Annotated in this window: 55 protein-coding genes and 1 tRNA gene (2 of these 56 running past the window's edge); 8 read left to right on the top strand and 48 right to left on the bottom strand. The window is 40.2% G+C overall.

The window, feature by feature from the left end; translation table 11 throughout:
• From dctP to CSV70_RS05655, 4 genes are all read right to left on the bottom strand, one after another.
• Positions 1-741 carry the 5' portion of a TRAP transporter substrate-binding protein DctP gene (gene dctP / locus CSV70_RS05670; RefSeq protein ID WP_158232383.1) on the bottom strand. It extends 345 nt beyond the left edge of the window, so only the first 741 of its 1,086 coding nucleotides appear in the window; it begins with the start codon at positions 739-741; the stop codon falls past the left edge of the window.
• Between the two features lie 256 nt (positions 742-997).
• The gene (locus CSV70_RS05665; protein ID WP_099626816.1) at positions 998-1,624 is read right to left on the bottom strand and encodes an HD domain-containing protein; all 627 of its coding nucleotides are present in this window, start codon (positions 1,622-1,624) and stop codon (positions 998-1,000) included.
• A 338-nt stretch (positions 1,625-1,962) separates the two neighbouring features.
• Positions 1,963-3,078 (bottom strand): peptide-methionine (R)-S-oxide reductase MsrB, encoded by a 1,116-nt coding sequence (gene msrB / locus CSV70_RS05660; protein ID WP_085131077.1) that lies wholly within the window; start codon positions 3,076-3,078, stop codon positions 1,963-1,965.
• A gap of 17 nt (positions 3,079-3,095) precedes the next feature.
• A complete protein-coding gene (locus CSV70_RS05655; RefSeq protein WP_099626815.1) occupies positions 3,096-3,587 on the bottom strand; it encodes a redoxin domain-containing protein in 492 nt (163 codons plus the stop codon).
• 446 nt (positions 3,588-4,033) lie between these two features.
• On the opposite strand from CSV70_RS05655, the gene CSV70_RS05650 reads away from it, so the two are divergent.
• Complete coding sequence (locus CSV70_RS05650) at positions 4,034-4,669, top strand: DUF1232 domain-containing protein (protein WP_099626814.1); 636 nt, start codon at positions 4,034-4,036, stop codon at positions 4,667-4,669.
• Positions 4,670-4,692: 23 nt separating this feature from the next.
• Positions 4,693-5,769 (top strand): LCP family protein, encoded by a 1,077-nt coding sequence (locus CSV70_RS05645; protein ID WP_085131080.1) that lies wholly within the window; start codon positions 4,693-4,695, stop codon positions 5,767-5,769.
• A 479-nt stretch (positions 5,770-6,248) separates the two neighbouring features.
• Here CSV70_RS05645 and CSV70_RS05640 read toward each other — a convergent pair whose 3' ends face one another.
• Together CSV70_RS05640 and CSV70_RS05635 are read right to left on the bottom strand one after the other, a co-directional pair.
• Complete coding sequence (locus tag CSV70_RS05640) at positions 6,249-7,256, bottom strand: MBL fold metallo-hydrolase (protein ID WP_158232288.1); 1,008 nt, start codon at positions 7,254-7,256, stop codon at positions 6,249-6,251.
• 49 nt (positions 7,257-7,305) lie between these two features.
• Positions 7,306-8,058: an SDR family NAD(P)-dependent oxidoreductase gene (locus tag CSV70_RS05635; RefSeq protein WP_085131082.1), complete on the bottom strand. Its 753-nt coding sequence runs from the start codon at positions 8,056-8,058 to the stop codon at positions 7,306-7,308.
• Positions 8,059-8,162: 104 nt separating this feature from the next.
• On the opposite strand from CSV70_RS05635, the gene CSV70_RS05630 reads away from it, so the two are divergent.
• Together CSV70_RS05630 and CSV70_RS05625 are read left to right on the top strand one after the other, a co-directional pair.
• Entirely contained in the window at positions 8,163-9,725 is a 1,563-nt protein-coding gene (locus CSV70_RS05630; protein WP_085131083.1) for an amidohydrolase, read from the top strand.
• Positions 9,726-9,839: 114 nt separating this feature from the next.
• Entirely contained in the window at positions 9,840-10,613 is a 774-nt protein-coding gene (locus CSV70_RS05625; protein WP_085131084.1) for an IclR family transcriptional regulator, read from the top strand.
• 18 nt (positions 10,614-10,631) lie between these two features.
• Here the strand turns inward: CSV70_RS05625 and CSV70_RS05620 are convergent, their stop codons facing one another.
• The 13 genes from CSV70_RS05620 to CSV70_RS05560 all read right to left on the bottom strand — a co-directional run bounded on the left by CSV70_RS05620 (position 10,632) and on the right by CSV70_RS05560 (position 23,764).
• Positions 10,632-11,369, bottom strand: a complete 738-nt coding sequence (locus CSV70_RS05620; RefSeq protein ID WP_085131085.1) for an enoyl-CoA hydratase/isomerase family protein — start codon at positions 11,367-11,369, stop codon at positions 10,632-10,634.
• A 49-nt stretch (positions 11,370-11,418) separates the two neighbouring features.
• Positions 11,419-12,195 (bottom strand): enoyl-CoA hydratase/isomerase family protein, encoded by a 777-nt coding sequence (locus tag CSV70_RS05615; protein WP_085131086.1) that lies wholly within the window; start codon positions 12,193-12,195, stop codon positions 11,419-11,421.
• The gene (locus CSV70_RS05610) at positions 12,176-14,050 is read right to left on the bottom strand and encodes a CaiB/BaiF CoA-transferase family protein (RefSeq protein WP_158232287.1); all 1,875 of its coding nucleotides are present in this window, start codon (positions 14,048-14,050) and stop codon (positions 12,176-12,178) included. The genes CSV70_RS05615 and CSV70_RS05610 overlap by 20 nt, the downstream gene beginning before the upstream one ends.
• 71 nt (positions 14,051-14,121) lie before the next feature.
• Positions 14,122-14,265, bottom strand: a complete 144-nt coding sequence (locus CSV70_RS05605) for a desulfoferrodoxin (protein WP_099626813.1) — start codon at positions 14,263-14,265, stop codon at positions 14,122-14,124.
• Positions 14,266-14,475: 210 nt separating this feature from the next.
• On the bottom strand, positions 14,476-15,705 hold the full coding sequence (locus CSV70_RS05600; protein WP_085131088.1) for a CaiB/BaiF CoA transferase family protein: 1,230 nt from the start codon (positions 15,703-15,705) through the stop codon (positions 14,476-14,478).
• 54 nt (positions 15,706-15,759) lie between these two features.
• The gene (locus tag CSV70_RS05595; protein ID WP_158232286.1) at positions 15,760-16,962 is read right to left on the bottom strand and encodes a CaiB/BaiF CoA transferase family protein; all 1,203 of its coding nucleotides are present in this window, start codon (positions 16,960-16,962) and stop codon (positions 15,760-15,762) included.
• 186 nt (positions 16,963-17,148) lie between these two features.
• Positions 17,149-18,309, bottom strand: a complete 1,161-nt coding sequence (locus CSV70_RS05590; RefSeq protein ID WP_085131090.1) for an acyl-CoA dehydrogenase family protein — start codon at positions 18,307-18,309, stop codon at positions 17,149-17,151.
• A gap of 19 nt (positions 18,310-18,328) precedes the next feature.
• Positions 18,329-18,754, bottom strand: coding sequence for a Zn-ribbon domain-containing OB-fold protein (locus tag CSV70_RS05585; RefSeq protein WP_158232285.1), 426 nt, complete (start codon positions 18,752-18,754; stop codon positions 18,329-18,331).
• Positions 18,755-18,759: 5 nt separating this feature from the next.
• The gene (locus CSV70_RS05580) at positions 18,760-19,926 is read right to left on the bottom strand and encodes a thiolase C-terminal domain-containing protein (protein ID WP_085131092.1); all 1,167 of its coding nucleotides are present in this window, start codon (positions 19,924-19,926) and stop codon (positions 18,760-18,762) included.
• A gap of 6 nt (positions 19,927-19,932) precedes the next feature.
• Positions 19,933-20,376, bottom strand: coding sequence for a hotdog family protein (locus tag CSV70_RS05575; RefSeq protein WP_085131093.1), 444 nt, complete (start codon positions 20,374-20,376; stop codon positions 19,933-19,935).
• A complete protein-coding gene (locus tag CSV70_RS05570) occupies positions 20,373-20,903 on the bottom strand; it encodes an FAS1-like dehydratase domain-containing protein (protein WP_085131094.1) in 531 nt (176 codons plus the stop codon). The genes CSV70_RS05575 and CSV70_RS05570 overlap by 4 nt, the downstream gene beginning before the upstream one ends.
• Positions 20,904-20,953: 50 nt before the next feature.
• Positions 20,954-22,129 (bottom strand): acyl-CoA dehydrogenase family protein, encoded by a 1,176-nt coding sequence (locus CSV70_RS05565; RefSeq protein ID WP_085131095.1) that lies wholly within the window; start codon positions 22,127-22,129, stop codon positions 20,954-20,956.
• 60 nt (positions 22,130-22,189) lie between these two features.
• Positions 22,190-23,764, bottom strand: a complete 1,575-nt coding sequence (locus CSV70_RS05560) for a class I adenylate-forming enzyme family protein (protein WP_099626812.1) — start codon at positions 23,762-23,764, stop codon at positions 22,190-22,192.
• Positions 23,765-24,067: 303 nt separating this feature from the next.
• Here CSV70_RS05560 and CSV70_RS05555 point away from each other — a divergent pair, with 303 nt between their 5' ends.
• Both CSV70_RS05555 and CSV70_RS05550 read left to right on the top strand, forming a co-directional pair.
• Positions 24,068-24,685, top strand: coding sequence for a TetR/AcrR family transcriptional regulator (locus tag CSV70_RS05555; RefSeq protein ID WP_085131097.1), 618 nt, complete (start codon positions 24,068-24,070; stop codon positions 24,683-24,685).
• Between the two features lie 320 nt (positions 24,686-25,005).
• Positions 25,006-26,607, top strand: coding sequence for an MFS transporter (locus CSV70_RS05550; protein WP_158232284.1), 1,602 nt, complete (start codon positions 25,006-25,008; stop codon positions 26,605-26,607).
• Positions 26,608-26,707: 100 nt separating this feature from the next.
• Here CSV70_RS05550 and CSV70_RS05545 read toward each other — a convergent pair.
• The 5 genes from CSV70_RS05545 to CSV70_RS05525 all read right to left on the bottom strand — a co-directional run bounded on the left by CSV70_RS05545 (position 26,708) and on the right by CSV70_RS05525 (position 30,763).
• A tRNA-Arg gene (locus CSV70_RS05545) sits at positions 26,708-26,781 on the bottom strand.
• Positions 26,782-26,842: 61 nt separating this feature from the next.
• Positions 26,843-27,241: an SET domain-containing protein gene (locus CSV70_RS05540; RefSeq protein WP_085131099.1), complete on the bottom strand. Its 399-nt coding sequence runs from the start codon at positions 27,239-27,241 to the stop codon at positions 26,843-26,845.
• 115 nt (positions 27,242-27,356) lie between these two features.
• Positions 27,357-28,016, bottom strand: coding sequence for a DUF3885 domain-containing protein (locus CSV70_RS05535; RefSeq protein ID WP_085131100.1), 660 nt, complete (start codon positions 28,014-28,016; stop codon positions 27,357-27,359).
• A gap of 25 nt (positions 28,017-28,041) precedes the next feature.
• Positions 28,042-29,799 carry a choline/carnitine O-acyltransferase gene (locus CSV70_RS05530; protein WP_099626811.1) on the bottom strand — a complete coding sequence of 586 codons (1,758 nt, stop codon included), beginning with the start codon at positions 29,797-29,799 and terminating at the stop codon, positions 28,042-28,044.
• 205 nt (positions 29,800-30,004) lie between these two features.
• Positions 30,005-30,763 (bottom strand): TerC family protein, encoded by a 759-nt coding sequence (locus CSV70_RS05525; RefSeq protein WP_085131102.1) that lies wholly within the window; start codon positions 30,761-30,763, stop codon positions 30,005-30,007.
• Positions 30,764-31,106: 343 nt separating this feature from the next.
• Here CSV70_RS05525 and CSV70_RS05520 point away from each other — a divergent pair, with 343 nt between their 5' ends.
• Entirely contained in the window at positions 31,107-31,961 is an 855-nt protein-coding gene (locus CSV70_RS05520; RefSeq protein WP_085131103.1) for a hypothetical protein, read from the top strand.
• A 76-nt stretch (positions 31,962-32,037) separates the two neighbouring features.
• Here the strand turns inward: CSV70_RS05520 and CSV70_RS05515 are convergent, their stop codons facing one another.
• From CSV70_RS05515 to CSV70_RS05450, 14 genes are all read right to left on the bottom strand, one after another.
• Positions 32,038-33,990, bottom strand: a complete 1,953-nt coding sequence (locus tag CSV70_RS05515; protein WP_099660919.1) for a hypothetical protein — start codon at positions 33,988-33,990, stop codon at positions 32,038-32,040.
• A 282-nt stretch (positions 33,991-34,272) separates the two neighbouring features.
• Positions 34,273-34,503: a helix-turn-helix domain-containing protein gene (locus CSV70_RS05510; RefSeq protein ID WP_083032017.1), complete on the bottom strand. Its 231-nt coding sequence runs from the start codon at positions 34,501-34,503 to the stop codon at positions 34,273-34,275.
• Between the two features lie 15 nt (positions 34,504-34,518).
• Complete coding sequence (locus CSV70_RS05505) at positions 34,519-35,010, bottom strand: DUF2975 domain-containing protein (RefSeq protein WP_099660918.1); 492 nt, start codon at positions 35,008-35,010, stop codon at positions 34,519-34,521.
• Between the two features lie 330 nt (positions 35,011-35,340).
• Positions 35,341-35,739, bottom strand: a complete 399-nt coding sequence (locus CSV70_RS05500) for a VOC family protein (RefSeq protein WP_099660917.1) — start codon at positions 35,737-35,739, stop codon at positions 35,341-35,343.
• Positions 35,740-35,799: 60 nt separating this feature from the next.
• Positions 35,800-36,027 carry an SRPBCC family protein gene (locus CSV70_RS05495; RefSeq protein WP_099660916.1) on the bottom strand — a complete coding sequence of 76 codons (228 nt, stop codon included), beginning with the start codon at positions 36,025-36,027 and terminating at the stop codon, positions 35,800-35,802.
• Positions 36,028-36,051: 24 nt separating this feature from the next.
• On the bottom strand, positions 36,052-36,480 hold the full coding sequence (locus tag CSV70_RS05490; RefSeq protein ID WP_099660915.1) for a VOC family protein: 429 nt from the start codon (positions 36,478-36,480) through the stop codon (positions 36,052-36,054).
• 118 nt (positions 36,481-36,598) lie between these two features.
• A complete protein-coding gene (locus tag CSV70_RS05485; RefSeq protein WP_099660914.1) occupies positions 36,599-36,991 on the bottom strand; it encodes a VOC family protein in 393 nt (130 codons plus the stop codon).
• A 612-nt stretch (positions 36,992-37,603) separates the two neighbouring features.
• Positions 37,604-39,148, bottom strand: a complete 1,545-nt coding sequence (locus CSV70_RS05480; RefSeq protein ID WP_099628367.1) for an acyl-CoA carboxylase subunit beta — start codon at positions 39,146-39,148, stop codon at positions 37,604-37,606.
• Positions 39,149-39,174: 26 nt separating this feature from the next.
• Positions 39,175-39,957, bottom strand: coding sequence for an enoyl-CoA hydratase (locus CSV70_RS05475; protein ID WP_099628366.1), 783 nt, complete (start codon positions 39,955-39,957; stop codon positions 39,175-39,177).
• Between the two features lie 13 nt (positions 39,958-39,970).
• Complete coding sequence (locus CSV70_RS05470) at positions 39,971-40,876, bottom strand: hydroxymethylglutaryl-CoA lyase (RefSeq protein WP_085131112.1); 906 nt, start codon at positions 40,874-40,876, stop codon at positions 39,971-39,973.
• Between the two features lie 23 nt (positions 40,877-40,899).
• On the bottom strand, positions 40,900-41,112 hold the full coding sequence (locus tag CSV70_RS05465; protein ID WP_232319192.1) for an acetyl-CoA carboxylase biotin carboxyl carrier protein subunit: 213 nt from the start codon (positions 41,110-41,112) through the stop codon (positions 40,900-40,902).
• Between the two features lie 17 nt (positions 41,113-41,129).
• Positions 41,130-42,494 (bottom strand): acetyl-CoA carboxylase biotin carboxylase subunit, encoded by a 1,365-nt coding sequence (locus CSV70_RS05460; RefSeq protein WP_085131114.1) that lies wholly within the window; start codon positions 42,492-42,494, stop codon positions 41,130-41,132.
• 99 nt (positions 42,495-42,593) lie between these two features.
• Positions 42,594-44,561, bottom strand: coding sequence for an acetate--CoA ligase (locus CSV70_RS05455; protein ID WP_085131115.1), 1,968 nt, complete (start codon positions 44,559-44,561; stop codon positions 42,594-42,596).
• A gap of 41 nt (positions 44,562-44,602) precedes the next feature.
• Positions 44,603-45,742 carry an acyl-CoA dehydrogenase gene (locus CSV70_RS05450; RefSeq protein ID WP_085131116.1) on the bottom strand — a complete coding sequence of 380 codons (1,140 nt, stop codon included), beginning with the start codon at positions 45,740-45,742 and terminating at the stop codon, positions 44,603-44,605.
• 238 nt (positions 45,743-45,980) lie between these two features.
• Here CSV70_RS05450 and CSV70_RS05445 point away from each other — a divergent pair, with 238 nt between their 5' ends.
• The gene (locus CSV70_RS05445; RefSeq protein ID WP_085131117.1) at positions 45,981-47,789 is read left to right on the top strand and encodes a helix-turn-helix domain-containing protein; all 1,809 of its coding nucleotides are present in this window, start codon (positions 45,981-45,983) and stop codon (positions 47,787-47,789) included.
• Between the two features lie 448 nt (positions 47,790-48,237).
• Here the strand turns inward: CSV70_RS05445 and CSV70_RS05440 are convergent, their stop codons facing one another.
• From CSV70_RS05440 to CSV70_RS05395, 10 genes are all read right to left on the bottom strand, one after another.
• Positions 48,238-48,999: an SDR family NAD(P)-dependent oxidoreductase gene (locus CSV70_RS05440; protein WP_085131118.1), complete on the bottom strand. Its 762-nt coding sequence runs from the start codon at positions 48,997-48,999 to the stop codon at positions 48,238-48,240.
• Positions 49,000-49,692: 693 nt separating this feature from the next.
• Positions 49,693-50,868 (bottom strand): acyl-CoA dehydrogenase family protein, encoded by a 1,176-nt coding sequence (locus CSV70_RS05435; RefSeq protein ID WP_085131119.1) that lies wholly within the window; start codon positions 50,866-50,868, stop codon positions 49,693-49,695.
• Positions 50,869-51,188: 320 nt separating this feature from the next.
• A complete protein-coding gene (locus CSV70_RS05430; RefSeq protein ID WP_332308451.1) occupies positions 51,189-52,007 on the bottom strand; it encodes an NAD(P)H-dependent flavin oxidoreductase in 819 nt (272 codons plus the stop codon).
• Positions 52,008-52,021: 14 nt separating this feature from the next.
• Positions 52,022-52,405, bottom strand: a complete 384-nt coding sequence (locus tag CSV70_RS05425; RefSeq protein ID WP_099626810.1) for a MaoC/PaaZ C-terminal domain-containing protein — start codon at positions 52,403-52,405, stop codon at positions 52,022-52,024.
• Between the two features lie 15 nt (positions 52,406-52,420).
• Complete coding sequence (locus CSV70_RS05420) at positions 52,421-52,837, bottom strand: FAS1-like dehydratase domain-containing protein (RefSeq protein WP_085131121.1); 417 nt, start codon at positions 52,835-52,837, stop codon at positions 52,421-52,423.
• Positions 52,838-52,882: 45 nt separating this feature from the next.
• Positions 52,883-53,665, bottom strand: coding sequence for an enoyl-CoA hydratase/isomerase family protein (locus CSV70_RS05415; protein WP_085131122.1), 783 nt, complete (start codon positions 53,663-53,665; stop codon positions 52,883-52,885).
• Positions 53,666-53,701: 36 nt separating this feature from the next.
• Positions 53,702-54,889, bottom strand: a complete 1,188-nt coding sequence (locus tag CSV70_RS05410; RefSeq protein ID WP_085131123.1) for a lipid-transfer protein — start codon at positions 54,887-54,889, stop codon at positions 53,702-53,704.
• A 106-nt stretch (positions 54,890-54,995) separates the two neighbouring features.
• Positions 54,996-56,576, bottom strand: coding sequence for a long-chain-fatty-acid--CoA ligase (locus tag CSV70_RS05405; RefSeq protein ID WP_085131124.1), 1,581 nt, complete (start codon positions 56,574-56,576; stop codon positions 54,996-54,998).
• Positions 56,577-56,595: 19 nt separating this feature from the next.
• Entirely contained in the window at positions 56,596-57,546 is a 951-nt protein-coding gene (locus tag CSV70_RS05400; protein ID WP_085131125.1) for an MBL fold metallo-hydrolase, read from the bottom strand.
• Between the two features lie 33 nt (positions 57,547-57,579).
• Positions 57,580-57,671, bottom strand: the 3' end of a protein-coding gene (locus CSV70_RS05395) for an SDR family NAD(P)-dependent oxidoreductase (protein WP_085131126.1). Its footprint extends 709 nt past the window's final position; 92 of the gene's 801 nt are visible here — the last part of the coding sequence; its start codon lies off the right edge, out of view; it ends in the stop codon at positions 57,580-57,582.

The following is a 57,671-nucleotide window of genomic DNA, read 5'->3' as shown; positions in this document are numbered from 1 at the left end:
TGGTCCAACATGTAAAGCAGGTTCGATAATGTATTTCGATATTTCGTTTAATCCCATTTCCCCATTCACCAGATAATCATTAAATTCTGCTGCGTCCACTGTACCCAGTTGCAAACCTGTATAGATTTCAGGTGCAGATAATGAAATAGCGGAAGCACCGAGTATTCCATAAAATAGACTCGCCACTCCGGCAGCACGAATATTTTTTCCTTTGAAGTCATCAGTAGAACGTATTGGTACTTGCGACATCAAGATTTCTTCAGGTGCATAATCGAATGCACCTAAGCTATTAATTCCATGCTTTTCATAGGCTTTATCCATAATGGGCTGTAGCTTTTCAGAACGATAGAAATGTTCTTCAAAGCCTGAAATCGGATCGCCAGGAATCGTACCTCCACCTAAAGCAAAAACGGGATCTTTACCTGTCCAGAAACCTGTATAGACAGCAGCTAGATCAACAACACCATTTTTCACCATATCAAATGTTTCATTTGTCGGGAATAAAATATTGGCACCAAATGGCTCAATCACTAAGCGGCCACCTGACATTTCTTCTACTGCTTTGACAAATGGCAATATCGTTCCATCGTACCGTGCAGTTCCTGGTATTTGATGTGTGACCATACGCCACTTATAAACTCTCTGTTCTCCTTTAGGTATTGTTTCATTAAGTTGACAGCCAGTTAAAATCATTAGAAAGATGAGTAGCAAACTAATCAGCGGTAAACCTTTCTTTAACATATTACTCCTCCTTTTGGAATCGCTTACATTCTGATAATTACGTCTAATTATTAGAGTTAATTTATTATAATTACAGTGTGAGTGTAAAGTCAACAATATTTTCTTCTTTACTGTAATCATGATGGATTGGTAGTACTCAATACATTCTTATATTACAAAAGTAATTCCAAACAAAAAACAGTCTCTGAAAATCTGATAATCCAGACTTCCAAGACTGTATGTCCTATAATTTGAATTCATTCTAACACGGGTTACATTATTCAATTTCTAACTTCAATTGATGTAGAAACTGGACCATGAATTCATGTCGTTCTTGTGCCAAACGCACGCCTTCCTTCGTGACCATCAATTCGCTAAGCAATAATAACTTCTCGTGAAAATGCGTAACAGTAGAAGTTTCTTTTTTACGGTATTCAGACTCAGACATATCCTTTCGGGCTTCTTCTTGCTGATCGTAAAGTTTCCTACCACGTGCTCCGCCAAATGCAAATGCCCGTGCAATTCCTACCGCGCCAATGGCATCCAAACGGTCAGCATCTCTGACAATTGCGCCTTCAATTGATGTAATATCTTTTGCGTTACCACCACTGAATGATACACTTTCAATCGCGGACATCACATTATTTGCAATCTGTTGTGTTGCACCTATTTTTTCAAGTAACTCTATCGTAGTGACTTCATGCATCTCTTCATATTTCGCATCTTCCACATCATGCAACAGAACTGCTAAACGCACGACTAGTTCATCAGCACTGGGTTCTGCAGTTAATATTTTCTCTGCATTTTTCATTACACGATCAATATGATCGAGATCATGACTCGCGTCAAATTTCTTATAAATACCTTCAACTTCCGTTCTACATTTCGCTATCATTTCTTGCATTAAATTCCTTCCCCTCTTTTTCATTAGTTATATGAATATACAGCCTAGAAAACCTATCCTTTTATATGTCGAATGAAATTCATTTCATTATTAGCAGAACTTACTGAAGCTCCATATTCTTCACCGTTATAGAGTTTAACATGCATTTCGAAGTTGGGAATACCTATACCGCCTTGTCGTACTATATACTAATTGGACAACGATTCTGATCACAGCTTGTCGAGATAGTCCACGAATTGCATAATACAATGCGTTTACCACCATCTACGTTAACAATCGTGTGAAGAAGGAAAGAAAGCTAGAGTGGCTCCTTTCCTTCTATTGGGATTCAGCATATATTATTTTACATAACTTATCAGATAGCCATAGCCTTTAGCTTCCATTTCTTTTAGCGGTACGAATTCAATCGATGCGCTGTTAATACAGTAACGTAATCCCCCGCGATCTTTTGGTCCATCTTCGAATATATGTCCTAGATGGCTATCCCCTGCACGGCTTCTCACTTCAGTTCGCACCATATTGAAACTTCTATCTATATGTTCCGTCATTACTTCGGGAACGATTGGTTGCGTGAAGCTTGGCCAACCGCACTGTGAGTCATACTTATCAGCACTTGAGAATAGCGGTTCACCTGTTGCGACATCGATATAGATGCCATCTTCAAACGTATTCCAATATTCATTAGAGAATGCCGTTTCTGTATTGTTACCTTGTGTTACTTGATACTGTTCTGTCGTTAACTTCTCTTTTAATTCTTTGTCGCTTGGCTTAGGATAGTTCGCAGCATCAATTACAGATGGAATTTCCTGATCTTCCAATGTATCGAATTCAACATGACAATAGCCATTTGGATTTTTCTCTAGATAATCTTGGTGGTTCTCTTCTGCTAGCGTAAAGCTTGTCAACGGTTCTACTTCCGTGACAATTTCTGCGTCATAGCGTTCCTGTTCGGCAGCAACGACTTCGTCAATAATCGCTTGATCTTCTGGCTTCGCGTAATAAATGCCCGAACGATATTGTGTACCACGGTCATTTCCTTGCTTATTCAAAGAGGTAGGATCAACAATCATGAAAAAGTGCTCCACAATCGTTTTCAAATCTGTATGTTTTGGATCATATTGTACATGAACCGTTTCTGCATGACCGGTTTTGCCCGTAATAACTTGATTGTATGTTGGATTTTCTGTCGTGCCATTTGCAAAGCCCGACGTCACATCATACACGCCATAGACCCGTTCCATATAGGCTTCAACACCCCAGAAACAGCCCCCCGCCAAGTAGATGTCCTGAAGATTATTTTCATCAAATTCTATATCATCATTGGGATTGGCGGGATATACGGTACCTGAAGAAGCAGTCAGTGAACTTGGGCTAGATGAGGAATCTGTTTTACCTATGCCACATCCTGTAAGTAACAAAATACCGAGTAAACCAAGTATCATTTTCAATTTCATAAAATGATCTCCTTTCGTTAATCAATTTGTGACATAGCATCGATAATTTGATCGTTTGATAGGTGGCCTGGCTGTGATCGAACCAAATTCCCTTTCGTATCAATAAAAGCCGATGTTGGATAGCCTTTTACATTGAATTCTTGGGCTAGACTTCCGCCATCATTTAAAAACACCGGCAAAGCATCTACATGTTGAACACCTTTGAACCATCTGATAAATTCATCGTGTTTCTTTTCATTATTAAATCCAGGTGCTACGACAGTCAGCACTTCAAAATCAGTTGAATCTTTAGCCAACGTATTGACTTCATCTAGGCCTGCAAGACAGATCGGACACCAAGAAGCCCAGAACTTTACATACACTTTTCGGCCTTCATAGTCGGCAAGGCTAACGGTTTCCCCTTTAATATCTTGCAAGGTAATGCTATTTGCGCCACTTTCTTTTTCGACAGAAGAACAAGCGCTCATAACAGCAACGATAACTAACAACAAAGCGATTTTTTTCATCATGGTGATTCCTCCTTTTATTGTGGAATATTTACTATGAACCACTTTAAATTATTCGGTATAAGGAATATTCTGTTAATGATTAACAGAACACCAGCAAGACGTATAGTTGCTAAAAGCCGTTTCTATTATTTCGTTCGATCCATTTGAACATGAATGAAGATGGATAACATGAGGATTGCATTTGGCAATAAAAATGAAGCGTTCCGCATCAAAAACCTGATTGGCTATCATTCGATATCCTCTCTTTCTATATATCTATTATAAAATAACCGTTCGATAAAACCTATCGATTAAGATTCGGCCACACTTTAATATGTTCAGCTGCAGACGTTTTTCGACAAAAAAAGATCCTTGTTTATAACTGTTGACAATTTGTCAACAAACATTTATTATTTTGAGAGAAGTAAATATTTTTACCGTCGTTGTAGAAATGGAGGGGTAGTGTCATGTCAGAAGCTAGTCTTGGTCTGTCTGTCGGGCAGTTATTGCGTGAAGTGTTAGAAGAACGTTCATTGTCCATGCGCAAACTAAGCGAACTTACAGATATTGATACTTCAACCATCTCTAGGATCATCAATGACAAGCGCAAAGCAACACTAGACCATCTGGAGAAATTCGCGATAATTTTAGAAATTCCATTAGCCAAGTTACTTCAAGCGGCAGGCTATCCGGTTGATGATAAACAGATGGTACATTCTGCTTATGATGAAACAATTCAACAACTGGTCGAAACATCAGAACTTCTATCTTCGGATATCTCCATTGAAAAAGTTGAACTTCAACTTGCCAGTTATGAAGCATATGTTCAGACCACTGAAGGAAGAGAAAGAATTCTACATGACTTTGATAACAAGTTAAAACTGGCTGGCGGAGTAGGTCCATTCGTCGATCAAATGAAAGATTTATTTGCACGGTTTAAAATGCAAGATGTTGCAAAACGTGATCTAGCCATTATCGGCAGCGCATTATTATACTTTATCATTCCTGTGGATGTCATCCCGGACTACATTTTCGCGGTCGGGTATCTGGATGATGCGATCGCGGTCCAAATTGCTTCAAGCGTACTAACAAAGAATTCATAATCAAATGAATAGGTGTGACATTAATGGAAAACAGAGAAACTGGAAAGCGTCGTAAGAAAAAACTAAAAAGAAAATATAAACGATTAATATTCATGGTATTCACTTTGCTACTATTAGCGGGTGGCGGATACGTCGCAGCACAGTATTCAAACGGCCTTTCGTTTGCGAACGGTGACAAAACAAATGAAATACATACAGAACTAAGCGACAGCAGTAATACTTTTTCTACTAACGATTCTGCTTTTGATGACTTTGAAGGTGGCGAATCTCAATTTGGAGAAATTAACGTATTGTTGATTGGTGATGACGCAAGAGGCGACGAAGATGACACTCGTTCAGACGCTCTGATGATTGGTCACTACGATCAAACAACAAACAAAGTGAAGTTAATTTCTCTGATGCGTGATATATACGTCGACATCCCAGGTCACGGTATGGAAAAGATCAATGCCGCTTATGCACTTGGAGGTCCTGAATTAGTACGACAAACGATCAAGCAGAATTTCGATGTAGATGTCCAATATTATGCGATTGTTAATTTCGAAGGTTTCTCAAAAATCGTCGATGTAATCGCTCCCGACGGTATTGAAGTCGATATTCCATATGAGATGTCACACGGACTAGGTTTAACTCTCTATCCCGGCCAACAAAAATTGAACGGGGAACAATTACTCGGTTACGTACGATTCCGCCACGACATCCACAGTGATTATGGTCGCGTGGAACGGCAACAAGAAGCGTTAGGGAAACTGAAGGATGAAGCGATGAGTTTACAAACACTTGTCAATATACCGAAATTAATGGGCGTTATTGATCCATACATTGATACGAACATCGACAGTAAAACGATCTTTACAATTGCTAAAGGTATGTTGACCGGTGGGAAGAATAACGAAATGGAATCACTGCGCATTCCCGTAGAAGGATCGTTTGGAGATCTACGCACAGAAGTTGGAGCTGTTCTCGAGATTAACTTAGAACAGAACAAACAAGCATTACGAGAGTTTTTATCATTAGAGGATGAATCAGTAGAGGACGAAAGCGAACAAAACGGACACTATGCAGAAGTTCAAACAGAAAATCAAGATCCACAATACTAGAGCGATATAGTTACTCAAAAAAATAAGCTGTTCCAGTCATTCAACCGACCGGAACAGCTTATTTTTACGATACACTACTTATAAAATGATAAACATCATGTAAATATTAAGAAATTCTATGCACAGAATCAGCAAAGTCAAATCTATATTCTTTTTCTATAGTTCACTATTTTCCCGTATGATCTTTAATCAACGCTTAAACATAAAAGTCTTTTATGTACTACCCTGTTGATATGTTCAAGTTTAAGTTGAGGTTAAAATATAATTAGGTGCTATATTAGAACGGCTTATGCCACCGTATGGATAGTCCAATGAGAAGTCCTATTCATACTAGAATATTCGTAATTCTCATGATAAGAAAGCGCGAAATATACAAGACCAGGTTATCATCACTTATAGTGCAACTAAGACAAGGTTGAGATTGATCATTTTATTGATACTAGTCACTTATTTATAACTGAGCTTAAAGGAATGCCAATTTATTTGAACCTTATTCCACTCTGTAAAGTTCTATCTTTATATAGTTCTTGAAATGATTTCACTTGAGAATAATAATATTTGCCAGCGTGTTCCACTCTTTTAACTTGACCAATAGATTCCAAGTAAATTAAATTTGTAATCGTTTGCATAAAGGCAGGTAAAAGTTTTCCATTTGAATATCCTTTATAAACAAGTTGACATGCATCAAATGCAGTCTTTCCTTCTTCCCCTATCGCCTCAAAGGTCTGTCTCCATCTTTTTTGATAATGTACTTTCATTTCTGCCACTCTATCGGGTAAACTAACGATTGCTTTTCCGTGACCCGGTAAAGCAATGCCTGTTTTATAACTAGCAACTTTATCTAATGACATCATATATTCTTGTAATGGATTATCATTAATATGCTTTGATGTCACTAATGGATTCATAGAACGTAAAATATGATCACCTACAAAAATAGTGCCACTTTCTCTTTCATAAAAGCAATAATGATCGATAGCATGACCTGGTGTCCAAATTGCCTCAAACAGACCATCTCCAATCTTTAATAAGGAGCCTGTTTCAAATATATGGTCAGGTTCAAATTGATAAGTGTCCAGTTTATAATACGGTTCAATTTCAGCTTCATCGTCACGATAATGAATGGCCCCATTCCTGATCGCGAAAGACCTCATGGGATTAACGTAATCTTCATCAAATGTTTTGCGAGACTTTAATATTTCTTCATATCCTTTAACAGATAGCCAAATGGGTAAGCCATAATTGAGCTGAAACCAACCAGCTAGACCTAAATGATCAGGATGTGCATGAGTGATAACCACTTTTTCGATTTTCATCCCCTTACAAAGAACCTTTTCCCACAAAGCTTTTGCTTCTTCAGTATTGTCTCCTGTATCTACAATGGTATATCCATTTTCACCTTCTACTAAATAGCTATTGGTATACCCCATATTAAAAGGCATAGGCACCTTTAATCGCAGTATTTTGTTAGCAACTTCCTCTAGCATTTCAAAAACTCCTCTCGCAACCTCAACTTCAAAAACATGTAGTTGTTTATTATCGAGCCATGATTGTACCGCCATCTACCATGATTGTTTGACCGGTAATATAATCAGCATCATTACTTGCAAGAAACACTGCAGTTCTTCCAATATCTTCTTCACAATCCCCTAGACGTTTCAAAGGAATGAGAGACACCATTTTTTGATATGCATTTGGCTGATTTTGTTCCATTTGTGCAACGCCAGGAGAGCTAGCGATTGGAGAAATAAGATTGACAGTAATTCCATGTCGACCCCATTCATTCGCTGCTACTCTCGAAATCCCCCGTATCGCTTCTTTTGCAGCAGCATAAGAAGATTGCCTGCTTAAACCGACCAACCCAGCGCCAGATACAAAATTTATTACTTTTCCTTTTGTTTTTATTAAATATGGTAAGCTATGTTTCATTAATAAAAATGTCGGCCAGAATCCTGTGTCAAATGAGTATTCCATATCCTCTTCAGTCGTTTCTTCCAAAAGAACATTATTGGTGGCGTGTGCATTATTGATCAATACATCCAATTTCCCAAAACGTTCAATGGTTTGATCAATTAGTTTAGGCAATTGTTCTCTATTTCGTAAATCCGCTTGGATATAGAAAGCATCGCATCCTAAATCCAGCAGTTCTTTTTCTGTTTTTCTTCCTTTATCTGCATTTAAGCCAACAAACACAATAGAAGCTCCTTCCTTTGCGAAAGCATGACAAATCCCTCTTCCAATTCCTGAAGAACCACCCGTTATAAAAGCAACTTTTCCTTTTAATTTCATTTTCAACATCCTTCCCGCGACATTTTATTTTGTCAAATTGTTGTATATAAAAGTTATGTTATAATTATGACAGTAACCATAGTATGGAAATGAGGTCATAAATAATGGAAGCACTTTGTCCAGCTGATTTGCTAATTGAAAATGTAACAGTCATTACAATGGATCCGCAATTTCCGAAAGCATTCGGCATCGCTATTGCAAAAGGCAAGATTGTAGGACTTTTGCCATCTTCTTCTAGCTCTTGGCCTTTGACTCCAACAGGGTTGCGCATGAATGGTAATAACTTAGTTATATTACCTGGCCTTATAGATGCACACTGCCATCTTCGGGCATTACTTAGTCAAAATAATGCTGTCTCATGTACTAGCCAAGACGTACGTTCGATAGCGGACATCTTGAAAGCGATTCATTCAAAAACATTACAAGTATCAACTAGTACTTGGATTCGCGCTTTCGGATATGATGTTTCTCAGTTAGATGAAAATCGTCATCCCACCCGCTATGATTTAGATAAAGTTGCGCTAGAACATCCTGTTCGCTTACGCCATGTGACTCGGCATGTATCTATATTAAATAGCGTAGCATTGAATATAGCAGGAATCAGCGCTAACACAGTCGATCCTCCTGGCATACATATCGAAAGAAATTCAGAAACTAACGAGCCAACCGGAATGATTCACGGCGGCGATGCTTGGCTCTCGCAACACATTGTACCTAATGCTACTTATAGTGAACTTCAAAAGGGGGTCCCGAATTTAAAAACCCGCTTGTTAAAATATGGAATTACAGCTGTTCTGGACGCAACACCTACCAATCGTTTGGAAGATGCGAAGTTTTGGTATACCGCACTCCAGAACAATTGGCCCATTACTATTCAATTGATGACTGATTTTGAGCAACATGTTGAAGTTGCTGCTTATATTAAACAAGAACTTCCTTGTTATTTTCGTGAAAAACTAGAAATTGGACATATCAAAATTGTAATGGAAGCCTTGCCTGAGATTGTGCCTACGCTCGATAACTTATCTAAACTTGGCCAAGAAGCATTTGAAAGAGACGGTAGTTCTTTGGCTATTCATGTGGTTGATCCTGAAATGACATGGACAGCCATAGAAGCGATCAGACAAATACAATCTAGATTTCCAAATGCTCACCATCAACATCGTTTCGAACATTTAAGTTTATCCCCTGAAGCATTTCTTCCAGACATTGCAGCTTTAGGAATACGCGTTGTGACGAATCCTAGTCTGATATATGATCATGGAGACCGTTATTTAGCAGATGTTGAAGTTTCAGAACATGAATGGTTATATAGAATGCAAAGCCTTTATGAAGCAGGAATCGCCATGGCTGCGGGATCAGATGCACCAGTTGCTTCACTCAATCCTTGGCTCGGTATCCAAACAGCTTGTACGCGTAAAACTTCCAAACAGCAAGCTGTAAATCCAAAAGAAGCATTGGACCGTTGGAACGCTTTACATCTTTATACAGCAGGTGCAGCGGAAGCAGCGGGATGGAAGAATAAGCGCGGAATGATCAAGCCCGGTTTTCAAGCCGACCTAGTGGCTGTTAATCAAAATCCCCTTACTTATCCTATCGATAAGTTACATTCTATCGCTGTTAAAGCAACATGGATTGCTGGAAAACTTGTATTTTCAGATATTTAAATAAACTTTTTGTGAAACCGCATACATTAAATCGTTTTCTCTAAAGGTTTGCGTTATAATTGAGTAATTAATATACAAGGCATTTTTTTGTAAAAAAGTTAATGGAGTGATGAAATGACAGCAGAGAAACCAGTGCAGCGTTTAAATACAGTTAACAATGCAATTTCCCTTTTGACTATGTTTATTAAACATGATTCAATCGGCCTCGTAGAAATTGAAGACGAAATTGGTATTAGTAAAACCGCTGCTTTTCGTTTAGTCGCAACTATGGCAGATCGCGGTTTGTTAATGAGAGATAAAAAAACGAAGCGCTATCATCCAGGCCCCCTACTATTTCAATTAGTACGGAAGTCAAAAGTAAATGATATTGTATCAATTGCTCAACCATACATACAGGAATTAGCGCAGATTACAAATGAATCTATTTATCTTTCGATTCGAAGTGGCTATAAACATATTTTTTTATCGGGAATATATAGCCCTCAACTTCTTAAAGTAATGATTCCTATCGGAGAAGAAACCGATCTACATATTGGTGCAGCTGGAAACCTACACTTAGCGTATATGTCACCTATAGATGTTGAAAACTATTTTAAGCGTAAAATCTTTGAACCCTTTACACCTAACACAATTACAGATCCGGCACTTTTCAAAGAAAAATTAGTCAACATTCGAAGTATGGGTTTTTCCACCAGTCTCGGAGAAAGAATGCAGGACTCTGGAGCTGTGACAGCCCCCATTTGGGAACATACTGAAGAACCCGTTGCAGCAATAGGAATCTATTTTCCGATGACGCGATTTGATGATCAGAAAAAACAGCATTATATTGAATTAGTTAAAACATATGCACAAAAAATTTCTGAAGAAGTTGTTTTGGGGCGGGACTAAGTGCTTCCGCCTTTTTACTTACTCAGAAACTTCTTGATTTTTTAGCTGCCAGCTACGTTTGAATAGAACGCCTTCTCTAGCAATACCATCAGCTTCTGGCATATCGTTACTCGTTGCGACTAATGTTTTAATCCATCGAGCGTTTTGAGGGTATTGGGTTACTATTTTTTTCATATAGGAGATGGTTTGTTCAACCAATATATCTTTTTCAATGATACCGCTAATCATTCCTATACCAACACCTTCTTCTGCGGTGATTCTTCTGCCGCTGATTGCCAAATCGTGTGCTTGCCCTTGTTTCACAAGGCGGGGCAAGCTTTGCGTTCCGCCTGCAGCGGGTAGCATTCCAATTTGCGCTTCAGGTAGTGAAAGTTTTGTCCCTGGCGAAGCAAAACGAAAATCGAAGAGCATTGCCATTTCCAATCCAGAACCGATGGCAAAACCATGCATGGCGGCCGCTATCGGTTTTTGCATACGACGGATGTCTTCCCATAAATCATGCTGCAATCGGATTCTTTTTTTCTCAATGACCGTCGATGTAGTTCCAAATTCCGTTAAGTCAGCTCCAGCGCAAAATCCACGCCCTGCCCCACAAACAACGATTGCATCAATAGAAGGATCTTCATTCACAATGTGAACATAATGATATAATTGGTCTCGTATTTCTACATTGAATGTATTTAAAGCATCAGGTCTATTCAGCGTTAAAATTGCTATATTTTCATCTTTTTCCATTAAAACCGCACTATTATTCATCTTCCATCCTCCATTCTCACGTCCACGGATAGTATCAAAATTCTTATGTTTATTTCCCCGTAAATTGTGCAGGACGTTTCTCTAAAAAGGCCTGTACGCCTTCCATTCGATCTTCGCTTGTGGATAATAGCATATAGATATCTAATTCCAAACGCAATGCTTGTTCAAATGACAACTCACTGCCCCTTAACAAACATTCCTTCGTATATTGCATAGATAGACTAGATAACTTGGCAAGCTCTTGGGCTTCTTGACATGCCGCTTCCCAAACGGATTGTTTATCTACAATTTTATTGATTAGTCCCAACTGCTTCGCCTCTGATGATTGAATAACTTCTCCACCAAGCAGCATAGACATTGCAGGCCCTTTCCCTATAATACGTGGTAGGCGTTGCGTAATCCCCCCTGTTGGAATTAGGCCGTGTTTAGATTCAGGAACTGAAAAAAAAGCCGTGTCGGATGCATACCTTACATCAGCAACACATGCTAAACTAAGCCCTAGTGAAGAGCATTCTCCTTCAATTGCTACAATAACCGGATGTGGAATACGCGCCCATTGTTCAATTGCATTGTTAGACAGGGCAATAGTTGCATATAGATCATCTTCTATTGTCGGGTTTTCTATTTGAGGGTTCCAACAGCTAAAACTTTTTCCCCGAGCCCCTAGAACAACTACTTTAATATCTTCACGATGTGATAACTCTGTAGCTATTGCTGCCAACTCTTGAGCCATTTCTGCATTTAATACATTTCCATTTTCCCCATTGTTTAGTAAAACTTGGGCAACTTCGTTTTCAATAGATACATCAATAATACAATATTTCATAGCGGTCACCCTTTTTTCTTTTTTTTATTTCATCATTATGTTCACCGAGCAGTGGTGCTGCCAATTTAGAATGTCTCTCCCAGCCTTCACTTTTCCACGGCATTCCTAGTGTTGGTTCCCCTTTTATGCCAATGTAGAAGTCTAATCTTAGATTTCTCACTAAATCGGCTATTGATTGTTCAAAAACTTTTTTATCTGGTGGCTGTGACTTATTCCCTTCTATTATACGGTCTCCTATAAATTGAATGGCTGTTTCATATTGTGATACGTCAATGGTAAACCCTGCTCCATATATGCTTCTAGAGAATAAAGTAGCCCCTAAAGCAAAAGCGCCGTGTATCCCAGCTCCAATATCACTAATCGAAAATCCAGGAAGCCACGGAGTTTCATCTTGATAAAATGTAAGGGAAGCAATGCCAGACATCGCTTCCAAAGTTGGTCCGTATCCCACGAAATCCCTGTAGGGTCCTGTCTGGCCAAATGCAGAAAGTGAGATAATGATGAGTTGTTCATTTCTCTGTCGTAAAACTTCTGACGTCAATCCGAAGTTCTTCATTACACGCGGACTATAGTTTTCAATGAGTACATCGCTTGATTCAATCAAATCCATTAATATTTCTTGATCTGATTCCTTTCGTAAATCAAGTGTAACTCCTTTTTTATTACGATTTAGTTCCCTAAAAAAAGGAGCTTGATTATCTTGATTCGCACGAATGCCGTCTGGACGATGGGGAGCCTCCACTTTAATAACTTCTGCACCTTGATCAGCTAATAGTCGAGAACAGTAAGGACCAGACCACATACTAGTTAAGTCGATAATGCGAAGTTTATTCCAAGATTCAACTGGTGGTTTTGAATATGAAGTTGAACTGTTTAATTGGTGCTTCGAAATTTTAAAAGGAGGTAGAATGTACTTCCCCCCATTTTTATGGGATATAAGTTGTCTATGTTGTAATTGAGGACAGTCATCTAATTCTTCAAAAGTTTGCACTTTCCCAAAAGGCATTCTAAACGCTTGACCAGTTTCAAACAGTTCTTCCTTTGTCATTTTTTTGGACCAACCCAATATCAAACTTTCTATTTCTTCATAGTGATTTAAACGACCATCATTTGTATTCCAATGGGACTTATTTTCCACTCCCATCCATCGTGTGAATAAATCCCATTGCTCATCTACAGGCGCTCCAATAAAAGCATTTCCATCAATGGTTGGAAAGATAGCCATTGGCGCCATATACCGGTGGCGATTTCCTACTCTATGGTGAACTATTTGCGCTGCTTTAAATTTTGAATAAGCACCCTCTAAAGCACTAACCGCGATTATCAATGCGTCTATATAAACTTCCCTACCCTTATCCGTCCAATTTCTTTCTAATAACGCAAACAGGCCAGCTGTGGCTGCATGGGCTCCAACTAAATAAGCAGCTGGATAGCCCCCAATCGTTAGGGGCTCCTTTTCGGGATCTCCTGTGGAAGTTCTCCACCCAGCTATCGCTTGAAGTGATTGTTCTTCGTCAACATCTACTTCTTCGGGAAATTGAATCGTTATACAAACAAGATCTTCTTTTTGATTCAAAATTTGGATCGCTTGCGAACTGAGCTGCTGTCCACATGAGTGGCTATCTTTTATAATTAAATCCCATTTTTGTTCAGAAAGAAGGGAACGAATAGCGGCATCTTTTTTAGATGGATTGGAATAATAAAGTAAATATTTATTATCATCTCTAAAAAGATTCGGATAATAGACTGTACTCACTATTTTTGTAACGGCTGCCCCACTTGAAGCGAATAGTTTACTTGCATAACTTCCGGAAGGGCCATTTGTTACATCTAAAATCCTTAAATCTTTCAACAAATAATGTGTACAGTCATTCCCCATATAGATCACCTCATTATCGCAATCAATTTATACTAAACTTCATTATTTTAATCAGCTGTCGGTAATGAAACTGGTTGTTTTATTTGCATTTCTTGCTCGCAACATTGAACCGCTCCTTCACCTGATTTTGTACATAATATTTCCCCACCACATACTTTACATTCAAATCTTTTTCCTAGTTGATTGGCCATTTTGATTATCTCCTTTTTCATCTTACAGTACTTTAATGCCATTCAATTTTTATATTCACTTCTTTTCTAGCTGCTTCTGACAGCATTTCAAAACAGTTTGGGGTGGTGCTTTTGTAACGATAAATTCACTCTTACAAGTAGCACACATATATTTAGTTCCAACCTTTACGTCCATTATAATTCTCTTCCTTTCCCGTTATAGCATAGGTTTTATACGGTGGTCATTGCTCCAAGTGGCACTGAACCAATAATATTTTCTACTTTTAGCGCGTCAATTTCTTCTTTCGTTAATTTCAATATTTGGCTAAGTACATAATCATTATGTTGACCTAAAATGGGGGTAGGGCTTTTATGTTGAACACGTTCGCCAGAAAACTTTATTGGCCAAGCAGGATATTTATGCGTACCAGTAATATCGTGTGTAACTTCTTGGTACATATCTTGTAAAAAAGGATCGTTTTCCATTTCATTCACATTTAATACAGGACCTGCGTTGACACCTACTGATTGTAATAAATTTGTAGCTTCATAATTTCCAAATTGATGTGTCCAGTTTTCCACCAAAGAATCTAATTCGTCTTGATGTTGACAACGCTCTTCTGCAGTTTGAAAACGTTCTTCTTTTGACCATGTTGGCTCACCAATCGCTTTGCAAAAGTTTTTCCATTCTTCTTCATTTGTAACCGCGATCGCTACCCATGAATCTTCTCCTTTACTCCGATAGATACCATGAGGTGCCATATTAGGTTGACGATTACCCAAACATCCCCAGTTATTTCCATTCAAGGAAACATCCAAAAGAGGTTGACCCACTAAATTGATACACGTTTCAACTTGGGCTACTTCTATGAACTGACCTCTTCCAGTTTTTTCTCTATATTCTAATGCAGACAATAGAGCAAACACTGTATGTGATCCAGAAATAACATCCCCTGTACCTGAAATAATTAGTGGCTTTTCTCCCTCATACCCATTTGTTTGTGCGATCCCTGACAAGATCTCAAAAGTATAGGCAAATCCCGGTTGTTCGCCATAAGGTCCGGTTTTACCGTATGCAGGCATAGAAAGCATAATTATTTTCGGATTGATTTCTTTGATCATTTCATACGTAAGGCCAAATTTCTCCATTACTTTAGAAGTGAAATTCTCAATAACGACATCGCTTTCTTTTAATAGACTTTTGAAAATTTCTATACCTTTAGATTCGTTTAAATTTAATGTGATACCCATTTTGTTCATATTGGCAGCATTAAATTGAGGTCCTAATTCCCACCAGTCTTTCCCGGGTTTAGTTGATACAAATCTAAATCCATCCGGAGCTTGAATCGATTCTACTTTAATAACTTCTGCTCCCTGGGCTCCTAAATATGACGTACAAAATGGACCCGACCACCACATGGAAAGATCTAAAATTCGAATGCCTTCTAATGGTAATGACATGAGTATTTCTCTCCCTTCATATGAAACCACATGTAATATCCATCAACCAAGAAATCAAATAACACCTTTGGCTTTCAGTTTTTGTAGTTTGGATTTAGATAATCCCAATTCTTGATCATAAATTTGATGATTATGTTCACCTAAAAGTGGAGCAGCACTACGAATTGTCCACGGTGTTTCGGACATACGGAAAGGAGCGCCTGGCTGAACGACTTTCCCCATTTCAGGATGATCGACTGAAACGAAGACGTTTCTCTCGACATACTGAGGGAAAGAAAGCATTTCTTCAAATGTGGGGACGGGAATGACAGGAACTTTCCATTCCCTTCCTTTTTCAAGCACTTCTTCTTTCGTATGTTGCATTAACCATTCATCTAGCACTTGCTGGAATTCTTGTTGATGTTGCAAACGATCATACAAGAGAATAAATCGTGGATCTTCCATCCATTCGTACTTTTCAATCATGCAGCAAAAGTCTTGCCAGTGTTGACCAGTCAATAAAGATATTGCGATATTGCCATTTTTGCACCGTTCTATACTCGGTAACATTACAAAACGCTTTGGCGTTTTAACAGGACTGGTAGGATAGGAATCTTGAACTGTGGGATAAGCACGTTGAAGCATGCCAACCTCAACAGTGGAAACGTCTATATGTTCACCTTTATGACTTTTCCGTCTACCTAAAACTGCTGTCATCGTGGAAAACGCTGCAAATGTACCCGAAATATAGTCTAATAATCGAAGTGGACCACCTGCTCTAAGTGGTTGTCTAGTACTCTCACCTATTGAACTTACCCACCCGCTCATCGATTGTGCAATAAGTTCCGTGGCATGATAGTCTCGATATTTACCTGTTTGGCCAAAATTAGAAATTGAAGTCATAATTAGACCAGGGTTTAAGTCACGCAAAGCTTCATAGCCAAGACCTAATTGTTGCATGACACCAGGTTTAAAATTTTCCACAATAATATCTGCTTCAGAGATTATTTTTTTCGCGATTTCAATACCACTTTCAGTTTTCAAGTCTAGTGTTATACCAATTTTATTGTTATTCAAATAATTGAATAATCCACTCTTATTGAGATCAGGTTTATTCCCAGGGAACGGACCCTCTAATCGTGAAGGGTCTCCCAATCCAGGCTGTTCAATCTTTATTACTTTTGCACCCATATCTGCTAGTAACTTTGTACAATAAGGTCCTGTAATATTTTCTGATAAGTCAATAACTGTAAGTCCAGTTAGGGCTTGCTCTTTCATATTATCCCACCCCTGAATCATGTATTTTGTTCAGTTAACCTATTCAATCAATTACGTCTTTATTTTTGAGTTTGTCGATAATCATTCCTTATAACTAGTGACACTCACACGAAATATTAACTTACTTCAGCCAAAGCTTGAAACTCCCACTGAAGTAAATTAAAAGAACTACGCGTTGTACTCCCTTTACGAATGTATTACTTCAGCAACTTTATTAGTCTTAAAAGTTGAAGCGATTTTCTTTAGATGTATAGGCGCTGATCCAAGTTCGACTTCCATGCTTTTAAACCTTCTAAAAGCAAACTGGAGAGGATAATCCATATCGATACCCATACCTCCGTGGAGCTGATGAGTACCTACCAGGACCTTTTGGCCTTCTTTGCATAACCAAGCCTTTGCAACTGCAATCTCTTTTTCAGCGGACATTCCTTCATTTAATCTCCATATAGCTTGTAGTGCAGCCAGCTGACCGCCTTCTACGATTGTATAAATATCAGATAAACGATGTTGGACAGATTGGAAGCTACCAATCGGACGGTTAAATTGTGTTCTTTCTTTTACATAGTCAGTTGTAAGATCTAATGCACGGCGAAGTAAGCCAGCCATTTCAACACATTGCAACGCTGTGGCCAATTGATTTAATTTGTCTACAGCTGCCCATCCTTCATTTTCGTTACCAAGTAGATCATTTTTCGTTAATTGTACATTTTGAAACTCTACTTCAAACAATTTATCAGAACCAATGGATTGAAGTGCTTGTTTCTTAATTGTTGCATCATTTTTAACAAGGAATAGACTGAGTCCTTCTTTACTACCATCTTCTTTATTATCAGTTCGTGCTAACGTTAGAAAATAATCTGCCGTCTCGGCAAATTTCACGAATAACTTTGTACCGTTCAGCGTATACCCATCGCCACTCTTACTCGCTCGGGCTTTTACATAACTCAAATCATAGTGGGCTTGTGATTCGATCATAGCGCCAGTAACAATACTTTTGCCTTCGATGATTTGTGGCAAAAGCGCCTTTTTTTGTTCTTCTGTACCAAAGTTTAAAATTGGTAAGACACCATTAACAAGTGTAGAAACAAATGGTGCGGAAAACATTGCTTTCCCAGCTTCTTCAACGATAATTGATAAATCCATTAAATCGCCATCAATGCCGCCATATTCTTCAGGGACGATTAGTCCTAAAAATCCTAAATCGGCAAGCTCTTGATAGAATGAAGGTGAATATTGTTCTTTACTTTTTTCAAATTCTGTTAAAGATGGCGTTGTGCATTTTTCTTCAAAGAATTTTTTGGCTGTACTTTTAAAAATCACTTGATCTTCCGTCATTGAAAAATCCATAAGCTGGGCACCTCTTCCTTTAATTATTTATCCGTTTAAATTTAACGAGTGCTGTATCTTCGAAAACTTGATCTACTACAGCTTCAACAGGCATTCCAATTTCAATTTCATGTGGCTCGCAATCTACCATATTAGATATAATGCGTACTCCTTCTTCTAACTCAACAAGAATGACCCCGTAAGGCGTTTTAAATCCTGGATGTACAGAACGATGATAAATTACGTAACTATGAATAACACCCTTACCTTCTGATGGTACCCAACCTAAATCGAAACTATGGCAGTTCGAACAGACTACCCGCGGAGGATGTGAATATGTTTGACAATTATTGCATTTCTGTAAGTGGAGTTGTTTTTCCTCTTGCAACAACCTCCAAAATTTTTCTGTATCTTGACTCATCATTGGTTTTGGAGTTGGAACTCCCACTTCGCTATATTTAACCATATACATTACCTCCTTCTCAAAATAAGTCCGCTTGATGGGACACCTAATCCACCTGTTACTAAAGAATATTCGATATCATTGATTTGTGTCGTAGAAGTACCTCTTACTTGGCGAACACCTTCTGCGATTAAGTTCATGCCATGAATGTATCCTTCAGACATAAGTCCACCTGATGTATTAATCGGTAGTTCTCCATCCGGTCTAATACGGTGGCCTCCTTCTATATAATCGACCCCTTCTCCTTTGCCGACAAACCCTAACGCTTCAAGTTGCATTGGCACAAGAGGACTGAATGCATCGTAAAATTGAGCAACATCTATTTCTTTCGGAGTAATACCTGCCATTTCAAAAAGCTTTTTGCCATAGGCTTCCACTTCATGAAGAACCGTGATATCTTCTCGTGCATAAGACGTCATCACTTCTCCATTTGTGGACATCCCTTGGATTGCTCCTGAAATATATGCGGGTTTGTGTCTCAAGTCTTTTGCCAAATCTGCTCGTGTCACAATTATAGCCACGGCGCCATCAGTACTTAGGCAGCAATCATGTCTACGCAATGGTTCAACATTGATTGGAGAGTTCATATATTCATCAAGTGATAAAGAACGACTATGGAAGATTGCTTTTGGATTTCTGTTGGCATTCTCACGATTCACTAATGCAACGTGTGCAAGCTGACCATCTTTAATGCCGTATTTATGGTTATAGCGCTGTGCAAACATTGCAACCCATGAAACTGGCGTGAGTAAGCCATATGGATGATTCATCCCCATATATACATCTTGAGACACCCTTGTTGGTTCAAAGTCTCCATATGTTACAGGTCCGGAAGCATCTCGTATTGAACGGTAGCATACAACCGTATTTGCCATACCTGATTCAATAGCCGCTACGGCATGAGCAATAGTGGCACAGCTTCCTCCTCCACCATATGGCGCTTTACTAAAAAAACTTAAATTTGGAATTCCTAATTGCCTAACGACTTCAATTTGTTCTGCTGTGTCCATAGAATAATTCACCATGCCATCAATATCAGAAACTTTTATCCCTGCATCTTTTACGGCATCTAAAATAGCTTCAAGTGCCATTCGCAATTCGCTACGGCCGCAATTCTGACTGAATTCAGTAGCACCTAGGCCAATAATAGCTGTTTTCTCTTTTGGATTTCCCATTTATACTTACCCCCTGATTGGTAGTGATATAATTACTTTTCCTTTTGCATGATTACCTTGTTTATTTTTACCCAAGTATTCAATTTCAACTAAGTGATCGTCATTTTCTTCGAACTTCTTTGAAACTTTTCCTGTCAGTTCAAGAATGTCACCTGGATAATTAGGTACAGCTAAACGTAATTGAATGCTTTTTAGTTCGCCAGCTGGTCCTGTCCAGTCTGTAATATATTTTCCAATCAAACCGTTCGTCGTCAGTATGTTCATAAAGATATCATCTGCACCTGCTCTTCGTGCAGCATGATAGTCATGATGCACGTCTGAATAATCGCGTGTAGCTGAAATAGCTCCACCTGACACTAGAGCTGCTGTAATTTGTCTTTTATGAACAGGTAATTCATCTCCGACTTTCACATCATTCCAATTAAGAACAACAGGTTTAGTTTCAATCATTTTGCTTCCTCCTTCATTGCTGCAATTGAGTTATAGACTAAAATCGTAAATGTTTGCTGACAAACAACTTCATCATTTTGATTAATGAATTTATAAGCAAAAGTTACAAAGTAACCTGGTCCACGAGCTGTTTGTTTTTCAGCCGAAATTTCTTTCACAGACATAATTTGACTTATTTGATCGCCAGGCTTCATCGGTGTGAAATATTCTTGGTTTTGCTCAGTAGCAACGATCGTTGAATATCCTTCTTCGGCCATCACCTTAAGCAAACTCTCCATCGAGTTCGGATCTCTTTCAGGCTTCGGCCATAAAGGATTCATCGTATATACTTGTACTTGCATAGGCGGTGCGATAACGCCTTCATATTTTGTGTTTTTAGCATATTGAGGATCTGAATATAGTGGATTTGTATCCTCCATCACTTCAGTCCAATGTCTAATCATTTGTTCACAAACTGCATCAACACCTGCTATTCTTTCTGAATCTAAGCCGATATAGCTGTTAAGTACTGCCTCTGCAATAGCCATTAATTCATCCCCCTTAGGTTATATTCGAAAAGTTGAAAACGCATACAATGTTAACTCATACTTTTTTCCATACCGAGCCCAAAACGAGCGACCAAATCACGCATAACGTCATTTGCCCCTCCACCAAACAAGAGGACCAATGCCGCTTTTGTTAGTGGTGTTACTTTACCACCCAACGCTGCATACTTAGAGTCTATATCCAGTTGACCAAACATATTGAGGATTTGCATACAAACGTCGTATGTTTTTTGATTCAACTCTGCAGAAAATACTTTATTCATAGAAGGACGGTAATGTGCCGCTGGTTCATTTTCATGCGCCCATGCTGCACGATAGTTAAGGAGTCGCAAGACTTCGAGATCTACCGTCAAATCTGCAAGACTGTTACGAACCCACTCATTATCTATTACAAGAGAACCATCTATTGTTGTTTCGTTTGCCCATACGATAATTTCTTCTACAGTACGCTCCATTTCAGAGTAAGTAGACAACATTAATCGCTCTAGTGAAAGCTGGGAAGTTATATATTGCCAACCTTTATTTTCTTCTCCTACAATCGCATCTAATGGAACACGGACATTGTCGTAAAACGTTACATTTGTATGTGCCCCGCCACCCATTAATTCCATTGGTGTATAAGAGAATCCTTCTGCTGTTGTTGGTACTAGAAAAATTGAGATTCCTTTATGTTTAGGTGCATTAGAATCTGTTCGAGCAGCTAGCCAAATATAATCAGCAATATGTGCATTCGTTGTAAAAACTTTTTGTCCGTTGATGATATAAGAATCGCCATCACGAATTGCAGTAGTCTCAAGTGCTGCAAGATCGGTACCCGCTTGTGGTTCTGAATAACCAATTGCGATTTCTACTTCGCCTTTTAGAATTTTAGGTAGAAAATAATCTTTCTGCTCCGAGGTTCCAAGTTTCATTAGCGTTGGCCCAACCGTTTCCAATGTAATGAAAGGAATATTAACTCCAGTACGGTTGATCTCTTCTAAGAAAATATACTGTTCTAGCGGAGTTTTGCCCTGACCACCATATTCTTCTGGCCATCCGACACCTAGCCAGCCATCATCTCCAAGATCTTTAATATATTGTTTCCAAAGAGGACCTCCCTCAGGCTTCTCTTTTAATTCTTCTAGCATGTCTTGCGAAATATGACCTTCCAAGTAATTTCGTATTTCATCTTTTAACTGTTGTTGTTCTTCGGTTAAATCAAAACGCATTCTCTTCACCTCATTACATTATTTTTGAATATTTCGTTAACTTACATTAAAACAATTTATTTAGTTATAGTTTTCATTAACAGGAATATACCGTTCCCGAAGTTCTTTTTTTAATATTTTCCCTGTGGAAGTACGTGGTAGACTTTCAACTATGACGATTTCTGAAGGTACTTTAAAACTTGCAAGACGACCTTTGCAAAATTGGATCAATTCCTCTGCGGTTGGATGCGCTTTTAATTCATCTAGCACTATCACAGCCATGATTTCTTCTCCCCATTCCAAACTAGGGATCCCAATAATGGCTACATCAGAAAGCGCAGAATGGGATAATAACACATCTTCAATTTCTGCAGGAGATATATTTTCCCCGCCTCTAATAATCATGTCTGAACTTCTTCCACCTAAAAATAAATAGCCTTCTTCGTCGATCCAACCAACATCTTCTGTATTTACCCAACCGTCAACAAGCGTTTCTTTCGTAGCTTCTTGACGCTTCCAATAACCTTTCATCGATCTCTCAGATCGAACATAGACATTGCCGACGACATTCTCGCCAACAGGTTGTTTTTGATCATCTACCACCATGATATCTACTCCTGGTAAAGGTTTTCCTACAGAAGATAAGCGTTTAATTTTTTTCTCTCTTTCTTCTTTTGATCCTGTGAGCTTATGATCTTCAGGTCCTAATACAGAAACTGTGGAAGTTGTTTCTGTCATGCCGAACGCATTGGCGAAATCAGTCGTTGTTGGAAAAGATTCAATTGCTTTTAAAATAACCGGCAGAGGCATTTGTGCAGCACCGTAAGAAAGACTTTCTAAGCTACTGAGATCTCTATTTCCAAATTCCGGATGATCTAAGACCTGTTTCATCATAGTAGGTACTAAAAATGCTTGCGTTGCTTTTTCTCGTTCGACAGCATACAGCCATTTTCCAGCATCAAATTGGGGCATTAATATTAAGCGACGTCCAGTGTAAATTGAATTACAAATGCTCGTTGCTCCTGCCACATGATAGTTGGGAATGCAGATGACCGAAGATCCCCGGTCACTACCGTCTGCTACTTCTGAATGATTCATAACATAAGTTGTCAGCTGCCCGTGTGTGAGCATGACACCTTTAGGTTTACTAGTCGTTCCACTTGTATAAAGCAAGATTGCCAAATCAGTAGACTCTACATCTTCAAATCCTCCATAACCATCTACTACTTGTCGTTTCAATTCATCATAATTTTTATGTCCTTCAGTGGTTCCTCTAATAGAAATAGTTTCCTGAATGCCGCTATTCTCTATCACCGGATTTATTAATGCACTGTAGCGACTTTCGAAAATCAGAACCTTCACTCCTGCATCTTCGACCATGAAAGCCAGCTCTTCAGCTTTAGCCCGGTAATTGATCGGTACTATGACAGCACCTAGTTGGAACGCAGCATAAAACACTTCAATTACTTCTGGACAGTTAGTGGTGATTAGTCCGATTCTATCTCCCTTTGATATTCCAAGCGATGATAAGAAAGCGGCCGCACGACTAGATTGTTCAGTTAATTGACCATAAGTTAACCGCTCTTCGTCGAAAGTAATGATTTCTTGTTCAGATACTATACTTGAAGCGATTTCTAGTAATAAATAAGCATTCATTAGTACTTCCCCCCTTCTAGTTTTGTCATCGGAAATTGCTGTTCTTTTAAAAATTTAGCAATAGCTAGATTTACTATAAAGAAAGTCGTGTTAATAAGTACTGCTTTCTAAATTCTTCAAAATAACCATTGCATTGCTTATATAGTAATATACAATTGCTTATATGGCAATACTGAATTTTCCAAACTTTCAGAGTAGTGTTACCGAAAAGTCTATGAGCAGGCTGATTTGATTGATTGATTGATTGATGGGTTTCTTAGGCTTGGTTTATGGGGTATAATTCAATTAGTGGAGGGATTGCATATGCAAAAGAAAAAAGTAGACAGGCGAGTTGTGAGAACCAAAAAAGTTATGAAAGATTCCCTAATTTCACTTCTTAACGAAAAGGATCTATCCCTTATTACAATAACAGATATAGTAGATCGTTCCGATGTAAATCGTTCGACTTTTTATGCACATTTTCAAGATAAAGAAGACTTTATTGATTGTTTAATAGACGAGTTGATTCAAGGATTGATTGATACTTTTCAACACACATCGGTTGAGGATAAAAACGTCGATAGTTTTCCATATCGCTTTACAATAGAAGCCATGTTCACTTATATATATATCAATTCTAATTACTTTAAAGTTTTACTTCTTACAACAAAAGTTCCCCGTTTTACGCCAGAGTTATATGCACGATTGTATAAATACTCTTTGTCGCATATAAAAAAACTACCCGAAACTGAAACGAAATTAGATGTACATGTTGGCTTGTATGCCAATTATTTATCATCTACATTTATCAGTTTTGTTCATTATTGGTTAGTAGATCGAGAACAAAAATATTCTCCAGAATATATTTCAAACGAATTTATTAAAGTTATTATTTCAAATCCACTGGCTACTTATATAAAAGAGAGTACTTCTGACTTATAGGTTTTCAGGTCGGATATTTCTTTTCTATTTCCAACACTGTTACAGTCATTCATCCTTTATAAAAAACTTTCCAGACATATAAGAAGAATCTGTTGTATTTCCGCCATTTAAAGGAAAACTAGTGATTGTGTTTCTAGTTTTCGCCCTCTATAATTTATTAATATCCATTTTTCGAAAATATCTATTGCGAATATCGCAATAGGAGAAAGGAATAGCGCTAGCAGTTAAACGAAATAATGAAAGCGTTTACAACACATGGATTATGTTTCTGTTTATTGTTAGAACTACGCTTATACAAAAAAAATATTGGGGGAAGTAAAATGGACGTAACTGTAACTAAAGCAAGTAAGACAACAAAAGAACAATGGATACAATATCTCGCATTAGTATTTAGTGCCTTTATTGCAGTTGAAGCTATGGCTTTCCAAGCACCTGCTGTACCTGTTATTTCTATGCATTTTCAAATCCCTTCTCATTTAGCAGGCCTTATTGTTTTATCGTTTTATATTATGTCGGCTACCCTCTATCCAATAACGGGCAGGTTGGCAGATAAATATGGACGTAAAAAAGTACTACTAATAGGCATGCTCATTTTCGCAATTTCTGAATTTGCTGCAGCGGTTAGCCCAACGTTTTCTTTTTTAATTGTAGCTAGAATGTTCCAAGGCGTTGGTGTAGCTTGTATTTTCCCGATCGTCATTGCATTTATCGGTGTAATCTTCCAAGAGGATAAACGGGGGATGGCATCTGGAGTTTTCAACTCTGTCCAAGCGATTGGTGCTATGTTAGGCGCAGGACTTGCTGGGTTTTTAATCAAAGTTTATGGTTGGCCCGTCATTTATTGGGTTAGTGGCGGCTTAGCTACACTTGGTTTTATTGTTATTTTAATCTTCGTTAAAGAGTCAAAAGGTGTTGTAACAGGTAAATTAGATTACTTAGGCAGTATGATGCTGTTTATTATTGCGGGGACTATTTTATCTGTCTCTACACTAGTTGGACAGTTTGGATTTACGTCTCCAATTACACTCATTACTTTAGGAGCGGGTCTGCTAACTATTTTCCTTCTCTGGATATATAGCAACCGAATTGCAAACCCCATTATAGAATTATCTTTATTAAAGAAGAAAGCTTTTGCAATAATCATTTTGATTTATTTAATTTATACAGCTGCTATGCAATTGTTGCTATATTCAATGAGCTTCTTCCTCACTTTGCGTCCTGACGGTGATGTTGCTCATAGTGGATTATTTTTCATGTTCAACTCTGGTGCAGCAGTAATTGGTGGTTTAATTGTAGGTAAGTTGGCCGATAAATTGAACAACAAAAAGCTATTAATTGCTACTTTCACATTCCCATTAGTCGCAATGATTTTATTTACAAGAATCGATGCATTTACACCTATTTCTACAATCCTGTTGATAGCAGCGTTTTTCGGTATCGGTGCCGCGACGGCCATTATTATCAAATTCGCTTTACAAAATATACCTTCTACAAAATATGGATCCGGTTCTGGGTTATTGGCTATTGTCCGGGATTTTGGAGCTCCACTTGGTTCCACAACAGGTATAGTAATGTTCTCTCATTTTAATAGCAATGCAAAAACCTCATCTTTAGTACAACAAGCAACAGATGCTGGCGTATCCCCAGAGTTAATGGGTGCAGTAGAACAGGCTGCCGTTACAAATGGCGCAACAATTAGTGAAGCCTTAGCTACTGAACTAACTACGTTAGGTATAAAATTTGAAGATCTAATATCAACAGCTCTCGGACAAGGAGCAACTGAAGCTGTTCAAAATCTATCATACACAGTGGCTGGTTTCTTCGTTGTAATTCTGTTACTAGTCATGATGATTCCACAGAAGAAAGAAACCGCCACTGTGATTGCAGCTATTCCTCTTGATGAGAGTTTGAAAACAAATTAATCTTATAATACACACTAAAAAACGAATGATTGTAAACGTTTCACTTCAACGTTTACAATCATTCGTTTTATTTTAATTGAGTTCCGTTTTCACTCTGTTACGTCCCAGAAGGGATTCGAACCCCCGACCTACGCCTTAGGAGGGCGTTGCTCTATCCAGCTGAGCTACTAGGACATGATAGAAATGAGAAACACTTCGATCCATATGCTGATTCAAAGTGTTCTCATGCTTATGATTAATCGTTAGCTGTACCATCATAATCGTCATTAAACCATAATTGCTCTTCATCGTCAACATCGCCATTATAGTTGATCAAAATCTCTTCTCCAGCTTTAATATCTTTGTATGCAAAGAAATCAAATGTATGATGATCAAAATTAATATCATAGGTCGCATTTGGTTCATAGGAATGATTAAATAACATTCCGTAGCCAAGCAGGACAGCCGTATGGTTTTCTCCATATTCGAAAGCATAGTCAGCTAGAACGGTTTTTTCAATATGTTGATGTTGTTCATTTGGATAGGAAATCACTGGCGCCTCGTGTAACAGCTGCCCTTTTTTGATATCGCATTTCGCGAATACGCCCCTATTGAATTCCCCTTCGCCAATTGGAGAAAGTTTTACTTCTATCACATCTTTCACCTACTCGCCTGTAAATTATACTTGGCAAGTATACCATTAATTCAACCAAATTGCTGATTTCTTTTCTTAAACTAGAAGCTAAACTCTATCCTTCTGGGAATAGAGTTTAGCTTTCATTGTGTAACGAAAAGTCTTTATCCACTTCCTGCTTATCATAATCAAGAATCCAGTCAGTATATTGTTCATAGAGAAAGCGAATGGACTCCCTATCAGACGCTATGATATCACACCCGCGATCGTCATATAGGTGATAAATAATATTCTTTGATTGATTAATAAAAAATATATCATAACCACTTCCAGAATTCTGTTTTAAAATTGTTGTGGGACTGTCGAAATCTTCGTAACAAATCGCTTTCAGCAATTGTTTATATCGAATATCCTGTCTCTTACAAGAAAGTGAAAAACGATGCGTTACAAGCTTTTCTTCCTCATCACCATGGAAATTAGGAATCGTAGAAAATCGTAATGTATATAGCAATTGTTTTCGTTTTACATACTTGGAATAGACATTCAACGGTTTTTTACGTAGAAAATGATTGGTTGTATGAACATCTGTGACTAGTATAATTTCATCTTCGTCTTCAAATACCGCTTCGAATAAAGTACTGGAGCGATGGAATGCTTGTTTTAAAAAATCTGGTTCATCAAATGCAATAGATGCTGAAATTTCAAAGCGTATAGCGCTTTTAGTTTCGTAAAATAGAGCAGGAGCCAGTTCAATCCCAGAGAAATTTTCCGCTAAATATAATTCTAAAGCTTTCATTATTTCACTCTCCAGTATACATGCCTTACTTGACAGCTAATGCGATATCTCTCAGTTCTTTCAGCGCTCCATCAAGATTTCTTGCAAGAAGCTTGGTATCCTCTTCATCACGGCTAAAACTGGAAAAGTTTACTATCAATCGATTCTTCAATAAGACATAAAAAATTCCATAGCCATCTTCTACTACTGGTCCAAACACACAACTTTTGACTTGTGGATGTGTCATATTACTAGTGGAAATAAAATCATGATGCATCTTTAAATAGCCGGGATCAGAAAATAGTGCAGGTGTTTTTTCAATCCCAAGTTCATCTCCAAACATGAAAAAAATTTGTTGTAATCCAAATAGATGTCTTTCCACACCAAACCCTTTTCGTGCTTTATTTAAACGAACGGAATGTGCAGTACTTGCATTTTGCATTAATCGATATACTAGCCGAGGTTCTAGTTGTTCCTCTACTATCGCTTTAGCCAATGTTAAGTTTTCCGTACATGAAGGACGTATGCATTCGGTTCTTCCTTCCTTGAAAGAACGCATCGACACCGCTTCATATGTGCTGTGCATCGTAGAAAAAGTCCTATATTGGGCTACTTGTAGCGCCATATGGAAAAATGAATCCGGACTGAATCCAAGTTGTTTTATTTCATCGATACCAAACGCATCAAAGTTTTGTACTTGAATAAAATAATTTTGAATGGTTTTTTTATTTTCTATTTCCAAAGTACGGAGCTCTTCCAGTAACTCAGCCGAGAGTAGCCAGTCTAGCCTTTTCGCTTTTGGAAGCTCTTCTGTTTCCATGCTTTCCATATTAGTTGAAGTGAGCTGATCTTGTACATATTGTATTACCGCAAAAATCGTAGTTCCATCCACTGCCGAATGCTCCACACAGTAACCTAGCTCACCCGCTTTAGTAATGACGATTTGCAATGTCTTATCAAAGTATTTATTTTTGCCGCTCAGTAATAGATTTTGTATCGCTTCATCAGAATTTGCACTTTCTTTATCTATAGATAGTACAACTAGTGAATTCGCTATGCTTTGCAAACTTTCAGCATTGACTTTAGTTACTGAAAGTTGGCGATAAATATCCGCTGATTTATTTCTAATTGCAGTAGTGAATATCCCTACATTATTTCCTTTCAGTTCGTTTAATGAGAGGATCTCTTCAATTACATTAGATAATGCCTCACTGGAATAAATCATACCTCGTTGATTGGTTACAGGAATTGAGTAGATGTTGCCATTAGTCAACAGGCTAATATGATTCTCTACTTTCGAATATTCCGCGACGTAATGTCTATCCCGGTGAACTTTAGGAATTCGAACTGATCGGAAGATGTTAGGGTATTGGCTCATGTCGAGCGGAATACCCCGAATTATTTCAGGTGCGGCTTTTTCATCCATGATCGAATGATAAAACTCCGCTACGAAGCGACTCACTTTGCCAGCTAACTCTGCTATTGTCAGTACTTGATACTGTTGATTGTCGAGTAAAATATTAAAATTACTGCTTGTATGTAACGGGTCGCGAGATGCCAGATATACATTATCCCAAAAAGGTTTTAGCCAACTGCCTGCAAAATCTTCTTGCCAAATCTGAAGCTTTTCTTGAAGTATTTGCGCTTCCCCGCTTTCTTCAAAAAACTGTTGAATTATTTTCTTTGTCTCTTTGAATTCATCTTCACTAACTAATGCTTCAATCGCTTCTAGCAGTTTATGTTTTGTATCTACGAGCTTAGGAATCGGTACTCGGGGTAAATGTTCTTGGAATTTGAATGTCATCAATAGTAAGAGGAAACCCCTTTCGATTATATTGCCTACACTTTTTTACATAATATTAATATTTTTATATTGGATGATATATAACTATACTATACAGAATATCACAAAAAAGAATCTCCCATCTTATTTAATGGAAGATTCTTATCTTAATCGAGAATTCGCTTACTTATAATGAACACCTAATCCACCGGGAAAAAACTAGACATTATACTTCCAGTGCTCGTTTTTTCTTAATACTAATTAGAGCACCTATTACTACAATGGCCACTAAAACTCCCCAGAAAATCAGTTTCCATTCAGTTGAATGTGGAAAATCAAGTGGTAAGAACCCTAATTTTTCATGTGCTAATGTAAGGACGGTCAACTTGACTCCTACCCATCCGACAATAACGAAAGCAGTTGTCTCTAATTGCGGATAATTAGCTAGCAACTGGACGAACTTATGAGCAGCGAATCGCATAATGACGAGTCCGACTAACCCACCGGCCAACATGACGCTAAACTGACCTCCGTTAATTCCACCTATCACCATATCTCCTAATGGAGGCAATGTGATGGCCAACGCCACTGCAGCAAGCATTGAATCCACCGCGAAAGCTATATCTGCTAATTCTACTTTTAATACGGTCATCCAAAAACCAGAACCCTTAGTCGCTTCCGGTTCAATGGAATGTTCTTTTACCTTTTTCTGATCGTAAATATGTTTGATTGCGATAAACAGTAAGTACGCCGCCCCGAGCGCTTGGATCTGCCATACATTCACTAATAATGTGATCATGAAAAGCGCTGCGAATCGGAATACAAATGCTCCGATTAATCCATAGAACAAAGCTTTCTTTTGTTGCATTTTTGGCAAGTGTTTAACCATAACTGCCATAACTACTGCATTATCTGCAGCTAATAATCCTTCCAACACGACCAATACTAACAAAACCCATGCATACTCCAATAAAATTGCTTCCATTCATCGTCCTCCTCAGATTTTTGCCAACAAAAAAAGACCATTGCCTAATAAAAGGCAAAGGTCTCGCTAAGCAAAATTTTGCTATTACAACCGATGGTATTAAACCATGTACTGACGATTGCAAAATAGGTTTCCCTATAGCTACTCCCCTTTGACAAAAAGTCAAAGTCTATTAAGTTGTACTTGTAGTTTAGCACGTGAATAGTCAATTGGAAAGTAATATACCACTTAACGAAAATAAACAATCATTTTTTCTATATAACATGAAAGCTAATAGGTAGATTATGTAAAGGAATATCAGGTATCATATAAATACAATATAAAAAGTGAGGTTACATACTATATGAATAAAAAACAATTGTGGTGGTCTGGAGCTAGTGCAGCCGTATTACTAATAGCGCTAATTATCGCCATTGTGAGCAATAAAGAAACATCAGAAACTACAATAGACAAGCCAGCGTTAACAGAAACTTTGATACAAGACAAATCAACGGTGCAAGCTGATGAACCTAAACTCACAGAAGATCCCAAGAAGGAACAACATGAAATAAATGAAACTGAAAAAGATGTAAGTGAACCTGAAAAACCAATAAAAGAACAGTCGACGAAACCGTCTACAGGGCAATCCACCACTGGTCAAGATGCATCTTCGGCGCAGTCATCAAAAACCATACCCAAGCCAGCTAAACCAGAAAAACAAACTATCCCGTCAACTACGACTCCTATAACGGACGGTACGTATCAGGTAGGAACCGACATCGCCCAAGGAGAATACCTAGTTTTCTCTAACGGTATTACACTGCTGGAAAATACAAAAGATCAATCAGGAAATCCCGAAAGTATTGTATTTAACGTTGCACTGGATGGACGTTCCCACACTTATGTAACATTACGCGAAGGAGAATATTTTACATTAAAAGGTGGAGAAATGTATCCTGCAGCTTCCGCACCTAGTATAAAACCAGCAAATGGAATATATAAGGACGGCCAATACAAAGTGGGTACCGATCTCCCCGCTGGCTCTTATACTTTGTTGGCAGATGATCAAAGCGATATAGGTTTTTATGAAATTAGTAAAAATAGCCGACAGGATATGATGGATCTTCTCGTAAGTGACGTAGTTGAAGGTGAAACGTCTATCGACATAACGAACGGTCAATATTTGACAATCCGAAATGCCTATTTAGAAGTACAATAAATAGAACACACAAAACCTATGCGGTTTTGTGTGTTCTTTCATTTTGACGTTTCAACGGTCGATTGTAGCTTGAGGATTAATCTGCCAAGTCCGCAACCAAACGCCTTAGTAAAACAATAGTTTCTCTTCTTAAGACTTGTGCGGTTTCGATTTTTAACTCATCTATTTGACCGAACGATGATGTACGAATACTATTCACCCAATGTGTGAGGTACTCAATAACCTTTACTTTATCTACATTTTTTCTCAGTAGACTAGTACCGTTTGCGCTAAGATAATGATAGAAACTACCAAGCGTGACATAGTGGTAGTACTCTTCACTTCCGACTTCGACAGAGGTTAGTCCTGATTCAGGCATCGCTACATCTATTAAAGGCATCGTCTGTTTGGTTGCTCTATTACTAACTAGAACATGCCCTATGAACTCTTCCACTGCCTTTACATAATCAGCTATAATAAAAGTGGCTTTTTGACTGGACTGTTGAATATCCGGCTGAAAGTCATTTTCCAATTCACGCCATTTCACTTCAGCAATCGTTAAGAGTCGTTTCACTTCGTTAGATTTCAACAAACGAGGCCATTGTTTTCCCGCTCTATCAAAGCGTTCTTTCTCTTCCTCACTGAAAATCAGCGTACTATGAGAATGAAGTGATGTAAAGGTCTCTTCCAGCAGTGTCAATGCCTGTTTATAATTGATTGGTTCTAGATCATATTGCTCAGACTTTTGTATGATTGCTTCCACATTCGGAGATAAATCATTTAAGTAGAACTCAGTCAGAAAATCATCTAATTGAATCAAGGCATCTGAAATCATAATTTCGCGGTATTCGATTCCTACAGTAGGTACCAAAGATAGAACACGGTTTCTTAACTTCATGCCTTCATTGCCTAATTCCCAGCCGATCAATAAATTCAAGGCTGGTTCTTTTGTGTTGCCTTCTTCTGACGTTAATGTCTTATCCGCTTTATAAAAGCAAATCATTGCGTTCAGTAAATTTCTTAATATGGCGTCTTGATCTTCAAATGGTAATTCAGAAAACTTCGCTGTACACATTTCTTCAATTCCACATTCATAAAAGAAAAAATTGAAATCAGCTTGTATAAAGGAATCTTCATGAATCTTTCCACCATGTTGCTCTTCAATAACATTTTTCATTCGTAATATGTATTCGGAAATCTTCGTTAGTTGAGAAACGATATCCCCTTTATATTTTTCGATGCGATATTGAATTGCTTGCAAATCACCGTGCAGAACATGAACCGCGTGGTAATCAAATGCGGACTTAGAAAGGTTCACCAAGCTAATGACAGTTGGAATATCATTCAAGTCGAATAGATCTTTGAATGTAATATAGAATTCCAGACCAATACTGTGCATCTCTTTGTATTTCATCATATGAATCAAGCGTTCACAAAAATTTCGCTTTGTTGCAAAGTCAATCATTGTACCATTATGAACCACTTGTAAAAACAGATCGTATAGATTCATGATGGTCTTTTTCGTCACGCTCTCCAAAATATCCGGATCACGCGTTTTATCCATCAGTACACTAAGTTCATTAAAGTACCTAGCAAGCGTCTGCATATGATCAGCACGTGTATTATTCATTGTTGCGCATAACGGATATATTTTTGAATTGAACAGCTGCCAAGATTCCGCGACATGTCCTTCGTTATTAAAGAAATAGAACCAAAGATGGTATCGCCAATCCCCTTTTGCCCTTGTATCCTGATCCAGCTCAAACGGATCGAAATCTTCACCATAAGCTAGCGCTAGTAATGTTTCATTGTATTGACTCGCTAGTGTAATCTCACTTTCATACAAGTCAGATAGTTCCACAAGTAATGCGTATCGTTCATCTTCCCTACATGCATTCATCACTTTTGTAAAGGAAGGATGGTCGATGACATGACAAACATCTAAGTGACGCCCTTTAAGCAACCACTGACGCAACATATAATCCAAAAACTCTTCTGAATCTAAATAAGCCCCAAAATGCCGGGCTGAAAATTCCTGATAAATATCCAAACTATTTCCCCCTTAACATCTGCCAACGTGTTGATCTGTACGAATAACAAACTTCATTTTAAGAATAATAAAGTTTGAGCTATCCTTATCATATCGCGATTACCCTTTTTTCTCTACCTAGAATTACAGTTTCAAAAAATGAACATCAACGGTTATCTACATATATTTTATTAAAGACAAAGATATAGAGCATTTCCTTAAGATAGGAAATGCTCTATATCTTTAAACTTTTTTATTATAACTTGTTAAATTAACCGTCTGCAGTTGAAATGTCTTTTTTTTCTAATCTACTGGACTTACAGTATCTTCATCCATTTTGTATTCTAATATATCGCCTGGCTGACACTCTAAAGCCTTACAAATCGCATCCAAAGTCGATAGTCGAATCGCTTTCGCCTTTCCATTTTTCAGTATTGAAATGTTTGCCATTGTAATTCCAACACGCTCGGAAAGTTCTGTAACACTCATTTTTCTTTTGGCCAACATCACATCGATATTGATTATGATTACCATGTCATTCACCTCTGCTCAGACTATTAAATCATTTTCCTCTTTTATATCTATCGCTTCTTTTAAAAGCCTATGGAGAACAGCAGCAAAGACTGCAATCACCATGGATGCAAAAATAGGAATCATTCCGACTATTACAAGACCAGGGGCGTCGTCTATCTCTGCCATGATAAAGACGAATGGAAGGGCCACTATATATAAGCCGCTAATTATGATCGCACAGTATTTGATTTTCTTTAAAGCCCTAACAGATAACTCAGAGAAAGCTTGGTTCTTATCAATAAAGTTTAGTAGTTTAAAGGTTTGGTACAACGCAAAATAAAATGGAATCACGGAAATATAGACGACTAGTAAAATACTATATACCGCATAAGCAAAATTCCACCCTCTTTCCGTAGCATCCTTTGCTTCAATTGCTAACTGCGGTAACAAAAATATACACAAAGCAAGAACTGGAATACCAATTAAAATGACAGCTATCTTTAAAAATAGTGTTGTTCCTCGTTTCATAAAAAGCACCTCACTTAACTTCTATAGTGTAAATTACACTTTACCATGTGATTTATCGTTTATCAATAAATAAACATTGATAAACAATCCACTTTTATTGACTAGTATGTATGGTAACTGCTTGTAAGCTTTCAACGTAGACAAATAGTCAGAAGCCAGATATTTATTCAATAAGCTTACATATACTATCATTTCAACAAAAAAGCTGACCCCATTTATATGTAATAAACGGGGTCAGTACTTTACTGTTTAGTAGTATGGCTATAAAAATTAGTTAAAGCGTTTATATTATCAGTTTCGCAACTGATTATAATTTATCTCGCAATTAAATTACTCTGGTAAGTTCAACTGCCAAGAAATTCCGAACTGATCATTCAGCCATCCGAATTTTTTACTGAACCCATAGTTATTTAAAGGCATGAGCGCGGTACCGTTTTGCATCATTTTTTCATAAAGACTGTCAATTTCTTTTTCAGTATCACACGTTAGATAAATAGAAAAAGATGGTGTAAACGTAAACTCATGATCAATATGGCTGTCGATGCACATGAACTCTTGTCCCTTTAAAGAAAACACTGCTTGTATAACTGTACCTTCTTCACCAGGTCCTTCAGCTCCATATCGTGTAATGCTTTTAATTTCTGAGTCCTCAATGAGTGAAGTGTAGTATTTCATAGCTTCTTCCGCAGTACCGCCTTGAAACATTAAAAATGGTTTTACGTCCTTCATGTATAACTTCCCTTTCTATAGATAAACTTTATTTTCGCTTCCCTATTGCAACGACATTTTCTATCCTTTGTAGCTAACTTTACCTGTTTCAACTAATTCCTTAAGTCCCATAAACATATAATTCCAGCCAACTTCACTGCCATCATGCATTTCTTTACGGGCTGTTTCGATTTCGGACTCTGTCCAATTCACTTCTTGAGCCACATGAATCAATTGTGTGAATGTCATCTCGCAGCCTTGCTCGAGCTCTTTAAGATCAACTGTTATTGTATCTTCTAAATCGCTCATTTCTGGCATCCAGATAAATCGCTATTAATACGTTGCGTCTTCATTGTTTAAACTCAATTGCCAAATTACACCGAATTTATCCGTGACACTACCATAAAGTTTTGCCCAGAAAGTCTCTTGGAGCTCCATCCCAACTGTTCCATCTTCTTTGAGTTTTTCGTAAATCATTTTTAACTTTTCCGCTTCGTCACATTGGTAAGCTAGGCTTATATTGTTGCCCAGCGTAAAGGGAGAACCAGGGAACGTATCCGAAAACATCACAGTACTTCCTTCAATAGCTAAACGCGTATGCATAATTAAGTTTTTGGCTTCTTCTGGAAGAGGGTATTTTGGATTTGGAGGTTGATCTCCAAAAGTCATAATATCAGGTTTTTCTGTTTCAAAAACCTCTGTGTAAAATTCAACAACTTGACGGCAATTTCCATTAAACGTTAAATAAATATCGACAGCCATACTTCACCACTCCTTTAAAATAATCAAAACTAATTACATTGATCTTCAAATAAACCAATTAACATCATTACAAAACAACACTGTCGTTTAAGATCATATCCCCCGTAAAACAACCTAATTATTTTGCGTTTTTATCTGGTTGATGAAGTCCAAAAATATTACCCTCGGTATCCAAATAATAGCCTTGCCAAGCCATTCCTGGCAACGCGTATTTGGGTAAGACAACACTACCTCCGCCATCAAGAATTTTCACTTCAGTCGAATCATAATCATCGACTCCCATAGTACAAGCATAGCCATTTAGTGGTTGGTTACGTTCGGGACGCGGACCTTGACGTTGCATCAAGGCTCCATCCACTCCAAGCTCACTATCACCAATCACTGTTCCGTAATAAGGCATCCCTGCATACTCACTCCAGTCCTGAAAAGTCCATCCGAATACATCTCCATAAAACTTTTGTGCCCTTTCCATGTCGTCTACGTGAATTTCAAAGTGAACCACTCTTCCCATCCTTTTCCTCCTTCTGTTTATTCAATTCTTTTTTCATACACAACATGTTTCACTATGTATATTCAATCATTCTCATTTTCAATTTGTCTGTAGTATGTCTTCCTCGTGTGCCTTCTATCCCTCACTACTATTAAAGGGTACTATTTCGCAAATTGTCTTACCAGTAAAATCGCTTTACTAATGAATTAAGATGGCTCTCTAAAGACTCGATTGCTAGTTTAAGAGCAACTAGTCCATGTTTATTTATTTTATTGAGAACTATAACTCGTTGCATTTTCTTTCTTTTTTCAATAATGGAACGAGATCTTTTACACTATCTTTAGCTGTCAAAATAATGTCTATATCATATGATTTAACATGTTAACGTGACTAATTGAAGTGTCATACAAAAAGCACGGTAGACATTGACTTAACAATGTTACCATGCTTTTTTAATTCGTATCTAGATTTCACTTTATTACGTCCCAAAAGGACATGAGAAAATGCGATAGTTTGCGCACTGTGTGTGTATATTTTGTCTACCAATTCCAATGAAATATAAACTTACTTAATTAGACACTTGAATATTTAATTAAAAGCCTCTCTCGGTGACAAAGAGCCAATCACCTTAAATCACACCGGATAAACCGGATGCTTACGGTCTGTAAACTGGATATATTTCGTCGCATACGCTTCGTAACGCGTAATCAGCTCAACGCGCAGTGAATCTGCCGGGATGATGCCGTCAATAATCATTTCGGAAGCTAAATGGTAAATATCAATATCTTCTTTGTATTCGTTGCGCTTCTCTTCAATATAAGCTGCACGCTCTTCTTCAGGTAGCGCGGCGATTTTATTTGCGTAGACTGCGTTGATCGCTGCGTCCGGCCCCATGACCGCGATGGAAGCGGATGGTAGTGCTAAACACGCGTCCGGTTCAAATGCCGGGCCTGCCATGGCGTACAACCCTGCGCCGTATGCTTTGCGGACAATGACGGAAATTTTTGGTACTGTCGCTTCTGACATCGCAGAAATCATTTTCGCCCCGTGGCGGATGATGCCTGCGCGTTCTACTTTAGTACCAATCATGAATCCAGGCACGTCAACTAAGAATAGCAGCGGAATGTGGAATGCGTCGCAAAGGTTGATGAACTTTGCCGCTTTGTCGGCAGAGTCGTGGAATAGCACGCCACCTTTAACGCGCGGTTGGTTCGCGATAATACCGACTGCTTTTCCGTCGATGCGCGCAAGGCCAGTAATGAGCTCGCCTGCAAACAGTTTCTTAATCTCGAAAAATGAATCTTCATCGATAATTCCTTTGATCAAGTCGTGCATATTAAACGGAGCATTTTCATTTTTTGGAATGATTTCTTCCAGCGCCTTATCCAGCTGTTTCGGCGCCACTGCATCACGTACAGGTGGCTTCTCCGAGAAGTTTGCCGGGAAATACGATAAGTATCTCCGCGCAGATGTGATTGCGTCTTCTTCGCTTTTTGCGAGTACATCGCCGCATCCAGAAGTTGAGCAGTGCATGCGCGCGCCGCCCATTTCTTCGAGCGTTACTTTTTCACCGATGACCATTTCCGCCATGCGCGGTGAGCCAAGGTACATCGAAGCATTTTTGTCTACCATAATGACGATATCGCAAAACGCCGGGATATATGCGCCACCAGCAGCTGACGGCCCGAACAAGACGCAGATTTGCGGAATGCGGCCGGATAATTTTACTTGGTTGTAGAAAATTTTACCTGCACCGCGACGACCCGGGAACATTTCGACTTGATCCGTAATCCGTGCGCCTGCTGAATCGACTAAATAAACGAGCGGCACATTTAATTTTTCAGCGGTTTCTTGGATGCGGATAATTTTTTCCACTGTCCGTGCGCCCCATGAGCCTGCTTTGATAGTGGAATCATTCGCCATGACGCAAACAACTTGGCCGTTAATCTTCCCCATTCCTGTTACAACACCGTCAGCAGGAAGATCGCCCGCCATGCAGTTCGCGAATTGGCCGTCTTCGATTTCAAGATCTGAATCGAATAATAATTTCAAGCGATCCCGGACGAACATTTTCCCTTGTTCCGCATTTTTCTCATGGTATTTCTGCGCGCCACCTTTTTCAATCTGCTCTACTCTTTCATTCAATGCTTGCTGCAAAGATTTCGTATCTGTTGTCATAGTCTTGCCTCCCTAATGATCATTCATCATTCGCCAGTATATACAGGCTTGCGTTTTTCCTTGAAAGCCTGTAGTCCTTCGAGTCGGTCTTTTGAAGGAATTGTCACTTCATAAGCGTTCTGTTCGATTGCGAGCCCCGTCTGTAGTTCGACGTCATAGCCGTGGTCGATCGCGAACTTCGCCTGCGTAACTGCCAGCGGGCCGTTCGCTGCGATTTGTCTCCCGACAGTAAGCGCTTTATTCATCAACCGATCAGACGCCACCATATATTCAGCCAGCCCGATTTCCAATGCTTCTGTCGCTTCAACTCTACGCGCTGTGAAAATCAGCTCTTTTGCCCGTCCTTTGCCGATCAATCTCGGAAGACGCTGCGTACCGCCGGCTCCCGGAATAATGCCGAGCGAAGTTTCCGTCAATCCGAACTTTGCCGTCTCTGCTACAATGCGGATGTCGCATGCTAGCGCCAGTTCTGTCCCGCCGCCGAGCGCAACGCCGTTGACTGCGGCGATGACCGGCTGTGGCAATGATTCAACGCTGTTAATCGTCTGGCGGATTAATGAAACTGTCTTGCGTACATCAACTAGATTCATTCCTGCGCGTTCTTTTAAATCAGCACCCGCACAAAAAGCTTTTTCGCCGGTACCGGTTATAATTACAGCGCGGATTTCCCGGTCATAGCGACATTCCAGCAACGCATCGTAGAGCCCGTTCAGCATCTCGACTGATAATGCATTCGCCGCTTCCGGACGATTCAATAAAATGACCGCAATTCCGTCGCTGCGCTTCTCTAATACTACTTTATTACCCATTCATTCACGTCCTTCACTTATCATGCGCACCGGCAGCTTGCAAGTTTTTACTTGGAAGCGCCTTGCCGATTTTTTCTTGAATAAACGCGGATGCTGCTAAAATTTTCTTTTCATCGACGCCGGTATGAATACCCATACCATGCAGCATATACAATACATCGTCTGTCGCCGCGTTGCCTGAAGCACCTGGTGCGTAGGGACAGCCGCCGAGCCCGCCAGCCGAACTATCGAATATCGTAATGCCCATATCAAGCGACGCTAGGACATTGGCTAAAGCTGTCCCGTGCGTATCATGAAAATGCATCGCCAATTTGTCTGCCGGAAAACGTTTCAATAGCACGTCAAGTACTTCTTGGACTTGTCGCGGATTCGCAACGCCGATCGTATCGCCTAGCGACAATTCGTCAATACCCATGTCAAACAGCGACTCCGACACACGGACGACCGCTTCCATATCTACCACGCCTTCATACGGACAGCCGAACACAGTAGACACATAGCCTCTCGTCTTCTTGCCTGCTGCATTCGCGTCTTGGACAATTTCTTTTAATACAGGTAGTGTCTCCGCGATCGTTTTATTAATATTTTTCAAATTATGCGTTTCGCTCGCCGACATAAACACCGCCGCTTCATCGATATCCGCTGCAAAAGCCCGTTCAAGTCCTTGGCGGTTCGGGACGAGTGCCGAGTAAGAGACCCCAGGCTCCCGATTAATGCCCGCCATCACGTCATTTGCGTCCGCAAGCGCTGGAATCCATTTCGGATTGACGAAAGACGTCACTTCAATCGATGTCAGGCCGCTTTTAGAGAGCTCATTAATCCAGACGATTTTGTCTTCTGTCGGAATGAAGATTTTTTCGTTCTGCAGTCCGTCGCGCGGCCCGACTTCTTTAATCGTAATCGTTTCAGGCCATTTCATCGTTTCATCTCCTTCAACAGAAATTATTCAATGACTGCGATGACGTCTCCTTCGTTGACGAATTCGCCTTCGTTCACTTTTACTTCTTTTACGACACCGTCAAAATCAGTAGCAATCGGTATTTCCATTTTCATCGATTCCAAAATGGCGATGTCTTGGTCTTCTTCTACTTCGTCTCCTGCTTTCACGAGTACTTTCCAAACGTTTCCTGCCATGCTTGCTGTAATTTCTGTCATAAAAATTCCTCCCAGAGTCATTTCGTTTGTTTCTGTTTTTTCTTCTTCGTCAAATATTTTTCCACAAATTCCGTCGTCGTATCCCCAAAACGGAATGCTTCATGCGCTGCTACTTCCCGGAGCATCGGAATATTTGTCTTGATGCCTTCGATATGGTAATTCGAAAGCGCTTCTTGCAGCCGGTCAATCGCTTCGTCGCGGTCTTTACCTTTGATGACTAGTTTCGCGATCATCGGGTCGTAAAACGGTGTGACGACTGACTCGCCATGGACTGCCAATTCATGGCGGATACCTGGTCCTTCAGGCAGCTCCAGTTTCGTAATTATCCCCGGTGAAGGGAAAAAAGTTTTCGGATCTTCTGCGTAAATCCGCACCTCAATTGCGTGGCCTTCGCGTTTGACGTCTTCCTGCGTAAATGAAAGTGTTTTCCCCGCTGCAATATCAAGCTGCTCCTTCACTAAGTCAAGCCCCGTAATTTCTTCCGTAATCGGGTGCTCTACTTGCAGCCGTGTATTCATTTCAAGAAAGTAGAAGTTTTGATCTGCGTCGACTAAAAACTCAATTGTACCGGCGTTTTTATAGCCGATGGACTTCGCCGCTTTAACTGCCGCTTCGCCCATTTTTCTTCGTGTCTCTTCTGAAATGAAGGAAGACGGCGCTTCTTCCACGACTTTTTGGTGGCGGCGCTGAATTGAGCATTCGCGTTCCCATAAGTATACTGTATTTCCTTGATTGTCGGCCAAAATCTGGATTTCAATATGGCGCGGCTTTTCAACAAATTTTTCAATATACATCGCGCCATCTCCGAAGAAATCAGCCGCTCGTTTTTGATTGCCTTCGAACGCTTTGCTGATTTCGTCGGCGCTGTAGACGACTTGCATACCGATTCCGCCACCACCTGCAGACGCCTTCAGCATAACCGGATAACCGATGCTCTCCGCCGCTTCGATCGCTTCTTCCGCATCTGCAAGCGAACGAGTGACACCCGGCACGACTGGAACACCGGCTTTTTCCATCGCCTCGCGTGCCGCAATTTTACTACCCATTTCGGAAATAACAGTAGGAGAAGGCCCGATGAATACGAATCCTTCTTCTTCACATCGGCGCGCAAATTCGGCATTTTCAGAAAGCAGACCATAGCCTGGGTGGATTGCTTCTGCTTTCGACTGATGCGCCGCTTCCAGAATTTTATCGATTTTCATATAACTTTCCGTTACTCGCGGTCCACCGAGCAAATATGCTTCATCTGCTTGCTTGATGTGGACAGCTTCCGCATCCGCTTCCGAATAGACACCGACCGTTTTAATGCCGAGCGCTCTGCATGTACGCATGATACGAGCCGCTATTTCCCCACGGTTCGCAATCAAAATCTTGTTAAACATGACGTTCACCCTTTCAATTTTTCATGTAATCAAGCTTTCATGTACATCAATTTAGGATATGAGGAGGCCGTCCGCGTAAAGACCGGCTCCGCTTTTCATTTATTTCCCCACAGTTTTCGCTTCGATGACGCTCTGAAGTTCGGCAACTGTTGACGGATCTTCAAGTCCTGTCACATCACCTGCTACCTTGCCTGTTGTAACGATTTCTTTAATCAAGCGGCGCATAATTTTTCCGCTCACCGTTTTCGGTAGAGAGTCGGTTATGACGATTTCTTTTGGCTGGGCGATTTTTCCGATCTGGCGGACGATGTTCTCTTTAATCCGCTCTACGACTTCCTGCCCGTCTGCTACATTTTCAGAAAGGCGAACGAAAACGAAAGGGACTTCTCCTTTAATTTCATCCGGCACCCCAATGACTGCGCATTCCGCCACGCCCGCACATTCAAGCACGGCGCTTTCCATTTCCATTGTGCTCAAACGGTGGCCTGCGACGTTGAACGCATCGTCGGAACGGCCGACTACCCAAATATAGCCGTCTTCGTCGATCAGCGCGAGATCGCTTGCGTAGTAGCTGCCGTCGACTTGGCTGTAGTATGAACCGTAGTAGCGTTCCGGCTCTCTCCAAATCGTCCGACATAGCATCGGGAATGGCTTTTTAATGATCAAGTTGCCGAGCTGCCCGGCTTTCACGGATTCGCCGGCTTCATTGACGACATCGAACACCGCACCTAAAAACTGCGTGCCGGAAGAGCCCGGTTTCATCGGTGTCAACCATGCTGCTCCTGCAATAGGCGAGCCAGCTGTTTCGGTCTGCCCCCACGTATTGTTAATATAGACTTTTTTCTTGCCGAGCACTTCATATGTCCAGTGCCACGTCTCCGCATCGAATGGCTCGCCGACAAGTGCGATTACGTCAAGACATGATAAGTCAAACTGCTCGATCGGCTTCTCGCCCATGCTTTTCAACATACGCAGTGCTGTCGGAGCGGTAAATAATTTATTGACACGATATTTTTCAATGATTTGATAAAAACGTGTCTTCTCGGGATAATCAATCGCACCTTCGTAAACGACTGTCGTGACCCCATTCGCAAGAGATCCGACGATGCCCCAAATATGCATCGTCAACCAGCCGATATCCGCTGTACACCAAAATACGTCGTCATCTCGATGGTCAAGATGGTATTTCGCGTAGACATAGTTCTGGACGACGAATGCCGTCCCTGAATGCACGATCCCTTTTGGCTTGCCCGTCGTGCCGCTCGTATAGAAAACGATTCCGCTTTCGTTTGCTTCAAGGCGCTCCGGTTCGCAATGGATGCTCGCTTTTTCCGTCAGCTCATGCCACCAGTAATCGCGGCCTTCCTGCATATCGATATTGATGCCCATGCGATTAACAACGATGATCGCTTCAACTGAAGAAGTAGACGGCGCCACTTGATCGACTTTTTCTTTCAAGCGGATTTCTTTGCCACGACGCACTGTCGCATCCGCTGTGATGATGACTTTTGGTTCAAAGCTTGCTAACCGATCGGACAAAGAACGCTCGGAATAGCCCGAAAAGACTGCGTTGTAAATCGCCCCGACGCGGAAACACGCGAGTACCGCGATGACGGCTTCCGCCAAGTTCGGCAGATAAATCGCGACACAATCGCCTTTTTTTACACCGAATGACCGAAGCACATTGGAAAAACGATTCACTTCCGCAAGAAGCATCGAATACGTGTAAAACTTCGAATCGCCGTTCTCACTTTCCCAAATGAGCGCTGTCCGGTTACCGGCGCCGTTATGTATATGCCGGTCGAGTAAATTGATGCTCGGATTCGTAACACCGTCAACGAAAAACTTGAAATCAGGGAGCGTGCCGCTGATCGTCTCTGTCCACGGTTCATACCATTCGAGCTCACGAGCCTGCTGATCCCAAAACGCAGCCGGATCTTCCTGGGATTGCTGGAGAAGTTCTTGAAAAGCTTCTGCGCTGCCGATCGAAGTCGAGCGCGTCTTTTCTTCACTAGGATAAATAAGTTTACTATTCGCCGCTACTTGTAAAACTCGTTCAATATCCATTCAATCGCTCCTTTGTCAATTCATTAAAACCCATTTAAAAATCAGCAGCCGATCTGTTTCGCAATGACCATGCGCTGGACTTCGGACGTGCCTTCACCGATTTCTAAAAGTTTGGCATCGCGGAAGAAACGCTCAACTTGGTATTCTTTAATATAGCCGTAGCCGCCGTGAACCTGCACTGCTTGATCACAAACGCGCATGCACATTTCAGAAGCGAATAATTTTGCAAACGCCGCTTCTTTTTTGAATGAGCGGCCTTGATCTTTCAGCCATGCTGCTTTATATACCATATTACGTGCTAGTTCGATATTCATCGCCATATCCGCGAGTTTGAACTGAATCGCCTGGAAGTTTGAAATGCTCCTACCGAACTGCTTGCGCTCCTGCGCGTAATTCAGTGACCTCTCGTACGCTCCCTGCGCTATGCCGACAGCCATCGCACCGATGCCGATCCGTCCTCCGTCAAGCGTCGCCAAAAATTGTTTGTAACCGTTTCCAATTTCGCCAAGCAGATTTTCTTTTGGCACACGGACGTTTTCCAAAATCAATTCCGTCGTGTTTGAGGAATGAAGTCCCATTTTTTCATAGTTTGCAATGACCGTAAACCCTGGTGCATCAGTCGGCACGATAAATGCACTGATGCCGTTCGTTCCTTTTGAGCGGTCTGTAATCGCCGTCACAGCAAGATGTTTCGCATAGCTCGCATTCGTAATGAAACATTTCGAACCGTTAATGACCCACTCATCACCTTCAAGAACAGCTGTCGTTTCTGTACCACCCGCATCAGATCCTGCATTGGGCTCCGTCAATCCAAACGCTCCGAACGAATCACCCGTACAAATCGGTGTCAAATACTTCTCCTTCTGCTCCGGTGTGCCGAATAAATGAAGTGGCGCTCCGCCAAGTGAAATATGCGCAGAATACGTAATTCCTGTCGATGCGCAGACACGGCTCAATTCTTCCGTGACAATAGCAAAACTTGTCGTATCCGCTCCGCCACCGCCGTACTCTTCTGGGAAAGGCAACCCCATCAAGCCGAGCTCCGAAAACTTTTCAAAAATCTCTTTTGGAAATTCTCCTGTACGATCGCGTTCATCCGCACCCGGCGCCACTTCCGCATCCGCAAACTCGCGAACGAGCTTGCGCACCATTTGTTGTTCATCCGTCAAATCAAAATTCATATCCAATACCCTCCATTCTTCTTTTACATTCCGTCATTGCCGTATATCGTCCTACCAACACCCAGATTGCAAACGCTTTCATTTGTCCGTGTATTTTAAACCGGACTGCTTTCATTTTATTTCCAATTCATCTATAATTATAAACAATAAAAATAATCAAATCTATGTATGATTTTCCGAAAGAATTTGTGTGTTTTACACAAAAACGCAAAATACTATGGAGTTAGGATGATAGATTATGCAAGACACGTTAACTCACCGACAGCTCAAATCCCTTGTTCATGTTTCTACTGTGATTAACTCTTCATTAGATATCGAAACGATTTTTGATTTAATTATAGGTGAAGCAATTTCCGCAGTAGACGCAGCAGGAGGCGGTTCGATTTGGGTTTTCGACCAACAAAAACAGCGCCTGGTGGCCAAATCAGCGCATGGTTTGTTTTATCCACAAATCTTTAAATCGATTGAATTAAGCAGCAGCGAATCGATGACGGGCATGACGTTTCAAGCGGAAAAGGGGCTAGTGTTTAAAAACGAAGAAGAAATCAAACAGGCGCTCGATACACTCACTCCTTGCAACCGGACACTGCTCGACGAATCTATTTCCAATAATTTTCATTTCACTTCAGTCATTTCATCACCAATTTTATTGAAAGGAATTTGCATCGGTGTCATTACGCTTGATTCATTCGATAAATCGCTTCATTTCAAAAAAGAGGATATGCAGCTGTTAGAAGCGATTGCCCAGCAAGCCGCCATCGCGCTCGAAAAATCGAATATTTATCATAAAGAGAAAAAGACCGTCCAGCTGCTGTCCCGCTCGATCGAAACGCAGCGCAACATCGCCAATCTCGTCGTCAACGGAGAAGGTATCCAGTCCATTATCGATTATATTTATAAAACGATCGGCGAGCATATTTTCTTATTCGATGAAATAGGCGAACTGACCGCTTCTGCCTGCCGTGTACCTGTTTCAGAAGAGCTGAAGTGCGAACTGCTAAGCTTTGCGAAACAGAACGACCAGTCACTCAACAGCCCGTACAGTGTCTCCGAAATCACGCTAGGTATCGAAAACTATCAATTCATCGCGCTGCCGTTGCAATCGAAAATGAAGCCGCTCGGTACGCTCATTATCGTCTCAAAAGACCCAATCGGAGAAGCCGAAATCAACGCGCTCGAACATATCTGCACGGTCATCACGCTCGAGCTCGTCAAAGAACAAGCTGTCTACGAAACACAGCAACATCTACAGAATGAATTCATGACAAAAATTTTATCCGGCCAGGCAATCGATGAAACATTAATGAAACAAGCAAAAAATCTACAATTCGACTTGAACCGCAATTACATTGCCGTCATTGTCAGTGTCGAAAACAAAGACAAATTGCTGCGCGAAGCTATCAGCGAAAACGTCATTAACAATCTACTCCATATGACAAATAATAGCTTCCTGACAAAGAACTCGCAAGGCACCGCGCTCATCGATCCAAACAAGCTCGCGGCCTTACTTTCCTATCCTGCCAAGCTACAAACAGAAAATCCAGCTGGCAGCATAAAACAACTCGCCCTGTACTTGCAACAGGAAATCGAAAAAACATACAGCGAACTCGACATCACTATCGGCATCGGCAGAATGAAACCAAACCTTGCCACTGCCCACGAATCATTCAAAGAAGCTGAAAAATGCATCACATTCATAAAAAACTACCATTTCGAAGAGCACGCCCTGTCCTACACAGACCTTGGTATCCAACGCTTCATCTTACAGAATTCAGAAGAAGAACTACTCGATTACGTCCACGAAGTCATCGGCCCGCTCATTCAATACGAACGAGCCCGGAAAGGGGATTTGCTGCAAACACTACTTACCTATTTGCGTCAAAACCAAAACATCAAACGAACTGCCGTCGCCCTACACGTCCACACGAACACGCTGAATTATCGACTGAAACGTATTGAAGAAATACTTTCAACGGACCTGACAGATGGCCAGCAATTATTTAACATTCAGCTAGCAGGGACTATTTACCATTATATAAAACGGTGACAAGGGAGGGGTCCCTTGTCACCGTTTTCATCTGAAGAGCTGGGCTGCATAAATTCCCTGTTCCCTCACAAAATGCAGTTTGTAAGCATAAACATTTTCAAAGGTAAAATCTATATGGGGGATTATGCACGGCAATGCCCGCGTGGGGGGACTTTTAAATACTAATTGCCGTTTTACCTCACAATAAAAAGCGCTGTAAACGTTATCTTTCAACGTTTACAGCGCTATTTACATTATCTTCTAATACATTTTCATGACGTCCCGGGCAGACGAAATTAAACGCTGCATAGGTTTAATAGTTCCTCTCTTACTGATAGTTTTAATCTAACATTTCTCTCTTAAAAATTGTCGACTTCCAAGCCAATAAAATGTGCAAAACAAATTCTATTAAAACTTTCACAAATCCAATCACTTGTCATAGAATCTCCCCTTAAAGGTACTTTTATCTTTACATTTTTGGGCCACCTGCAACATAAAGAACTTGCCCTGAAATAAATGAGGCCTGTTTACTCGCAAAGAAACAGACTGCATGCGCTGCATCCTTTGGTAATCCGACACGCTTCACTGGTATTTGGCTTCTTTTTTCTTCCTTCAGTTGTTCATAGTTGACTCCACTTTTTTCCGCAATTGACTTCGTCATCTCCGTCTCTATAAACCCTAGAATAACTGTATTCACAGTTATATTATATTGACCAAGTTCCAATGCAAATTTTTTCGTAAACCACTGGATTCCGGCCTTTGTTATAGTATAATTTGCCTGTCCATCATTTTCCATAGCAGATGCCAAAGATAGATTAATGATACGACCATATGAATTATCAACCATAAGCTCCTGGGCATATTTACTACAAAGAAACACTCCTTTTAAATGAACATTCGTTAGGTGCTTCCAATCGTCTATGTTCATTTTATAAAGTAGTTCATAAGAGATCGTTTCATCGTTATTCACTAAAATATCTACTTTTCCATAGCTTTCTTTTATTACATTAAACACTTTAGCCAAATCAAATTCATTTGTAGTCTCGACAATAAACTTCTCGTAAGAAATATGTAACGCTTTAAATTCGTCGCAGGATTCGTTTAAAGCGAATTCATCCGAATCCAAAAGGTATACGTGTGCTCCTTCAAGGCCTAATTTTCTCGCTATTTCCTTGCCTATACCGCTTCCTGCTCCAGTAATAACCGCAACTTGATCATCGAAATTAGCCAAAGCTCGACACCTTTTTCTTTAGTATTTTTCTTGTATAATTACATACAATATTGTCATGTGTGTCCATCATTTCTGGGTAATATCATTCTTTAAATTTATTTTAACTCTTCTAGCTCAGCCTACCACTCTTACCATTTTCAATCCTAATTTTCAGTATCAACCTCGACTTTTATTTCCTTTTACTATGTATATGCATTAGCATTGCATTAAAATATCACACGCATGAAAACTGAATAATCTTAAATTAAACTCGAGCACAAAAAATCCTTTATAATGGTTGGGAGGTAGTAACCTATCCAAATCCAAAATAAAGGATTACACGTATGGATAAGATTACACGAAAAACAGCATTTGAGCAATGTGTTGGACTGATTTCTAATGAATTATTTGCAGATCAAGTGCAAGCCCATTGTCTTTATTACTATATAAAGAAGCTACACATAGCTTAATTGGTTTCGTTTTTTCTTCGAAAGCAAAACTACTAAAAAAGGGAAATAGAGTATTGAGATTTTTTACGGTGCTAGTAATCTAGTTTAGCCCGTATATTTCTAAATAATACGTCTCTGTTGTTCCAAACACTTTTATCTCCACAGGCCCACTTGCAAGATCAAAACTCAGCTTCCACTATTTATCGCTAAAAAAACAAAGCCAGAGAACTTTTGCTTTCTTACTCAATATATTCCTAAAACATCCTTATAAACCTAGTTCTTTCGCAATAATAACTTTCATTATTTCATTGGATCCTGCATAAATCGGAGCTACTGCAACATCACGATAAAGACGGGCAATTTCATACTCCTCCATATATCCGTATCCACCGTGAAGTTGCATACATTCCGGTGCCATTTTTCTTGCATTATCTGAAATCCACCATTTAGCCATAGACACTTGAGAATAAACATTTTGTCCTTCTAAATGCTTTACTATTAAATCATCAATAAATGTTCGACCAAGTTGAACTTGCGTCGCCATTTCCGCTAATTTAAATTGAGTGTTTTGGAATTTACTAATAGTCTGTCCAAACGCCTCTCGCTCTTTTACATATTCAAGCGTTACACTTAGCATCTGTTCCGCTAAAACTTGAGAATTTAATGCAGCAATAATTCTTTCTTGTTGCAATTCCTCCATTAAGTGGTAGAATCCTTTCCCTTCCTCACCAAGTAGATTCGAAGCTGGTACCCTTACATCTTCAAAAACTAGCTCTGACGTATCTTGACTATGAAGCCCAACCTTATCTAGTTTCCTACCACGAGAAAATCCAGGCATATTGCTTTCTACTAAAAACAAACTAATCCCTTTATGCCCAGGAATCGCCTTTGGATCTGTTTTACAAACAACAACAATCAAATCCGATAGAATACCGTTTGAAATAAATGTTTTTTGACCGTTTATAATATAGCTGTCTCCATCTTTAATCGCCGTTGTACTGATCGATGCCAAATCAGATCCTGCGCCCGGTTCAGTCATAGCTATCGCACTAATCGTATCCCCACTCATTAAACCTGGAAAATACTTTTTCTTTTGCTTCTCTGTTCCAAAATTTTTGATATAAGGAGCTACAATGCTACTGTGAACGACAATTCCTCCTAATCCCGATCCAATGCGCCTTAATTCTTCGCTTAAAATTACCGAAAAAATAAAGTCGGCACCCATACCTCCATATTTTTCATCTACCCATGGACAGAGAAAACCTTGTTCACCCATCTTTCTCCAAAATGTTTGTGGGACAAGACGATCTTTTTCCCATTGATCAAAATAAGGTACAGCTTCTTTTTCTAAAAACCTTCGAAGTGAATCTCGAAACATAATATGTTGCTCAGAAAAATAAGATCGATTTTTACTTTTGGCTGCCGAATTAGTTTTTGTCATTTTTATACCTCCATGTATTTTTATGCTTTCTTAACCGCATATTCATCCGGGTTGAGGATAAAATTCGCTCCATTTTCCGTAATCTTACCATTTTTCACTGCGATTTTTTCTTACGTGTCGAATGAACGTTTAAAAAGTACCTAAATGCTCATTAAAATCCCTCTCTTGCAACTTCAAAACTTCTTCAATTGACCCAACGCTTGGAAATACCCTTCTTTCAACGTTTCCACAACTTTTTCAATAGATTCAATTTCCCCGATTGCTCCAACACCTTGCCCGGCACCTCAAATGTTTTTCCATGATTTTGGCTCGTTTTCCCTCTAACCTGTGTTGAAATCGCGTTTCTTCTGTAAATTTTCCAGATTGAGACCAGCATTCAGAATGCTCGGAATCAAATAATTCCCATTCTCGCCCGAAATGGCATCGGTGTAGATGATATCCTCCGACGTCGATTCAATAAGCATTTCCTTATACACATCGTTCGCCATGGTCTCTTCCGCCGCGATGAACTTTGTTCCCATATAGGCGAAATCCGCACCTAACGCTTGAACGGTGACAATGTCTTGTCCGTTTGAAATGCATCCCGTCACAATAGTAAGCCCTTTCCAAAATTTTCGCACTTCCGAAACGAATGCGAACAGATTGAAAGTACCTCCGTGGCCACCCGCGCCATTGCAGACGAGGATGAGCCCATTCACTCCCGATTCCGCTGCTTTCTGGGCATGCTTGATGTAAATGACATCCGATAAGACAACGCCCCCGTATTGATAGACGATTCCCACAAATTCTTCCGGATTTCCAAGCGATGTAATGACAATTGGAGACTCGTATTTTCGAATTGCCTCCAGATCGGCATCCAACCGTTTATTCGTCTTATGGACGATTAGGTTGACATCCCAAGTGGAAATAGGGGCCGCCGGATAATTTAGCTTGGAATCCAATGCTTTCCGAATCGTTTCGAAACATTCCTCCAGCTCATCGGAAGTCCGTGCGTTCAATAACGAGAAAGTTCCGATAATCCGCGCTTTACATGCTTCAATGACCGATTGAGGGCTTGAGACGAGGAACATCGGCGCCATGATAACCGAGATGTCCGTCTGACCAATGTGCGCTTTTTTCTTCTCCTCCGTCATTTTCATTCACTAAAAACCTCCTAACGTCTTTTGTGAATGGTAAACTTCGCCGTCACCTTTATTTCCCCATTTTCATTTGATGCAATCGACTCACAAAGCCATGAATCATCCGTTTCTCCAACAATCTGTCCATTGACAACGATTTTCTCGCCCGGCTTCGTCATCGCATTAAAGCGGACCGTGAAGTTTTCCAGACAGTTCGAAGGGAACCAGTCGACAATCGCTTGTCCGATAAACCCCATGATCATCATGCCATGTGCAATGACACCGCCAAGTCCCACTTTTTCTGCAAACGGAACGACAGTATGAATCGGATTAAAATCGCCCGACGCCCCTGCATAGCGCACAATTTGTGTATGTGTGACCTCTTCCTTTTGGATTGTTTCAAACTGATGACCAACCATCAAAGCAATCGCCTCCTAATGTCTTTCAATGATCGTAGAGCGGCCAATCAACACCAATTCGCCATGTTGATTCAAAAACTCCTTTTTCAGTACAATGAAATTCATGGTCGCTTTCGCAAAAGCTTTTTCGACGACCGTATGAACAATAATTTCATCTCCAACTTTCAACGTTCCTACATACTCGTAACTTTGCTCGCCGTGCAGCACTTTGGAAAGATTCAAATCAAGCACTTTGGAAATGGAAGTTGGATCGCCCCAAAATTCGATGACGGTTGAAAATGTCGGCGGCACTGCATCCCCGTTCAAATAACTTTCTTTTTGATCACCCAAAGCAATGGCAAGTTCCTTAATTTTCCCTTTTTCAATTGTATAAGTAAACGCCTCGATTTTTGTATTTTTGATCTGTTCTAAACGTGATTCGGTTCGGGTCAAGTGGAATCCCTCCTTTTTTCATAGTGCAGCAATGACAATTGCCCATCAATTATAGACGGCTTTCCGTTTCTCAAAAAAAGCTTGTACACCTTCTTTGAAATCTTCGGATTCAACACACAAGCACTGCGAAGATATTTCCAACTCAAAGGTTTGCTCTAATTCATTTAACACATTGAAGTTGGCCATCTTTTTAATGAGTCCCATCGAAAGTCGTGGATTCTCTGCCATTTTTTTTGCCGCTACTAACGCTTCATCGAACACTACATTATCTTCGAATACACGATTGACCACTCCAACCCGCTCCATTTCATGGGCACTCACTTTTTCCCCTAGAAGCATCATTTCCATGGCCTTTTGTCGCCCGACTAATTCAGGGAGGAAATACATTGCACCTAAATCGGGCACAACACCAATTTTGATAAAACTTTGAATGAAGACCGAAGATTTCGCGGCGAAAATCATATCGCAAGAAAGTGCCAAGCTGAAGCCTGCTCCCGCAGCAGCCCCATGGACAACCGCAAGAACCGGTTTTTGTAGACGAAGGATGCTTTTGATGAGTTCCTGACTTTTTTCCATTCTCTCTTTAGTTTCTTTGGGATTCAAATGTTGAAGAGCCTTCAAATCCCCACCCGCTGAAAACACTTCTCCTCTTGCCGCCAATACGATTGATCGAATCGAACAATCGTCACCAGCCGCAAGAAAAAAATGCTTCAATTCTTCTCGCATTTCTTCCATTAGTGCATTTCGTATTTCAGGCTTATTCATTGAAACGATACAGACACTTCCATCCATTTGGATGTCAATTGTTTGATAATCCGGATACCGCATTGAAACACCTCATTGTTTTTGTCAATCTTTTTGCTTTCATGGTTTTCGATACATCGTCACAACGACTGCGCCACCAAGTCCAAGATTATGTTGTAGCGCAACTCTTGCATTATCCACTTGCCGTTTTCCTGTCACCCCTCTGAGTTGCCAAACAAGTTCCGTACACTGGGCTAGACCGGTCGCTCCGATTGGATGGCCTTTTGACATCAAACCGCCGGAAGGGTTAACGACGAATTTTCCACCATACGTATTGTCTCCATCATTGATGAACTTTTCCGCTTCGCCTTCTTCACACAATCCAAGCCCTTCGTAAGTGATTACTTCATTCGGGGTGAAGCAGTCATGCAATTCGACGACATCTACCTCTTCCACTCCGATTCCGGATTGCTCAAACACTTGACGGGCCGCTCTTCTTGTCATGTCCGCGCCTACTAAATTCATGGCGCCTGTTGTGAAAGTCAGTTCCGTGTCCGTCGCCATGGATTGGGCGATAATTTCCACGGCATTTTCATGGCCGTGCTTTTTTGCAAAGTCTTCGCTGCAAATGATTACGGCTGCCGCACCACATGAAGGCGGGCATGCATGGTATCTCGTCAAATATGGCGGAAAAATCATCGGAGAGTTTTGTACTTCTTCAAAGGTTAACGGATTGTCGAACATCGAATAAGGATTGTGGATGGCGTGGCTTCGAGTTTTCACCGCGACTTTGGAAAAAATGTCCGGATTTGCCCCGTACTTTTCGATGTATTCCATCCCACCGGAACCGAACATTCGGGCTGCACGCGGAGATTCCAAAGAATAACCGGGTCTCAATTCTTCCAACCGATCAACAAATGCCTGCATCGGCGTCATTCGATCTGAATACACAGAGGAAAGCGCCCCCGGCTTCATCTCTTCAAAACCGAAGGCAAGTGCACATTCTACAATGCCATTTTCAACAGCTTGCCTTGCTAAAAAGATTGCCGTCGAGCCGGACGAACAGTTATTGTTGACATTGAATATCGGGATGCCGCTTAACCCGACTTTATACAAAGCTGCTTGTCCCGACGTACTATCTCCATAAACATAACTGGCAAAGGCGTGTTCAATTTCTTTGAAATCGATTCCCGCATCTTTGACTGCTCCTTTAATCGCTTTCGATGCCATCACTTCATACGGTTCCTGCATGCCTGGCTTCACAAACTTCACCATATCTACGCCGATCACTTTGACTTTTCTTTTCACATTCAAATCCCCCTTTTTTCATATCGTCTTTTTCACATGTCTTCACACTTCGCCTTTGTTCATTATGAGAAAGTCTAAATAGCAACATTCTGTCACCGTTCAGCCCTTATTTCAACAGTTCCTCCTGTATCAATTGCCGTTTCATAGTTTTCCCAACAGCCGTTTTCGGAAGGGAATCACGAAATTCTATAATTCGTGGCACCTTATACGTTGCAAGTCTTTCTTTGCAAAATGCTATGATTTCTTCAGTCGAAAGTTGGTGCCCCTCTTTCCGTACAATGACACATTTAACCGTTTCCCCGCGATAAGAATCCGGGATACCAAGCACACACGCTTCCAAGACAGACGGATGTTCATAAACGACATTTTCCACTTCAATCGGATAAATGTTATATCCGCTCGCAATGATCAAATCTTTTTTTCTACCGACAATAAAGAAATAGCCCTCGTCATCCATCACCGCGATATCGCCCGTCGCCATCCATCCGTCGATCAATACTTGCGCGGTTTCATCTGGATTGTTCCAGTATCCTTTCATCACTTGCGGTCCTTTGATCAGCAGTTCCCCTTCTTCGCCTACGGGGACTTCCACATTGCTATCTTCCAGCTTGACGATTTTGCAATCAACGCTCGGGATTGGAATCCCGATACTGCCCGTCTTCTTTTTCGTTCGCGGGTTCCGATGGGTGACAAGCACCTCCGACATCCCATACCCTTCCATAATTTGTGCACCGGAACGTTCCTCGAATTCTTTGATTACTTCTACTGGTAACGGTGCTGAACCACACGTACATACTTTCAAGCTCTTCAAATCTTCATCGACGATTTCATCACTGTTCAATAAAGCAATATAAATTGTAGGTGCACCAATAAATACAGTAGGTGCGTATTTCTGTAGCAGCTCTTTTACTTTTGGGATATTGAATCGCCTCATAACGATGTACGTCCCACCCAATGCAATTGTCAGATTTAGATAGCCGACCCCCATGATGTGGGTCATCGGCGTATTACCGAGTGTAACCTCTTCTTTTTCTTTTAAAGAGTAGAATACACGATTTTGAATGACATACCCAACAATATTGTAATGCGTCAACATGACCCCTTTGGGATGGCCCGTCGTACCGCCTGTGTATTGAATAATGGCGACATCCTCCGTCGGATGAATCGGAACATTCGGCAATTGGACACTCGCTGTCGCCTCATCATGAAAGCAGACTTTTTGAAAAAGATTCCTATCCGCACCGAAAACAATTTGTTCGATTTTCCTCTGTAATTCGATGGCCTTCAATTTAGAAACCTGGGCATCGTCACATACAATCCATTTTGCTTCACTATCATTCAAGATGTGGGAAAGTTCGCTCGACTGGTATAGGATATTCACTTGGACTTGCGTGCAACCAATCCTTTGAAGTGCAAAGTAGCACACGGCGTATTCCGCAGAATTCGGCAACATGACCGCGACGTGATCACCTTTCCCCATGCCTTGCTTATGAAAATACTTTGCAAGGCGCCCCGTGGCTGCCTGTAGTTCCGAATAGGTCATTACAAGTTCTTCATCAATGATGGCGATTGATGATGGCGATTTGTTAACCGCCTTTTCAAAAGAATCGTAAATAGACACATCCGTTGGAATTTCCACTTCATAAGGAATCCCTTCCGGATAGACAACGTGCCATTTTCTTCTCATTTTTCCGCGCCCCTTTCCACTACCATTTTAAGTATTCCGGTTTGGCGATATGTTCTCTAATAAATGCGTCAACAAATTGCGTACAAACTCCACCTTCCTTCAACAACTGTTGTAAATGCTTATAAATACCAATAACTTCATTCTTTAGACGTAAAATCGAGCCTTCTCTTTGTTCTTTCCGATAAAAAATACCTTGTTCGATCAATTGATTTGGAGAGATTCCATTACGGATACAACGAGAAATTTTCTCATGTCGCCTTTCAATGACGTTTAAAAAATCGATGACTTTCTCGTTATACTCCTTTTTGGAAACAATTCCTTTGTGATGCCCCGTTACAAAATATTTCGCATCAAGATCCCCAACTTTCTTTGCGGATGTGATGAAATCGGCAATATCGGATTCCAATTCATTATAAAAAGGACCAAAGGATGTCAAGTCGATATCCCCTACATAGACGATGCCGTATTTTTCAATATACGGAACCGTATAGCCCTCCGAATGGCCTGGGGCATGGATAAACTGCACGTCCATGCCCGCTATTTCAACTGGTTCATTCAGTGGGTATTTCCGATTTGGCTTTATTGTCCGTTTTCCAACAGCCTTATCTCCGAAATGCCTGTTTTTCTGTTGCTTCAACCAAGCCTGAAACGTCTCTTCATCTTGAACTGCTAACATTCCGTCCGCATGTGAAAGGGTATAAATATCAGAAACTTTTTCAAAATCAAACGGATTGATATGCACGTCAGCTTCAGGAAAAAACGACACGCCCCACACGTGATCGATATGATGATGGGTCAAGTAAATATCACGTACGAAATGGTTTTTTTCAATATATCTTAAACTGTCGAAGCCAGCTCCGCATTCTAATAATACAGATTCCTGGTTATGCGTCAGCAGTAGCGTCGTGCAAAACGGCACTTTGCTAGAATTGTCCCCAAAAATTTCAATCGGTCCTATTTTTTCATACATCCCATCACCACCAATCCCTTACGGTTTACCGGATCAAGTGTAAGAACCACCGTTAATTTGCAAAACTTGTCCATTCACATAATTGGACAAAGGAGAAGCCAAGTAAAGGATCCCCTCTGCTGCTT

Source organism: Sporosarcina sp. P25, from assembly GCF_002743235.1.
GTDB lineage: Bacteria > Bacillota > Bacilli > Bacillales_A > Planococcaceae > Sporosarcina > Sporosarcina ureae_B.
The sequence above is the reverse complement of the archived record's forward strand: the minus strand, read 5'-3'. Positions and strand labels throughout refer to the sequence as shown.

Bases quoted from the DNA above. Each gene is read 5' to 3' on its own strand.
- CSV70_RS05600 (WP_085131088.1), bottom strand. From the start codon at position 15,705: ATGTCATTACCATTAGAAGGCATTCGAATTTTAGATCTTTCCATGTGG.
- CSV70_RS05415 (WP_085131122.1), bottom strand. From the start codon at position 53,665: ATGCGGTATCCGGATTATCAAACAATTGACATCCAAATGGATGGAAGT.
- CSV70_RS05430 (WP_332308451.1), bottom strand. From the start codon at position 52,007: ATGAAAATGACGGAGGAGAAGAAAAAAGCGCACATTGGTCAGACGGAC.
- CSV70_RS05605 (WP_099626813.1), bottom strand. From the start codon at position 14,265: ATGGCCAATCAACTAGGAAAAAGATTTGAATGTAAAGTATGTGGTGGG.
- CSV70_RS05590 (WP_085131090.1), bottom strand. From the start codon at position 18,309: ATGGATTTTTCAATGACGGAAGATCAAGTGATTTTTAAAAGTACAGCC.
- CSV70_RS05570 (WP_085131094.1), bottom strand. From the start codon at position 20,903: ATGGCTATTGCAGAGGCAGTACTTAACAGCTATATCGGCTTAGATTCA.
- CSV70_RS05520 (WP_085131103.1), top strand. From the start codon at position 31,107: ATGAATAAAAAACAATTGTGGTGGTCTGGAGCTAGTGCAGCCGTATTA.
- CSV70_RS05625 (WP_085131084.1), top strand. From the start codon at position 9,840: ATGACAGCAGAGAAACCAGTGCAGCGTTTAAATACAGTTAACAATGCA.
- CSV70_RS05425 (WP_099626810.1), bottom strand. From the start codon at position 52,405: ATGGTTGGTCATCAGTTTGAAACAATCCAAAAGGAAGAGGTCACACAT.
- CSV70_RS05595 (WP_158232286.1), bottom strand. From the start codon at position 16,962: ATGAAAGAGCAAGCCCTAACTGGACTTACAGTTATTGACTTATCAGAA.
- CSV70_RS05505 (WP_099660918.1), bottom strand. From the start codon at position 35,010: ATGAAACGAGGAACAACACTATTTTTAAAGATAGCTGTCATTTTAATT.
- CSV70_RS05575 (WP_085131093.1), bottom strand. From the start codon at position 20,376: ATGATTGAAACTAAACCTGTTGTTCTTAATTGGAATGATGTGAAAGTC.
- CSV70_RS05490 (WP_099660915.1), bottom strand. From the start codon at position 36,480: ATGGCTGTCGATATTTATTTAACGTTTAATGGAAATTGCCGTCAAGTT.
- CSV70_RS05480 (WP_099628367.1), bottom strand. From the start codon at position 39,148: ATGACAACAGATACGAAATCTTTGCAGCAAGCATTGAATGAAAGAGTA.
- CSV70_RS05560 (WP_099626812.1), bottom strand. From the start codon at position 23,764: ATGAATGCTTATTTATTACTAGAAATCGCTTCAAGTATAGTATCTGAA.
- CSV70_RS05630 (WP_085131083.1), top strand. From the start codon at position 8,163: ATGGAAGCACTTTGTCCAGCTGATTTGCTAATTGAAAATGTAACAGTC.
- CSV70_RS05650 (WP_099626814.1), top strand. From the start codon at position 4,034: ATGTCAGAAGCTAGTCTTGGTCTGTCTGTCGGGCAGTTATTGCGTGAA.
- CSV70_RS05530 (WP_099626811.1), bottom strand. From the start codon at position 29,799: ATGACATTCAAATTCCAAGAACATTTACCCCGAGTACCGATTCCTAAG.
- CSV70_RS05405 (WP_085131124.1), bottom strand. From the start codon at position 56,576: ATGAGAAGAAAATGGCACGTTGTCTATCCGGAAGGGATTCCTTATGAA.
- CSV70_RS05615 (WP_085131086.1), bottom strand. From the start codon at position 12,195: ATGAAATATTGTATTATTGATGTATCTATTGAAAACGAAGTTGCCCAA.
- CSV70_RS05460 (WP_085131114.1), bottom strand. From the start codon at position 42,494: ATGTTTAACAAGATTTTGATTGCGAACCGTGGGGAAATAGCGGCTCGT.
- CSV70_RS05565 (WP_085131095.1), bottom strand. From the start codon at position 22,129: ATGCGTTTTGATTTAACCGAAGAACAACAACAGTTAAAAGATGAAATA.
- CSV70_RS05400 (WP_085131125.1), bottom strand. From the start codon at position 57,546: ATGTATGAAAAAATAGGACCGATTGAAATTTTTGGGGACAATTCTAGC.
- CSV70_RS05475 (WP_099628366.1), bottom strand. From the start codon at position 39,957: ATGGGTAATAAAGTAGTATTAGAGAAGCGCAGCGACGGAATTGCGGTC.
- CSV70_RS05580 (WP_085131092.1), bottom strand. From the start codon at position 19,926: ATGGGAAATCCAAAAGAGAAAACAGCTATTATTGGCCTAGGTGCTACT.
- CSV70_RS05550 (WP_158232284.1), top strand. From the start codon at position 25,006: ATGGACGTAACTGTAACTAAAGCAAGTAAGACAACAAAAGAACAATGG.
- CSV70_RS05655 (WP_099626815.1), bottom strand. From the start codon at position 3,587: ATGATGAAAAAAATCGCTTTGTTGTTAGTTATCGTTGCTGTTATGAGC.
- CSV70_RS05525 (WP_085131102.1), bottom strand. From the start codon at position 30,763: ATGGAAGCAATTTTATTGGAGTATGCATGGGTTTTGTTAGTATTGGTC.
- CSV70_RS05635 (WP_085131082.1), bottom strand. From the start codon at position 8,058: ATGAAATTAAAAGGAAAAGTTGCTTTTATAACGGGTGGTTCTTCAGGA.
- CSV70_RS05620 (WP_085131085.1), bottom strand. From the start codon at position 11,369: ATGAATAATAGTGCGGTTTTAATGGAAAAAGATGAAAATATAGCAATT.
- CSV70_RS05470 (WP_085131112.1), bottom strand. From the start codon at position 40,876: ATGAAATGGCCTGAAACGATTACGATTAAAGAAGTCGGGCCGCGCGAC.
- CSV70_RS05510 (WP_083032017.1), bottom strand. From the start codon at position 34,503: ATGGTAATCATAATCAATATCGATGTGATGTTGGCCAAAAGAAAAATG.
- msrB (WP_085131077.1), bottom strand. From the start codon at position 3,078: ATGAAATTGAAAATGATACTTGGTTTACTCGGTATTTTGTTACTTACA.
- CSV70_RS05485 (WP_099660914.1), bottom strand. From the start codon at position 36,991: ATGGGAAGAGTGGTTCACTTTGAAATTCACGTAGACGACATGGAAAGG.
- CSV70_RS05640 (WP_158232288.1), bottom strand. From the start codon at position 7,256: ATGCTAGAGGAAGTTGCTAACAAAATACTGCGATTAAAGGTGCCTATG.
- CSV70_RS05445 (WP_085131117.1), top strand. From the start codon at position 45,981: ATGCAAGACACGTTAACTCACCGACAGCTCAAATCCCTTGTTCATGTT.
- CSV70_RS05500 (WP_099660917.1), bottom strand. From the start codon at position 35,739: ATGAAGGACGTAAAACCATTTTTAATGTTTCAAGGCGGTACTGCGGAA.
- CSV70_RS05435 (WP_085131119.1), bottom strand. From the start codon at position 50,868: ATGACAAAAACTAATTCGGCAGCCAAAAGTAAAAATCGATCTTATTTT.
- CSV70_RS05495 (WP_099660916.1), bottom strand. From the start codon at position 36,027: ATGAGCGATTTAGAAGATACAATAACAGTTGATCTTAAAGAGCTCGAG.
- CSV70_RS05450 (WP_085131116.1), bottom strand. From the start codon at position 45,742: ATGAATTTTGATTTGACGGATGAACAACAAATGGTGCGCAAGCTCGTT.
- CSV70_RS05665 (WP_099626816.1), bottom strand. From the start codon at position 1,624: ATGCAAGAAATGATAGCGAAATGTAGAACGGAAGTTGAAGGTATTTAT.
- CSV70_RS05555 (WP_085131097.1), top strand. From the start codon at position 24,068: ATGCAAAAGAAAAAAGTAGACAGGCGAGTTGTGAGAACCAAAAAAGTT.
- CSV70_RS05455 (WP_085131115.1), bottom strand. From the start codon at position 44,561: ATGGATATTGAACGAGTTTTACAAGTAGCGGCGAATAGTAAACTTATT.
- CSV70_RS05535 (WP_085131100.1), bottom strand. From the start codon at position 28,016: ATGAAAGCTTTAGAATTATATTTAGCGGAAAATTTCTCTGGGATTGAA.
- CSV70_RS05645 (WP_085131080.1), top strand. From the start codon at position 4,693: ATGGAAAACAGAGAAACTGGAAAGCGTCGTAAGAAAAAACTAAAAAGA.
- CSV70_RS05585 (WP_158232285.1), bottom strand. From the start codon at position 18,754: ATGGTTAAATATAGCGAAGTGGGAGTTCCAACTCCAAAACCAATGATG.
- CSV70_RS05465 (WP_232319192.1), bottom strand. From the start codon at position 41,112: ATGACAGAAATTACAGCAAGCATGGCAGGAAACGTTTGGAAAGTACTC.